Origin of the sequence: Halopseudomonas sp., assembly GCF_038130085.1 — a bacterium.
Taxonomy (GTDB): domain Bacteria; phylum Pseudomonadota; class Gammaproteobacteria; order Pseudomonadales; family Pseudomonadaceae; genus Halopseudomonas.
Map to the genome: position 1 here is coordinate 1 of NZ_JAYPMU010000021.1, position 55,538 is coordinate 55,538.

The window sequence follows — 55,538 nt, forward strand, 5'->3', positions numbered from 1 at the left end:
GTCCCAGAAAAACGAAACCCCGCGAAAATGCGGGGTTCGTCAGCAGTCTGAAACCTCCCGAAGGAGGTTTCTTGTCAGTACCTGACAGCCCGTATCAGAAGAACAGACGCTTGAGTTCCTGCCCTGGATTACCGGCGCGCATAAAGGCCTCGCCGACCAAAAAGCCGTAGACCTCATGCGCCAGCATCAGCTCCACGTCGGTGCGATGCAGAATGCCGCTTTCGGTTACCAGCGTCTTGCCCCGCGGAATCTGCGGAATCAGTTCAAGGGTGGTATCCAGCGTCACCTCAAAGGTGTGCAGATTACGGTTATTGATACCGATTAGCGGGGTATCCAGCTTGAGGCCGCGCTCCAGCTCGGCGGCATCGTGCACCTCGACCAGCACATCCAGCCCGTGTTGCTGCGCAGTTGCTGCCAGCTCGCCCATCTGCACATCGTCCAGGCAGGCGGCGATCAGCAGCACGCAGTCAGCACCCAGAGCGCGCGCTTCGACGATCTGATACGGATCGATCATGAAATCCTTACGAATCACCGGCAGCGCACAGGCCGCACGGGACTGCTGCAGGTAATCGTCGTGGCCCTGGAAGAAGTCGACATCGGTCAGCACCGACAGACAGACCGCACCGCCCGTCTCATAGCTGGCAGCGATCTCGGCCGGCTGAAAGTCCTCGCGCAGCACGCCCTTGCTCGGCGAAGCCTTCTTGATCTCGGCAATCACGCCCGGGCGACGCGCCGCCGCGGCATCCTGAATCGCCTTGGCGAAGCCTCGGGTAGGCGACGCAGCGGCCGCCAGCTGCTCCAGCTCGGCCAGGCTACGCTGCTGAAGACGCTCCGCTACTTCCTCGTGCTTGCGCGCGACGATGTTCTGCAAGATGGTCGGCACGCTCATTGTGCTGCTTCCTCCCGGAATACCTCGGTAAAGGCGATGAGTTCGTTGAGTTTTTCCCGCGCCAGCCCTGAGTAAAGCGCATCGGAGGCAAGTTTGACGCCTTCAAGCAGACTGGTCGCGTGATCCGCCGCGTAAAGCGCTGCACCGGCGTTGAGAATGATGATATCGGCGGCCTTTTCACCCGCCTCGGTCTCGCGCTTGCCCAGCGCATCACGGATCAGCTTGAGCGACGCGGCTGCATCCTCGACCGTCAGACCGATCAGCGAGCGGCTCTTGATACCAAGCTCTTCCGGGCTGACGTCGTACTCACGGATTTCGCCGTCTTTCAGCTCGGCGATGTGGCTGGTTGCAGCCAGACTCAGCTCGTCCAGGCCGTCCTTGGAGTGCACCACCAGCACGTGCTCGCTGCCCAAGCGCTTGAGCACCTCGGCAATCGGCCGGCACAGCGCCTGGGTAAACACACCGATGACCTGATGCTTGACCCCAGCGGGGTTTGTCATTGGGCCGAGCATGTTGAAGATGGTACGCATGCCCAGCTCGCGGCGCGGGCCGATGGCGTGCTTCATCGCGCCGTGATGGGCCGGCGCAAACATAAAGCCGACGCCAACGCTTTCCACGCAGCGCGCAACCTGCTCGGGCGTCAGATTGAGATTCACACCCGCAGCCTCCAGCAAATCGGCACTGCCGCTCTTGCCGGATACCGCGCGATTGCCGTGCTTCGCGACCCGGCCGCCAGCGGCAGCAACCACCAATGCGGCAGCGGTAGACACGTTGAAGATATTGGCGCCATCGCCGCCGGTGCCACAGGTGTCGACCAGGCGCTCGGCATTGATATGTACGCCGGAAGCCAGCTCGCGCATGACCATGGCTGCGCCGGTAATTTCGTCGAGAGTTTCACTCTTCATACGCAGGGCAACCAGAAAGCCACCGATCTGCGCGTCGGTGCACTGGCCGGTCATGATCTGACGCATGACGTCCTGCATTTCCTCGGTGGACAGATCCAGCTGATCAACCACCTTGCCGAGGGCTGTCTTGATATCCATTCCGTCTCTCCTTGCTGATCAGCGGCGCATGCCGCCCTGCTGCTTGAGGAAGTTGGCGAGCATTTCGTGTCCCTGTTCGGACAGGATCGACTCGGGATGGAACTGCACACCCTCGATCATGTACTCGCGGTGGCGTACGCCCATGATTTCGTCAACACTGCCGTCCTCGCGCTGGGTCCAGGCGGTCAGCTCCAGGCAATCGGGCAGGGTGTCACGACTGATTACCAGCGAGTGATAGCGAGTCACGGTCAGCGGGTTGTTGAGGCCGGCAAACACGCCCAAACCTTCATGGTAGACCGGACTGGTCTTGCCGTGCATAACCTGACGCGCACGCACCACATCACCGCCGAAGGCCTGACCAATACTCTGGTGGCCGAGGCAGATGCCGAGAATCGGCAGCTTGCCGGCAAAGTGCTTGAGCACCGGCACCGAGACGCCTGCTTCGTTGGGGGTACACGGGCCGGGGGAGACGACAATGCGCTCGGGGTTGAGGGCTTCGATCTCGGCGACAGTCAGCTCGTCGTTGCGCACGACCTTGACGTCTGCACCCAGCTCGCCGAGGTATTGCACCACGTTGTAGGTAAAGGAGTCGTAGTTATCGATCATCAGCAGCATGGCTTTTCTCCTTTACCGGGCCGATTGTTCAGCGAGGGCAATCGCACGGAACATGGCGCGACGCTTGTTGATGGTCTCTTCCCACTCCAGCGCAGGCACCGAGTCGGCCACAATGCCGCCACCGGCCTGCACATGCAGCTCGCCATCCTTGATCACCGCGGTACGAATCGCGATGGCCGTGTCCATGTTGCCATTCCACGCCCAGTAACCGACCGCGCCGCCGTAGACGCCACGCTTGACCGGTTCCAGCTCGTCGATAATTTCCATCGCGCGAATCTTCGGCGCGCCTGAAAGTGTGCCCGCCGGCAAAATAGCGCGCAGCGCGTCCATCGCGGTCAGTTCCGGCTTGAGCTGGCCCTGCACGTTGGAGACGATGTGCATGACGTTGGAATAGCGCTCGATGACCATCTTCTCGGTCACCTTGACCTTGCCGATCTGCGCCACGCGGCCAACGTCATTGCGGCCAAGGTCGATCAGCATCAGGTGCTCGGCGATTTCCTTGGCGTCGGAGAGCAGATCCTGCTCCAGCGCCAGATCGGCCTCCTCGGTCGCACCACGCGGGCGGGTACCGGCAATCGGGCGCACGGTGACTTCACCCTCTTCGACGCGCACCAGCACTTCGGGCGAGCTGCCGACCACGTGGAAGTCACCGAAATTGAAGAAGTACATGTAAGGCGTCGGGTTCTGACTGCGCAGGGCACGGTACAGATCGATCGGCTCGGCCTTGAAATCGATGCTCATGCGCTGGGACGGCACCACCTGCATGCAGTCACCGGCAAGGATGTATTCCTTGATGGTGTCGACTGCCCGCTCGTAGTCTTCGCGGGTGAAACTGGCGCGGTATTCCAAATCAATATCGACCGGCGCGGCCAGATCAATCAGTTTGCGCGCCGGCGTCGGCAGACGCAGCTGCTCCAACAGTTGATCCAGGCGGGCATTGGCCTGTTCGAAGGCATCGTCGGCGCTCGGGTCGGCCAGCACGATGGCGTGCAGCTTGCCGGCAAGGTTATCGAATACGACAACCTCGTCGGACACCATCAGCAGGATGTCCGGCGTGCCCAGCACGTCCGAATTAACTGTCGCTGCCAGACGCGGCTCGACATAGCGCACGCAGTCGTAGCCAAAGTAGCCGACCAACCCGCCATTGAAGCGCGGCAAGCCGGGAATGCTCGGCACCCGGTAACGGGCCTTAAAGGTTTCGACAAAGTCCAGCGGATCGGCACACTCGTGACGCTCCTGCTCGACGCCGTCCACCAGCACGGTCGCAGTATGGCCATCGACGCGCAGCACGGTCCGCGCCGGCAGGCCGATGATGGAATAGCGGCCCCACTTCTCGCCGCCCTGCACCGATTCGAGCAGGTAAGAATAGGCGCCGTCGGCCAGTTTCAGATAGGTGGAAAGCGGAGTTTCAAGGTCGGCCAGCACCTCGCGTACAACGGGTACACGGTTGCAATCCTGGGCAGCCAGGCGAAGGAATTCGTCTCGGGTCATGATCAGCCTCAAAGGCAGGGTAAGTCATACGCAAACAGGGGTGCTCGCACTCGGGAGCGAGCGAGGACAGTTCAGGTACGCCAACGCCAGCGGGCGAGCGCCTTGATAACTCTCATCAGTTTGCGATTGCTGACAAACACGGCTGATCCATCACTGGTGGGGATACCCGAGCAAGCCTATATGAGCGCGTCAAGCGAATCAACCAGCAAATCCGGGTTCTCCGAGGCAATCGGCCGGCCGTGATTGTAGCCGTAGCTGACGGCTACCACCGGCACCCCAGCCGCCTTCGCCGCCAGTACATCGCTGCGCGAGTCCCCCACAAACAGCGCCTGCGGCGCTGACACACCAGCCTGCTGCATGACCCAGTGGAGCGCTGCCGGGTCCGGCTTCTGCACCGGCAGAGTGTCACCACCGACCAGCCAGCGGAAGTAGCCATCGAGCTGTTTTTCGGCCAGCAGCTCCGGCACAAAGCGACTCGGCTTGTTGGTAATCAGCGCCAGCGGTACCTGCTCGGCCACAAGCGAATCGAGCAAGGCGCGGACGCCGGGGTAAACCGTGCTGCGCGAGTGATCGCCGGCGTAAGCCTGAAGAAACAGTTCCAGTGCCTGCTCGGTCTCCGCTTCGCCAATGTGCGCGTGCTCGATATCGCCAGCCAGCGCCCGGCGCACCAACACCCGCGCACCGTTGCCGACCCAGTGGCGGACCTGCTCGACACCCGCCGAGTCACGCCCAAGCTGGCCCAGCATCACATCCACCGCCGCCGCCAGATCCGGCACCGAGTCGATCAGGGTGCCGTCCAGATCAAACATCACCAGCCTGGGCAGCTCGCCAGCGAACAACTCGTGCAACAACGGCATATCAGCGCTTGGCCTGCGCCAGCTCCGCACGCATGGTGTCGATCACGGCCTTGTAGTCCGGCTTGTTGAAGATTGCAGAACCGGCAACAAAGGTATCGGCGCCGGCTTCGGCGATGGCGCGGATGTTCTGTTCGTTGACGCCGCCGTCGATCTCCAGACGAATCTCGCGGCCACTGGCATCGATCAGGGCACGCGCCTCGCGCAGCTTGTCCAGGGTGCCCGGGATGAACTTCTGGCCACCGAAGCCCGGATTCACGCTCATCAGCAGGACCATGTCGACCTTGTCCATCACGTACTTGAGCGCATCCAGCGAGGTCGCCGGATTGAACACCAGCCCAGCCTTGGCGCCACCATCCTTGATCAGCTGCAGCGAGCGGTCGATGTGCTCGGACGCTTCCGGGTGGAAAGTAATGTAGCTGGCGCCGGCCTCGAGGAAGTCACCGATGATGCGATCTACCGGCTTGACCATCAGGTGCACGTCGATCGGCGCGGTAACGCCGTACTTGCGCAGCGCCGAGCAGACCATCGGCCCGATGGTCAGGTTCGGCACGTAGTGGTTATCCATGACATCGAAGTGGACGATGTCGGCACCAGCCGCCAGTACTCGATCAACATCTTCACCCAGACGGGCAAAATCGGCGGACAGAATGGACGGCGCAATGGCGTAATCGAGCATTGGGAGACCTCGGCAGGGGCAGACACGGAAATGCCGGCCAGTTTACCCTATCCGCCGCGGTTATACTCATCAGGACTTCGGACCGAGACGGACCCCATGCGCGCGCCAACCGTTATTGCCCTGCTCTGCCTTTGCAGCATCGCTCACGCCCAGGAACCAGCCGCACCAGCAGCTGACGCGGGCGCAACCGAACGCGCGTCAGCCGTCTCCCGCGATATCCAGTACCAGCAGGCGCTGAAGCGCGAGGCCCCGACCACAGAGCAACGGCAGCTGGCGTTCGCCGGAGAGTCGCAGCTCGGACTCTTTCTGCCAGCCGCCAGACCAGAGCCACTAGGCGGCATCCTGCTGATCGCCGGCCCCGGGGAACACGCCAACTGGCCCGAGCTGATTGGCCCGGCCCGCACCAGCCTGAGCGATGCAGGCTGGCACACCTTGGCAATCAGCCTGCCCGATGCGCCGCCTGCACCAATGATTGACGTCGCACCCGAGCCGGCAGAGCCGACGGCAGCCAGCGAAGCCCCCACCCCCGAGATCGTCCCTGAAGACGAACTACTGGCTGCCAGCGACCAGATTGATGCGCTGCCAGAGGCGCCACCCGAAGCGCGCTACAGCGAGCGGGCAGCAGCCCTGATTCGCGCCGGCTGGCAGGTTCTGGAGGGTGAAGGCGCACAACAGGTACACATTATTGCGCGAGACGAATCCGCTTACTGGGCGCTCGTGGCTGCCAGTACCAGCGCTAAGGACCAGCCCCCGGCAACGCTGATCCTGCAGCAAGTCCGCCAGCCATCGTCATCACCGGAGCCAAGCCTGGACAGCCTGCTTGAGAACAACGAACGCCCGCTACTCGAGATGCTCAACCTTGAAATAACACCTGATCGACAGCTCGCCGCAAGCCACCTTCGCATCGCCCGCCGGACCGGCAATCAGGGCTACCAACAGATGGATCTGGCACCGATGGCTCGATCGGCCCTTGCCGACGACATGCTGGACAAGCGGCTACGCGGCTGGCTGACTCGCCATTATCAACCGCCCCAGCCAGAGGTCACGCCGTAGACCGTCAGCGAAAACCGCGATGACGCCGCAGCGTCTCGTAGGCCTGCTGAATCTGCCGAATGCGTTCGCCCGCCCCACTCTGCTGCGCCGCGCTGACGCCACGGGCAGCCAGCTTGTCCGGATGATGCAGACTGAGTTGACGGCGGTAGGCACGTTTTATCACTTCAGGCGAATCACTGAGACTGACCTTTAGCAAGCTCGCCGCCTGCTGCAGCCGGTCCTCCTGCGCCACCGCCGCACGGTTTGCCCGACCCTGACTACGGTGTTGGTGCCGCCGATGCATTCGCTGCTGCTCGGCTTGCCCCAACCCGGCGACCTTTGACCAGCCCGCCAACAGCTCCCGAACCTCATCACTCAGACGCCCCGGCAGTACACCCATCCGCCAGCAGCTATCCATCAGCTCAGCAGCGCGCCCCGGCTCGCGCCGGCACAGCTCACGCACCACCTTGATGAGATCACCACCTTGCTTACCTTCATTGAAATCGTGCATCGCCTGCAGCCTGGCGTCGCCTTCCAGCCGATACTGCTGCATCAGATCCCGCGCCAGCTGCAGGTGCCCTTGCGTCACTCGGCCGCTAGCCTTGGCCAGCCGCCCCATGCACAGAAACAGCACGCGTTCAAAGCTGTTACCAGCACCGCGCAGCTGTGCCAGCCGATCAGGCAGATCTCGCCAATGACGCAGTTGCCAGTGGCGATCCAGCGCATGCCCGACAACAGCGCCCAGCACGGCGCCGGGCACGGCGCCACCAAGCCCGCCCACCAGCGCGCCCAAGACGGTTACCGGCCAGAGCATCGATCAGCCCCTCGCCACGCGGTCAGCATCGGCCAGCCGCTCCGGCGTACCAACATCAATCCAGATCCCACGATAGTGTTCCCCGCTAACGCGCCCCTGATCCGCAGCCACACGCAGCAGCGGTGCCAAGGCAAATGCGCCCGCTGACTGCCCTGCCAGCAGCTCAGGATGCAATACCGCAATACCGCTATAAGTCAGCCCGGGCGCGCCTGCGGCGGGATTACTGACCATCCCGCCGGCCAGCACAAAATCGCCGCCAGGGTTATGGGCAGGGTTATCGATCAATACCAAATGCGCGAGCATGCCTTCCGGCAGCGCCAGCTGAGCGAAATCGTAGCGGGTCCAGACATCACCATTGACCAGAACAAAAGGCGCATCGCCCAGCAGCGGCAAGGCCTTGCGGATACCGCCTCCGGTCTCCAGTGGCTCGCCTTCGGCAGACCAGCGAATGCGCACACCAAAGCGCTCGCCATCTTCAAAATAGCGCTCGATCTGCTCCCCGAGCCAGGCGTGATTGATCACCAGCTCACTCACCCCTGCGGCCAGCAGCGCTTCAATATGCCACTGCAGTAGCGGTTTGCCGGCGACCGGCAGCAACGGTTTGGGGGTATGCAGGGTCAGCGGGCGCATCCGCTCACCCTTGCCGGCGGCCAGCACCATCGCCCTCATCATGCGGCCAGCCCCAGACTGTCGAGCAAGGCGCTCAGCGGCGCCAACCGCTGATCAGCGGCGCAGGCGTCGCGCAGGTAGCGAACAAAGCGCGGCGCATCTTTCAGATAATGCGGCTTGCCGTCGCGGTGACAGATACGGGCAAAGATGCCCAATACCTTGAGATGACGCTGCACGCCCATCAGCCGCGCCTGGGCAAGAAAGATATCCAGGTCATTTGGTACCGGCACTCCGGCGGCAAGTGCCTGCTGCCAATAGTGCGTAAGCCATTGCCTGCGCTCAGCGACCGGCCAGCTGTAGAAGGCATCGGCGAACAATGAGGTGACGTCGTAGCTGACCGGCCCGTAGAGCGCGTCCTGAAAGTCGAGCACGCCCGGCTCACCCTCGGCGGTCATCAGGTTGCGTGGCATATAGTCCCGATGAACAAATACCTTGGCCTCGCCAAGATTGCTGTCGAGCAGCAATGTCTGCACCTGATCCCAAAGCAACTGCTCTTCAGCGGAGAAGCTGCGCCCAAGCTGACGCGCCACATACCAGTCCGGGAACAACGCCAGTTCGCGGCGCAGCACGGCCTCATCGTAGTCAGGCAACACATTGGGCCGACTGGCGAGTTGCCAGCGAATCAGACTGGAGATTGCGCCGGCAAACATGCGCTCCAGCTCGTCCGGCGCCACCCCTTGCTCTATGGTCTGCAAGTAAGTTTTCGCGCCCATGTCCTCCAGCAGCAGAAAGCCTTGAGCGAGACCCTCGGCAAACAAGCGTGGCACGCGTACTCCCGCGTCCTGCAGCAACCGGGTAATGCGTACAAAGGGTTCGCTATTCTCGTGTTCGGGCGGCGCATCCATGATGATCAGGCTGCGGTCGCCCGACTGCCAGCGAAAATAGCGGCGAAAGCTCGCATCAGCACTCGCGGGTGCCAGCTCGCCGGAGGGCAGATCATCCCAGCCAAGCGCCGCGGCAGCCTGCGGCAAAGCCTGATCCAGCCAAAGTTGCATCTGTTGCTGTCGTGAATCCATCGTGCTCCCACTTGTGCGTCATCACCACCAGCCAGCCGGATAGCGGCCCAATGGCATTAATTCTGCCCATTCCTAGATCAGGCATCGCGTGATGCTTTATTATCCGTTATCTTGCTCGACTGACACAGCATGCAGATTGCATTCTCCTCGCACAAGGCGTCGCGAGCACGCACCGACTGGAAGCCCGGACAATTACATAATGGCCTACCGTACTCCTCCCTTTCGCTCCTCCTTTCCGATGTTGCTGGCCAGCTCTCTGCTGCTGGTGCAGCCGCTGAGTTCAGTAGCAGCCAACCAGGTTCAGTGCCGCCCCGCCGGCAATAGCTGGTCCTGCGAGCCGCTGCAACCCAGGGGCGAATTGCCGCCCAGACCGCCCCGTCAGGCGCCGGCCCCAGCGCCGGTCACCGACAGTGTGGTCAAGGCAGCCGAAACGGCGGCACCGCTGAGTGTCGGCCGCGCCAGCGCCAGCACTGACTTCAGTCGTCTGGACTGGGTACCGCGGGAGCAACTGAGCAGCGAGCAACAGGCGGCCATCGCCCCCTACTGCGGCGGCGCCTATGTAGAGCCCGAGCGCAGTGGCCGCGACGACTCCACCCCGTTTGACCAGTTGCCCGTTTACGCGTCGGCGGACTCCAGCCGTTTCGAGCAAGGCAACCAGACCGGCGTCCTGCAGGGTGATGTATTGCTGCGCCAGGGTCGCCTGCAAGCGCGGGCCGACCAGGCCAGCTTTGACCAGGCCAACGCTCAGGCGGTGCTCCAGGGCAACGTCCGTCTGCGTGATCAGGGCGTACTGGTGCTCGGTAACCAGGCATCCATGCGGATCGACAACGGTGAAACGCGCATTGACGGCGTCGAGTACGTCGTTCACGACGCCGGAGCACGCGGTACCGCAGAAAAGCTGATGCGCCGTGACGACGCTGTCATCGTCATCAGCGACGGCAGCTATACCACTTGCGAGCCGGGCGAGAACACCTGGTCGCTGCACGGCAAGGACATCGAGCTGGATCGCGAGACCGGCTGGGGCGAAGCCAAGCACGTTACCCTGCGGGTGAAAGACGTACCGGTGTTCTACACCCCGTACATGTACTTCCCGATCGACGACCGCCGCCAGACCGGCCTGCTGACCCCGTCGTTCAGCTACTCGTCCGATAACGGCACCGAGATCGAGACGCCTTACTACTTCAATATCGCGCCCAACTACGACGCCACCCTGTACCCGCGCTACCTGTCCGAACGCGGCCTGCAGATGGAAGGCGACTTCCGCTATCTGAAGGAAGACAACGCAGGCACCCTGACCGCCGCGTTCCTGAATGACAGCGAATACGGCGAGAACCGCTGGCTGTACGGCTGGCAACACGAAGGCGGCCTGCAAAGTCGCTGGAGCACTGAGGTCGACTACACCGACATCAGCGACCCGTTCTACTTCCAGGACCTAGACACCGCACTCGAAGCGCGTGCCGGCACTTACGTCAACCAGCGTGCTGGTGTCACTTACCGCGGCGACGGCTGGCGTTTCCAGGCCGCTGTACACGGCTACGAACTAGCGACCATCACCTCAGTCACCCCCTACGAACGCTTGCCTCAGCTGCGTCTCGACGGTGCCAACTGGCTCGGTGACACCGGCCTGCGCTTTGGCTACAACGCCGAGTACGCGTATTTTGATCGCAACCTGGGCAGCGGCGTCCTGACCGGCAAAGACGGCATCCAACTCGACAGCCTCGGCCAACCGATCCTGACTGCCGACGAGAGCCTCGTCGGCCTGCAGCGCGCCACCGGCCACCGCGTAGTCGTCAGCCCGAGCCTGAGCTACCCGTGGCGCAACAGCTGGGCGTTCATCACGCCGAAAGTGCGTACTCAAAGCACTTATTACGATCTGGACTTTGACTCCCGCGCCGACGGCTTCAACTACGCAGGGGCCAACAACACCCCCTCCAGCACCATTCCGGTCGCCAGCCTGGACGCCGGCCTGTACTTCGACCGCTCCACCAGCTGGTTTGGACGCAACCTGCGCCAGACCCTGGAGCCACGCGCATTCTACCTGTACGCCGCGGACGAGGACCAGGACGACCAACCGCTGTTCGACACTAACCAGAACACCTTCAGCTACAGCTCGCTGTTCCGCGACAACCGCTTCAGCGGCAACGACCGCGTCGCCGACGCCAACCAACTGTCGCTGGGCCTGACCAGCCGCGCGCTGGAAGCCAACGGCAAAGAACGCGCCCGCGCCAGCTTCGGTCAGGTGTTCTACTTCCGTGATCGCAACGTACAGTTGCTGGAAACCGACGGTATCGCCCGTGAGGCGGAGAAGTCCTCGTCTTCGGCCTACGCCGCCGAAGCCATGTATCAGGTCAGCGATGCCTGGCGCGTGAACGCCGACGTGATCTGGGATCCGGACGACAGCACCAGCGACGCAGGCAGCGTGTTCGCCCACTATCAGCCAGAGCCACGCAAGGTGCTGAATATGGGCTATCGCTACCGCAATAACATCAACACCTACAGTGCCCTGACCGGCACCTTCCAGCGTGACCCGGACAGCCGTATCGATCAGTCCGACCTGTCCTTCATGTGGCCGCTGAACCCGCAGTGGAGCCTGATCGGCCGCTGGCAGCATGATTTCGCAGAAGATCGAACCCTCGAAGCCTTTGGAGGTCTCGAGTACGACAGCTGCTGCTGGAAGCTGCGCGTCGTCAACCGGTACTGGGTTGACTACAACGAGTTTGAATCCGTCGCCAACGATGACGCCAATCGCGGCATCTTCCTGCAAATTGTCCTCAAAGGGCTCGGCAGCGTAAGCGGCAACGAGGTAGACAGCCTCCTCGATGATGGTATTCCCGGTTATAGAGAGCGTGAAGATAATGCATTCTAAGTTGATTACGGCCCTTAGCCTGTGCGCAGGCATTTTCCTCAGCAGCGCCGCGCAGGCCGCCGTAGAACCGCTGGATCGCGTCGCCGCGATTGTCGACAACGACGTGGTGATGGCCAGCCAGGTAAACGAACGCATGGCCTCTGTACGCCAGCAGTTTGCCCAAAACGACACTCCCGCCCCGACTGACAGCGAGCTGCGCTCGCAAGTGCTTGATCGCCTGATTCTGGAAAGCATCCAGCTGCAGATGGGCGAGCGTGCCGGCATCACCATTGACGATGCGTCACTTGACCAGGCCGTGCAGCAGATCGCGGCCCGCAACGGCGTTACCCTGGACCAGTTCCGTGCCGCCCTGACCCGGGATGGCATCAACTTCAACCAGGTGCGCGAGCAGATCCGCCGCGAGATGATCATCAACCGGGTGCGCCAGCGCCGGGTTCGCGACAACATCCAGGTGACCGATCAGGAAGTACGCAACTTCCTTAACTCGGAGGTCGGCAAGTATCAGACCTCGGCCGATTACCGCCTGGCAATGATCGTGTTGCCGCTGGCCGAGAGTGCCAGTCCGAGCGAGGTAGAGAAAGTTGGCCGCGCCGCCAATGACATCTATCGCCAGCTCCAGACCGGCGCCGACTTCAACACTCTGGCCGCCAGCCGCTCGGCAGGCGATACCGCACTGGAAGGTGGCGAACTGGGCTGGCGCAAGGCCGCACAGCTGCCCCCGCCCTTTGCCCGCGCCGTTGACGCTCTGGACATCGGCGGCGTAACCCAGCCGATGCGCTCACCCGCAGGTATCCACATTCTGAAGCTGCTGGACCGTCGTGGTGGCGAAGGTCAGATGGTCGAGGAATTCCACGTCCGTCATATCCTGATCAAGCCAAGCGAAATCCGCAGCGAGGGCGAAGCCGCCCAACTGACCCAGCGGATCTATGACCGCATCAAGGCCGGTGAGTCCTTTGCCGCACTGGCCAAAGCCTATTCGGAAGACCCGGGCACCGCTCTGAACGGCGGCGATCTGGATTGGGTTACCCCTGAGGCCATGACGCCCGAGTTCGGCGAGGTGATGACCACTACGCCGGAGAACACCCTGTCCCGTCCGTTCCAGACCCAATTCGGCTGGCACATCCTGGAAATCCTCGGCACCCGCAGCGTCGACATGACCGACGAGATGCGCGAGCAGCAAGCGATCAACCTGATCCGTAGCCGCAAGTATGAGGAAGAGCTACAGACCTGGCTGCTGCAGATCCGCGACGAGGCCTACGTCGAGATCAAGAACGGGTGAGCACTGCGCGCCTTGCCATAACCGCCGGTGAGCCGGCGGGTATTGGCCCCGATCTATGCCTGATGCTGGCGCAGCGCCCATCGCCCTGCGAGCGGGTCGTCATCGCCGACCCGCAACTTCTGCGTGATCGCGCCCAACAGCTCGGCCTGACGGTCGAGCTGTTGCCGTTTGACCCGGACGCGCTGCCTGTCGCGCAGGCCGCCGGCCAGCTTCACGTTTTGCCCGTAGCACTCGGCGCACCGTGCACACCGGGCGAGCTGAGCGCAGCTAACGCCGCCTATGTGCTGGAAACCCTGCGCCTGGCAGGCGCAGGCGCCATCAAGGGGTTGTTTGACGCAATCGTGACCGCGCCGGTGCACAAGGGCATCATCAACGAAGCGGGCGTGCCGTTTTCTGGCCACACCGAATTCTTTGCCGAGCAGACCGCGACCGAACAGGTAGTGATGATGCTCGCCTGCCCAGGACTGCGCGTTGCGCTGGCCACCACCCACCTGCCACTGCGGCAGGTTGCCGATGCCATTACCGGCCCGTTGATCGAGCGCGTCGTGCGCATCCTGCACAACGATCTGGTGACCAAATTCGGCTTGAGCGACCCACGTATTCTGGTCTGCGGCCTGAATCCGCATGCCGGTGAAGATGGCCATCTGGGCCGTGAAGAACTCGACGTCATCATCCCTGCGCTGGAACGCCTGCGCAGCGAAGGCATTGAGCTGATCGGCCCACTGCCGGCCGATACCCTGTTTACCCCCAAGCATCTAGAGCAGGCCGACGCGGTGCTGGCCATGTATCACGATCAGGGGCTGCCGGTGCTCAAGCACAAGGGCTTTGGCAACGCCGTCAACATTACTCTGGGCATGCCGATCATCCGCACCTCGGTTGATCACGGCACCGCCCTGGACCTGGCCGGGACGGGCCAGGCCAACCCGGGCAGCCTGCAGGTCGCCCTCGATACCGCCATCCAGATGATCAACGCCCGGAGGGCTGTATGAGTCAATTTCCCCAACACAAGGCGCGCAAGCGCTTTGGTCAGAACTTCCTGCACGACGCTGGCGTCATCGACCGGATCATTAGCTCGATCCGTCCGCGCGAGACTGATCACCTGGTCGAAATCGGCCCGGGTCAGGGCGCCATCACCTCAGGTCTCCTGGCCAGCGGCGCGCGCCTTGACGTGGTCGAACTGGACAAGGACCTGCACCCGATTCTGATGGGCCAGTTCGGCTTCCTTGACCGCTTCCGCCTGCACAAGGGCGACGCGCTCAAGTTCAACTTCCGGGATCTGGTCGCTGACGGCGAGAAACTGCGCGTGGTCGGCAACCTGCCGTACAACATTTCTACGCCGTTGATGTTCCACCTGCTGGAGCAGTCGGACTGTATCGAAGACATGCACTTCATGCTGCAGAAGGAAGTAGTGCAGCGGCTGGCGGCGACCGCCGGCATGAACCACTACGGCCGCCTCGGCATCATGGTCCAGTACCATTGCCGGGTTGAGCACCTGTTTGACGTCGGCCCCGGCGCCTTCAACCCCGCGCCCAAGGTCGACTCGGCCATCGTCCGCCTGATTCCACACGCCACCATGCCGCATCCGGCCGATGATGTGGACGTGCTCGAGATCCTGGTCCGCGACGCCTTCAACCAGCGCCGCAAGACCCTGCGCAACACCCTCAAGTCACTGCTGAGCGCGGAAGAGATCGAAGCCGAAGGCATTGATCCGGGCACTCGCCCGGAGCAGGTCGATCTGGCCGGTTTCGTGCGCCTGGCGAACAGCCTGACCCGCAAGCGGGCAGGTAACGCATGAGCGTCGAGCAGCGATATGCCGTCGAGGTGACGGTGCAGACCCGCTACCTGCCGGAGCAATCCGACCCGCAGAAGAAGCGCTTTGCCTTTGCCTATACCATCAGCATCCGCAACCAGGGCTCGGTGGCTGCGCAGTTGCTGCATCGCCACTGGCTGATCACCGATGGCAATAACAAGCAGCAACGTGTCGATGGCCCGGGCGTGGTGGGCGAGCAACCGCTGATCGAGCCCGGTAACGAGCACACCTATACCAGCGGCTGCATGCTGGAGACTCCGGTAGGCACCATGGAAGGCAGCTACGACATGCGCGCCAGCGATGGCCACAGTTTTAGCGCCAGCATTCCGCGCTTCCGTCTGGCACAACCCAACGCACTGAACTGATCGACTCGTACGCCCATGACCATCTACGCCGTTGGCGACATCCAGGGCTGCCTCAAGCCGCTCCAATGCCTGCTCAGCGAGGTAGGTTTCAACCCGTCAAAGGACGTACTCTGGTCCGTCGGCGACATGGTTAACCGCGGCCCCGACTCGCTGGGCACCCTGCGCTTTCTCAAGCAGCTCGATAACGCCTGTGTCGCCGTTCTGGGCAACCACGACCTGCATCTGCTGGCCGCCAGCCGCAGCGGCAGTCGCCTGCGCAAGTCAGACACCCTCAAACCACTGCTCAAGGCCGACGACCGTTTTGCCCTGCTCGACTGGCTGCGCGAACGCCCGCTTGCCCATCTGGATGCCGAGCTAGGCTACGTCATGACTCATGCCGGTATTCCACCGATCTGGACCGTGCAACAGACCATGGAACTGGCCGCCGAGGTGGAAACCATCCTGCGCTGCGACAAACGTCTGCCAGACTATCTGGATGAGATGTATGGCAACGAGCCGGCGCGCTGGAAGCCCAACCTGAAGGGCATTGACCGGCTGCGTGCGATCACCAATTATCTGACCCGAATGCGCTTCTGCAAACCGGACGGTACGCTGGAATTCAAGTCCAAGGAAGGCCTGGATACCACCCCGAAGGGCTTTGCCCCCTGGTTCCGCTACCCACGACAGGATGCGGATATCCAGATCCTGTTCGGCCACTGGGCGGCAATCGAAGGCCGCACCGGCGCACAGGGCGTGCATGCGCTGGACACCGGCTGTGTCTGGGGCGGTCGCATGACCCTGATGAACCTGGATACCCACGAGCTGCACTACTGCGACTGCGCGACCTGAGAGGAACCAGCATGAGCGATTTCAAACGCATCGACCCGCAAACCGCCAGCCAGCTGATCGCGAACAACGCCCAACTGGTCGACATCCGCGACCCGCAGAGCTTCGAGTTCGGTCATATCCCTGGCGCCATCCGCCTGGACAATGACAACCTCGCCGACTTCGTCGCCAACGCCGACCAGCAAGCGCCGCTGATCGTCTGCTGCTACCACGGCAACTCCAGCCAAGGCGCCGCCGCCTATCTGGCCAGCATCGGCTTCGCCGACGCCTACAGTCTGGATGGTGGCTTTGACCTGTGGCGCCAGACCTACCCTGATCAGGTTAGCGCCGACTAACTCGCGCAAAAAATTATTCCCCCTGCAGGCCGCACCAGACGCGGCCTCACACTTCTGCAACAAAATTCCGCTCCAAATCTTCTGTTGCACTGCGTATTTGCAACTATCCTGAGGTCAGGCGAATCAAAAAAGAGAACGTCGGTCTGCCGGCTTCCGATAAACACGGGAGCCTGCCGGATCCACCGTCCGACCCGTCACCGATTGGTCGCCCGGCGCCTCCGACAGACTCCTGGCCACGCCCGCAGTTGCGTTTTGGGGGATTCACGCATCAGGAAATGCCGTCGCCCGGTAAAGCGCGTCATGTGGGCTGCTGCCCGGAAGCGCCAGACCTCATATCTGGTAACAGCGAGGTCGTGTCATGAGCATATTCAGTCATTTCCAGAACCGCTTTGAAGCCACTCGGCAAGAGGAGTACAGCCTTCAGGAATACCTAGAGCTCTGCAAGACTGACCCAACTGCCTACGCCACCGCCGCCGAGCGCCTGTTGATGGCTATCGGCAAACCCGAACTGGTCGACACCTCGCTTGACCCTCGCCTGTCACGCATATTTTCCAACAAGGTCATCAAACGCTACCCCGCCTTCGCCGATTTTCATGGCATGGAAGACGCCATCGAGCACATCGTCTCCTTCTTCAAACATGCCGCCCAGGGGCTGGAAGAGCGCAAACAGATTCTCTACCTGCTCGGCCCGGTTGGTGGCGGCAAATCCTCGTTGGCAGAGAAGCTCAAGGAATTGATGCAGCAGGTACCGTTCTATGCGATTAAGGGCTCGCCGGTGTTTGAATCACCACTCGGGCTGTTCAACGCCACCGAGGATGGCGCCATTCTCGAAGAAGACTTCGGCATCCCGCGGCGCTACCTCAACAGCATCATTTCGCCCTGGGCAGTGAAACGCCTGCACGAATACAACGGCGACATTTCCCAGTTCCGTGTGGTCAAGCTTTACCCCTCGGTACTGCAACAGATTGCCGTCGCCAAGACCGAGCCCGGCGACGAGAACAACCAGGACATTTCCTCGCTGGTCGGCAAGGTCGATATCCGCAAGCTGGAAGAATTCCCGCAGAACGACCCTGATGCGTACAGCTACTCCGGCGGCCTGTGCCGCGCCAACCAGGGCTTGCTCGAATTCGTCGAGATGTTCAAGGCCCCGATCAAGGTACTGCACCCGCTGCTGACTGCTACCCAGGAAGGCAACTACAACAGCACCGAAGGCATGGGGGCGATCCCGTTCAACGGCGTCATTCTGGCCCACTCCAACGAGTCCGAATGGCACAGCTTCCGTAACAACAAGAACAATGAGGCGTTCATCGACCGCATCTACATCGTCAAGGTGCCCTATTGCCTGCGCGTCAGCGATGAGATTCAGATCTACGAGAAGCTGTTGACCAACAGCTCATTGGCCGCCGCACACTGCGCACCCGATACCCTGAAGATGCTGGCCCAATTCACCGTCCTCTCGCGGCTGAAAGAGCCGGAAAACTCCAACGTCTACTCGAAGATGCGCATCTACGACGGCGAGAATCTCAAGGACACCGACCCCAAGGCCAAGTCGATTCAGGAGTACCGCGACTCAGCGGGTGTCGACGAGGGCATGAACGGCCTGTCGACCCGCTTCGCCTTCAAGATCCTCTCCAAGGTCTTCAATTTCGACACCACCGAAGTTGCCGCCAACCCGGTGCACCTGCTCTACGTACTGGAGCAGCAGATCGAACAGGAGCAGTTCCCCAACGAAGTGAGCGAGCGCTACCTGCGCTTCCTGAAAGAGTATTTGGCTCCGCGCTACGTCGAGTTCATCGGCAAGGAAATCCAGACCGCCTATCTGGAGTCCTACAGCGAATACGGCCAGAACATCTTCGACCGCTACGTGCTGTACGCCGACTTCTGGATTCAAGATCAGGAGTACCGCGACCCGGAAACCGGCGAGATTCTCAACCGCGCCTCGCTCAACGAGGAACTGGAGAAGATCGAGAAGCCGGCCGGCATCAGCAACCCGAAGGACTTCCGCAACGAGATCGTCAACTTCGTGCTCCGCGCACGCGCGCAGAACAACGGCAAGAACCCAAGCTGGCTGTCCTACGAGAAGCTGCGTGTGGTGATCGAGAAGAAGATGTTCTCCAACACCGAGGATCTGCTGCCGGTCATCAGCTTCAACGCCAAGGCCTCGACCGAGGATCAGAAAAAGCACAACGACTTCGTACACCGCATGGTCGAACGCGGCTACACCGAGAAGCAGGTGCGCCTGCTGTCGGAGTGGTACCTGCGGGTGCGCAAGGCGCAGTAACGCGAGACCCGCGCCGAGGCGTCACGGCAGCGCCTCGGCATGCAGCCGCAACCAGGGCAGAGCATCGCCGGCGCGTCGCCTGAAAGCAGCCGACCGCTGGCCCCGGAGGGGCCTGAATGAGCTATGTGATTGACCGCCGTCTGAACGGCAAGAATAAAAGCACCGTGAACCGCCAGCGGTTCCTGCGGCGCTACAAATCACACATCAAGAAGGCGGTAGAGGAAGCCGTCGGCCGCCGCTCGATCACCGATATCGAACACGGCGAAAGCATCAGCATCCCCAACCGCGACATCGACGAACCCATCTTTCATCACGGCAAAGGCGGCCGCCAGACGCAGGTCCATCCCGGCAATCGCGAGTTCGCCACCGGCGACCGCATTGCCCGGCCACAAGGCGGGGGCGGTGGTCAGGGCGGCAGTCAGGCTGGCGACAGCGGCGAAGGCATGGATGAGTTCGTCTTCCAGATCACCCAGGATGAGTTCCTCGACTTCATGTTCGAGGATTTGGCACTGCCCAATCTGATCAAGCGCCAGCTGACCGGTACCGACACCTTCAAACCGGTACGCGCCGGCATCAGCCAGCAGGGCAACCCTTCGAGAATCAATATCGTGCGATCCATGCGCGCCGCTCAGGCCCGCCGCATCGCCCTCGGCGGAGGTAGCCGCAGGCGCCTGCGCGAGGCGCGCGCGGAGCTGGAACAACTCAAACTTGAGCACCCGGATGACATATCCGCCATCCAGCAGTTGCAGGAGGAAATTTCAGCGCTGCGCACCCGTATCGAGCGCATCCCGTTCCTCGACACCTTCGACCTGCGCTACAACCTGATCGTCAAACAACCCACGCCCTCATCCAAAGCCGTGATGTTCTGTCTGATGGACGTGTCCGGCTCCATGACCCAGGCGACCAAGGACCTGGCCAAGCGCTTTTACATTTTGCTCTACCTGTTCCTGCGCCGTAACTACGAACGCATCGAGGTGGTGTTCATCCGCCACCACACCAGCGCCAAGGAAGTCGACGAAGAGGAGTTCTTCTACTCACGGGAAACCGGCGGCACGATCGTTTCCAGCGCCCTGCGCCTGATGCAGCAGATCATCGAGGAACGCTATCCGCCGGGCGAGTGGAATCTGTATTGCGCGCAGGCGTCCGACGGTGACAACTGGAACGACGACTCGCCAATCTGCCGCGACCTGCTGGTACGCCAGATCATGCCGGCGATGCAGTACTACTGCTACGTCGAGATCACCCCGCGCGAGCACCAGACCCTCTGGCACGAGTACGAAGCGGTCGCCGAGCACTTTGCCGACAGTTTCGCCCAGCAGCAGATTGTCGACGCCGGCGATATCTACCCGGTGTTCCGCAAGCTGTTCCAGAAGAGGATGGCGACATGAGCCGCACCCCCATATCCACCGGTTCGGAGTGGACCTTCGAGCTGATCCGCGAGTACGACCAGGAGATCGGCCGTATCGCCCATGAGGTCTACGGCCTGGACACCTACCCCAATCAGATCGAAGTCATCACCGCCGAGCAGATGATGGACGCCTACGCTTCGGTCGGCATGCCGCTGGGCTATCACCATTGGTCCTACGGCAAACATTTTCTCGCCACCGAGAAGGGCTACCGCCGTGGCCACATGGGACTGGCCTACGAGATTGTCATCAACTCCGACCCTTGCATCGCCTACCTGATGGAAGAAAACACCATGTGCATGCAGGCACTGGTGATCGCCCATGCCAGCTATGGCCATAACTCGTTCTTCAAGGGTAACTACCTGTTCCGCAGCTGGACCGACGCCAGCGCCATCATCGACTATCTGGTGTTTGCCAAGCAGTACATCAGCGAGTGTGAAGACCGCCACGGCATCGACGCAGTCGAGGATCTGCTTGATTCCTGCCATGCCCTCATGAACTACGGCGTCGACCGCTACAAGCGCCCCTACCCCATCTCCGCAGCAGAGGAACGGCAACGCCAGCAGGAGCGCGAGGAACACCTGCAACGTCAGGTCAACGAGCTATGGCGCACCATTCCGGTCAATCCACACAACGCCCATGACGAACAGGAACTGCCCCGCTACCCGAGCGAGCCGCAGGAGAACCTGCTGTATTTCATCGAGAAGAACGCCCCGCTGCTCGAGCCCTGGCAACGGGAAGTGGTGCGCATCGTGCGCAAGATTGCACAGTACTTCTACCCCCAGCGCCAGACCCAGGTGATGAACGAGGGCTGGGCGACCTTCTGGCACTACACCCTGCTCAACCACCTGTATGACGAAGGCAAGGTCACCGACGGCTTCATGATGGAATTCCTGCAGTCGCACACCAGCGTGGTCTACCAGCCACCGTTCGACAGCAACTGGTACAGCGGCATCAACCCCTATGCGCTGGGCTTTGCCATGATGCAAGATATCCGTCGCATCTGCGAAGACCCGACCGAGGAAGATCGCCGCTGGTTCCCCGACATTGCCGGCAGTGACTGGCTGGAAACCCTCAAGTTCGCCATGCGCACCTTCAAAGACGAAAGCTTTATCCTGCAGTACCTGTCGCCCAAGGTGATCCGCGACTTCAAGCTGTTCGCCATCGTCGACGACGAAGCCGACGACCACCTGGAGGTGGCCGCCATTCACGACGACAGCGGCTACCGCGCGGTACGTGAGTTGCTGGCAGCGCAGTACAACCTCGGCAACCGCGAACCGAACATTCAGGTCTGGTCGGTGGATCGCCGCGGCGACCGCTCGCTGACCCTGCGCCACCAGCGCCATCAGGGCAAACCGCTCGGCGAGTCGACCGACGAGATGCTCCGCCACCTGCACCGGCTGTGGGGCTTCGACATTCATCTGGAAAGTGTCGACGGCAGCAAGGTAGTGGCCGAAGTCCATATCCCGCCACGTCCGAAGGTCGAGGAAGACCGGCTGCCACGCTTCGATTTGAATATCCCGCCAATCTGAGCCGTCGTCAGGCCGCGGACTTGCGAGCCGCGGCCTGACGGGGCAAGCTTGCCGCTTCAACCACCCCTGCCAACGAGCCACCATGCCCGCGAGTTACTCTACCTACCTGGTCGGCGGCGCCGTCCGCGATAAACTGCTTGGTTTACCGGTATTCGACCGTGATTGGGTTGTGGTCGGCGCCACGCCAGAGCAGTTGCAGCAGGAAGGTTTCCGCCCAGTCGGTCAGGACTTTCCGGTATTTCTGCACCCGACCTCGGGCGAGGAATACGCGCTGGCTCGTACCGAGCGCAAGAGCGGCGTTGGCTACGGCGGCTTTGTCTTTCATACCAGCCCGGATGTCACCCTGGAACAGGACCTGATTCGCCGGGACCTCACGGTCAATGCCATGGCACAGGGTGCCGACGGTGAGATCATCGACCCCTACGGCGGCCAGCGGGATCTGCAGGCGAGACTTTTACGCCACGTCTCCCCAGCCTTTGCCGAAGACCCGCTGCGGGTGCTGCGGGTCGCGCGCTTTGCCGCCCGATACGCCAGCCTTGGCTTCCGCGTGGCCGATGAAACCATGACACTGATGCGCCAGCTGAGCGAGTCGGGCGAACTACGGAGTCTGACCGCAGAGCGCAGCTGGATGGAGATCAGCCGTGCCTTGATGGAGCCGAGCCCGGAGGTATTTATTCAGGTACTGCGTGACTGCGGCGCGCTGGCCGAGTTGCTGCCGGAAGTCGACGCGCTGTTTGGTGTCCCGCAGCCGGAAGCTCACCACCCGGAGATCGACACCGGTATCCACGTACTGCAGGTGCTGCAGATCGCCGCCCGCGACCAGTTGCCATTACCCGCTCGCTGGGCCTGTCTGCTGCACGACCTGGGGAAGGGGCTGACTCGCCCGGAGCACTGGCCAAAGCACCACGGCCATGAAACCAGCGGACTAAAAGCGGTGAAAGCCGTTAACCAGCGCTGCAAGGCTCCGCGGGACTGTCAGGAGTTGGCTTTGCTGGCGTGCGAGTATCACACCCACTGCCACCGCGCGCTTGAGCTGCGGCCGCAGACCCTGCTCAAGCTGTTCAAGGCGCTGGATATCTACCGTCGCGGCGAACGCTTCGAGCAATTTCTGGCAGTGTGTGTAGCCGATGCTCAAGGTCGCACCGGGTTTGAGTCTCGACCTTACCCTCAGGCGGACTACCTGCGCGGCGCGGCACAGGCCGCGCGCTCGGTCGATATTCAACCGTTGCTGGAGAAGGGCCTGCAGGGTGCAGAGATGGGCCGCGCACTCGAGCAGGCGCGGCAGGAAGCTCTGAGCGACTATAAAGCTTCGCGTGGCTGATACTCGGCGAGCAGCTCCGCTGACGTCAGGGCACAGTCACGCCAGTTGAAGGCAACCGGCCATAGCGCCTGACTGCCCTGCCAACCCCGCCACAGTTGGGCGAACGTCTGCTCGCTGCCAGGCAGCCTGTCCTGCGGAGCAGTCAGCGCCAGCGGCCAAAGCACAAAGGCGTTACGTGTCACCTCTGGGCGCGGCAAGGTGATGCCATCGTGCACACCGGTCAAGTCGCCGTAGCAAAGCACGTCGATATCCAGCGTGATACGCCCGGGTTGCGGCGACTCACGGCGGCCGCACGCCGCTTCAATCGCCTTCAGCGCCGCATTCAGATCCACCAGCGCCAGACGCGTCTCAACGGCGACCACCATGTTGTAGAAGCGCTTGCCGAGCACCCCGACCGCGTCGCTTTCAAACACCGGCGACAGCCGCAACTCGCCGCACAACTCCGCCAGCGCATCCAGCCCACGCTGCAGGTGATACTCGCGTTCGGTATTGGTGCCGACACCCAGATAGACGGTGGTCACGCGGGCTTAACCCCTCGCTCAATCAGCACCCCTACCCCGCCAGCCGCAGCCGGGACAGCACCCGGCTTGGTAACACACAGGCGCAACCAGGGAATGGAGAACTCGCTCATCAGCAAACTGGCCAGCTGTTCAGCTAACGTCTCAACCAGCAGGAAGCGGCTCTGCTCGACAAAGCTCTGAACTCGCTCGCTGATCGCCGCGTAGTTCAGGGTGTGCTCAAGCGCGTCGTTTGCAGCCGCCGGACGGATGTCCCAGCCCATATCGAGATCGAACACCAGCCGTTGCTTGATGGTGCGTTCCCAGTCGTAGACACCGATGACGGCATCTACTGCTAACCCTTTGATAAAAACCTGATCCACAGGCTGCTCCCGTGTCGACTACAATCAAACGTCATTTTGCCCGGGGTCCGCTGCATGCATACCCAGTTTCTACTCTGGCTGGCCATCGCCTACCTGCTCGGCTCGGTATCCTTCGCCGTGCTGATCAGCCGCCTGCGCCACCTGCCGGACCCGCGCAAACTGGGCTCCGGCAACCCCGGCGCCAGCAACATGCTGCGCCTGGGTAACCGCTCTCTAGCGCTGGCCACCCTGGCCGGCGATCTCGGTAAGGGCGCGCTGGCCGTAGCACTGGCGCGTTATGCCGACCTGTCCCTTGTTCAACAGGGCTGGATCGGCCTCGCCGCCGTATGCGGCCACATCCTGCCCATCTTCCACCGCCTGCAGGGTGGCAAGGGCGTTGCCACCGCAGCAGGCGTCATGCTGGTGCTCTGCTGGCCGGCAGCGCTTATTGCTGCGCTTGCCTGGGGGCTGACCTTCTACTGGCAACGAATCGCCTCGTTGGCGTCGTTGCTGGCCAGCCTGACGCTGCCACCTGCCCTTGCCTGGATTGCGCCGACCCTGCTGCTTCCGGTCACCCTCATGGTGCTACTGATCTTGTTGCGTCACCGCTTGAATATTGGCCGCTTGCTGGCAGGCGTGGAAAACCGCTTCAGGCCTTGAGCGCAATAGGTGGCAGCTGTTCCATCGGCCAGCGCGCGCGTGTTTCGATACCGCCTTCGTCCTGCTGACCAGCCAGCAAACGCTGGCAACCGGCGTAGGCGATCATCGCACCGTTGTCGGTGCAGTAGGCCGGGCGCGCATAAAACACATTGCCCTTCAACTCGGCGGTCATGCTCTCCAGCTGTTGACGCAAGCGACGGTTGGCGCTGACGCCGCCGGCAATGACCAGCCGCTTCAGTCCGGTCTGCTTCAGAGCGCGGCGACATTTGATGGTCAGCGTCTCAACTACCGCTGTTTCAAATCCCAGAGCGATATCGGCCAGCGTCTGCTGATCAGGTTGACCTTGCTGTGAGCAAGCCTGCCAGGCAGTCAGCACCGCGGTTTTCAAACCACTGAAGCTGAAAGTCAGGCCGGGGCGGTCAGTCATCGGGCGGGGGAATACAAAAATGCCGGGGCGCCCCTGCTCAGCCAGCTTGGCGATTTCAGGGCCGCCCGGATACGGCAGCCCCATGAGCTTGGCGGTCTTGTCGAAGGCTTCCCCTGCGGCGTCGTCCAGTGACTCGCCCAGCAGCTCGTATTCGCCGATGCCATCAACGCGTACCAACTGGGTATGCCCACCGGACACCAGCAAGGCGACGAACGGAAACTCGGGCGGATTTTCTTCAAGGCAGGGCGCCAGCAAATGTCCTTCCATATGATGCACGCCCAAAGCGGGAACGCCCCAGGCAAAGGCCAGAGCCCGGGCGCACGCCCCGCCGACCAGCAGCGCACCGACCAGGCCGGGGCCCGCCGTATAGGCCACCGCATCGACCTCACCCGGCTGCAAGCCGGCCTTGGCGAACACTTCGCGCATCAGTGGTACCATGCGCTTGACGTGGTCACGCGACGCCAACTCAGGCACCACCCCACCGTAAACACGGTGCAGATCGATCTGACTGAACAACGCGTCCGCCAGCAGGCCTCGCTCGCTGTCATACAGCGCGATGCCGGTTTCGTCGCAGGAAGTTTCAATACCCAGAACGCGCATGCTTGGCCCTATGCCTCGAATTACATGAATGTCATCTGCCGCGCATGATAATCAGCCGGGCGCCCACAGGCCAGTTTTTTACCTTTATGGGCGTCATAGGCTTTGCTTTTTGCAAATTAAGGCGGTAACATCCGCGTCCCTTGAAATGCAATCGCCGCAGGCAACTATTGCCTACGGACATGACTACCAACGTTTGAGAAAGGTACGAAATGCCTGCCGTCAAAGTTAAAGAGAACGAACCCTTCGACGTGGCCCTGCGTCGTTTCAAACGCTCCTGCGAAAAAGCCGGTGTTCTGGCTGAAGTCCGTCGTCGCGAGTTTTACGAGAAGCCGACTACCGAGCGCAAGCGCAAGGCTGCTGCCGCTGTAAAGCGTCACGCCAAGAAAGTTCAGCGCGAACAGCGTCGTCGCGAGCGCCTGTACTGAGTTCCGACACTCAGCTCTGATCGGGCCTGACCACAGGCCCACCGATGCGGCGTACGCGCTCGCATCAGCAGACTGAACAGCACTGGAACACGCATCTTTCCGGCCTTCCGAAAGGAAATGGCTGGATTTTTGCGTCTTTGTGCATTTGCTATCGCAAAATGCCACGGACAGCTCAGCGCGCCGGCGACGGCGCACTCTCGCAGGGGCAACGCAGACAGCATGGCCGGACTTATCCCTCAGGGCTTCATTGATGACCTGCTCGGACGCATCGACATCGTCGAAGTCGTCGGAGCTCGCCTGAAGCTCAAGAAGACCGGCAAAAACTACTCTGCGCTGTGCCCGTTTCATAACGAGAAGTCGCCTTCCTTCAGCGTCAGCCCGGACAAGCAGTTCTACTACTGCTTCGGCTGCGGCGCTGGCGGCAGCGCGCTGAGCTTCGTGATGGACTTTGATCGCCTGGATTTCCCCCAAGCGGTCGAAGAACTCGCACGCCAGGCCGGCGTTGAAGTGCCGCACGAGGAGCGCAACGACGGCCGCAAGAGCAGCAGCCGCGCACCGCGCAAGGACAATCCGCTATACACTCTACTGGAGCAGGCAGCCGCCTATTATCGGCAGCAACTGCGCCAACATCCGAGCAAGCAGCGCGCGATTAACTACCTCAAGGGACGCGGGCTCTCCGGGCAAATTGCCAAGTTGTACGACCTTGGAATGGCGCCCCCGGGCTGGGACAACCTCATGTCCCACCTGAGTCGCGACACTACCGAACAAAATGCGCTGATCGAAGCAGGACTGATCGTCGAGAATCCCGATAGTGGCGGCCGCTACGACCGCTTCCGCGACCGCATCATGTTTCCCATTCGAGACAGCCGCGGCAGGACCATCGGCTTCGGCGGTCGGGTACTGGGCGATGAGAAGCCCAAATACCTGAACTCGCCAGAAACACCGGTATTCCATAAAGGCCAGGAACTGTATGGCCTGTACGAAGCAAAGCAACAGAATCGGCAACTGAATGAGATTCTGGTGGTCGAAGGCTACATGGACGTGATCGCGCTGGCTCAGCACGGCGTCACCAATGCCGTCGCCACGCTTGGCACAGCAACCAGCGAAGAGCACCTCAAGCGCCTGTTTCGGCTGGTGCACAACGTGATCTTTTGCTTCGACGGCGACAGAGCAGGACGCCAGGCAGCATGGCGTGCACTTAACTCCGCCCTGCCCGTACTGGAAGACGGTCGTCACGTACGCTTCCTGTTTCTGCCCGACGGGCAGGACCCGGACACGATGGTACGCGAAGAAGGGGCTGACGCTTTCCGACGCCGACTGGAGCGCGAAGCACTGCCACTGACGGACTACCTGTTCCGGCATCTTTCAGAGGAAGCCGGAGCCGACAGCCTTGAAGGCAAGGCACACATGGCTTCACTGGCACTGCCACTGATCGATCAGGTGCCGGGCAGCATGCTGCGGCGACTGCTGCGCCAATCCCTGCAGCAGCAGACCGGGATTGATCTGGACACCGTCGAGCCTGCAACCCTGCCCGCTACCGAATCCGGTCCGGCAGCGCCAGAGCATCCGCCGCACGCCGACGACATTCCGTTTGGCGCCTGGGATGATTGGCCAGAGCGCGACGAGGCAGAAGCCGAGTACTACATACCAGACGGCTTGCTTGGCGCGCCTCCTAGCAGCAACAGCGGACGCCCATTTGCGCCGCGCAACAATGAGCGCGGCGAGCAGCGAGGACGCAAGGACTTTGGTGGCGGGAAGAAAGCGCCACGCCGAGAGGTAGACAGCCCGGTTTTGCAGGCGGTGCGCACACTGCTGCACCACCCGCATCTGGCCGCACATGCCCAACAGGCCAATCAGATGGCCGACGAGGACGAAGACGAAGCGAGACTGCTCGTAGCACTGATAGACGCCGCGCAGAAACAACCATCGCTGACTACAATTGAGCTGCTGGCACGCTGGCACGGAACGGCGATGGGGGAGCAACTGAATCGCCTGGCCGAGCAGGAGTGGCTACTGACCAGTCCCGGCGTGAACCTTGAACAACAGTTTTTCGACACCATTAACAAATTAACCGCTCGCCAAAACGAGCGGAGAATCGAGCACCTCCTCGACAAATCGGTCAACGAACCGCTCTCTGCCGAGGAAAAGCAACAACTGCGAGACCTTTTGGGCGCACGAAACGCCCGTAAAAACGACGGCTGACCCCGCCTCAAGTGGCGTCAGCAGGCGAAATCAGGGTATAATCCGCAGCTTATTTTTTGCACACCTAGGCATCCACAAGGGTTGTTATGTCCGGAAAAGCGCAACAGCAATCCCGTCTCAAAGAGCTCATCGCCCGCGGTCGCGAGCAGGGCTACCTGACCTATGCGGAGGTCAACGATCACCTGCCCGAGGATATCTCCGATCCGGAACAGGTGGAAGACATTATCCGCATGATCAACGACATGGGCATCACGGTTTTCGAAACCGCTCCCGATGCCGATGCGCTGTTGCTGGCCGATAATGATGCCGACGAAGCCGCTGCCGAAGAAGCCGCTGCCGCACTGGCCGCGGTCGAAACCGATATCGGTCGCACCACCGACCCAGTCCGCATGTACATGCGTGAGATGGGTACGGTAGAGCTGCTGACCCGTGAAGGCGAGATCGAAATCGCCAAGCGTATCGAAGAAGGCATCCGCGAAGTCATGGCTGCCATCTCCATGTTCCCCGGCACCGTCGACGGCATCCTTGCTGACTACGCGCGTGTCGTCGAGGAAGGCGGTCGCCTGTCCGATATCTTCAGCGGCTATATCGACCCTGACGACGACGGCATGTCCGGCGTCAACAGCGATCAAATCCCCGCCGTCTCGACCAAGGATGCCAAGAAGGAAGACGACGAGGACGAAGACGAAGACGAGTCCGATGACGACAGCGATGACAACGAAGGCGACGGCGGCCCCGATCCGGAAGTAGCTCGCCTGCGTTTCACTGCCATCAAGGAACAGCTGGAAAAACTGCAGAAGGTGCTCAAGAAGCACCCGCGCAACAGCCCCAAGGCCGTTGCCGAGCAGGAAGCTTTGGCTACCCTGTTCATGCCGATCAAGCTGATTCCCAAGCAATACGAAGCATTGGTCAATCGTGTCCGTGATGCCCAGGACCAGATCCGTAAGCAGGAACGCGCCATCATGCAACTGTGCGTCCGCGACGCACGCATGCCACGTGCTGACTTCCTGCGCAGCTTCCCCGGCAACGAAATCAACGAAGACTGGGTCGACGCCCTGCTGGCCGACAGCCCGCGTTACAGTGAAGGACTGCAAACGCTGAAGAGCGACATCCAGCGCGCTCAGAAAAAGCTTGCTGAGCTGGAAGCAAACGCCAGCCTGACCATTTCTGAGATCAAGGACATCAACCGCCGCATGTCCATTGGTGAGGCGCGTGCGCGTCGTGCCAAGAAAGAAATGGTTGAGGCCAACCTGCGTCTGGTTATCTCGATTGCCAAGAAGTACACCAACCGCGGCCTGCAGTTCCTTGACCTGATTCAGGAAGGCAACATCGGCCTCATGAAAGCGGTCGACAAGTTCGAATACCGCCGTGGATACAAGTTCTCGACCTACGCCACCTGGTGGATTCGTCAGGCCATCACCCGCTCCATTGCGGACCAGGCTCGCACCATCCGTATTCCGGTGCACATGATCGAGACCATCAACAAGCTCAATCGTATCTCCCGCCAGATGCTGCAGGAGATGGGTCGCGAGCCGACGCCGGAAGAGCTGGGCGAGCGCATGGAAATGCCTGAGGACAAAATCCGCAAGGTCTTGAAGATCGCCAAGGAACCGATCTCGATGGAAACCCCCATCGGTGACGACGAAGATTCGCATCTGGGCGATTTCATTGAGGACGGCACCATGGAGTCGCCGATTGACTCGGCCACTGTGGAAAACCTCAAGGAAGCGACCCGCGACGTACTGTCCGGCCTCACTGCCCGTGAAGCCAAGGTACTGCGCATGCGCTTCGGCATCGACATGAACACCGACCACACCCTCGAAGAGGTCGGCAAGCAGTTCGATGTTACCCGTGAGCGTATTCGTCAGATCGAAGCCAAGGCCCTGCGCAAGCTGCGTCACCCAACGCGCAGCGATCACCTGCGCAGCTTCCTCGACGACTGAGTTGCTCGCATGCAGTAATAAACAACGCCTGGCCTATGCCGGGCGTTGTCGTTTATGGCGCACACCGTCTCCGGCAGAGCTGGGCATTTGCAACAACCAAGGGCTAAACTGGCGAAGTAATATCGAGTAACCATGGATACAGGTTTACTGTCGAATGAACGCCGTCGCCAAAGGATGTATTGCCGCCGGCCTGGCAATGACTGGCGCAGGATGCAGTGCATCCGCAACCTCCACGCTACCCCAGCTGCAATTCACGCAAGTTGGCGTATTGCTGGTGTCCTGCGTACTGCTGCTCGCTGCCCACGCGCTCAACCAGCTCCGACGCAGCGCAGTATCCCAACGCCAGGAAGCACTTGAACTGCTTAGCCAGCAGGAACACCGCTATCGTTCACTGGTAGAAAAACTGCACGTTGTCACTTGGGAGATGTCCTACCCTTCCTTGCGCTTCGTGTACACGTCGCCACATGCAGCAGACCTGCTGGGCTACCCTGCCGAGCATTGGCTCAGTCCGGACTTTCTCGCCGACCACCTGCACCCGGAAGACCAGCGCAGAGTTCTCGACAACCTGCGTGAGCATGCCCTCTCCAACCAGCACCAGAACTTCGACTTTCGCCTCTACCGCCAGAGCGGCGACTACATCTGGGTACGCGCCATCATCAATCGGGTCACCACCGAGGAATACGAAGCAGCAGCGCTACACGGCCTGCTTATCGATATTCAGGAACAGAAACTGGCCGAACAGGCGCTGCGCAACTCGGAACAGAAATTCTCGTCGGTATTTCATCACTGCCCTGACACTATCGTCCTTGCGGCCGCCGACTCGGGTCGTCTGTTATCGGTCAACCAGACCTTCGAAGACCAGTTTGGTATCCCAGTCGCCGAGGCTATCGGCAAAACCGCAACCGAGCTGGGACTTTGGGTAGACCCGGGAACTGGCCCTCGCGTGCTCACGATGCTGTCCTCCCAGACCAGAAGCAACGTAGAGCTAGCCTTCCGACGAGCAGATGGCAGTCGCTTTACAGGCCTGCTCTCTGCGCGCGCGGTCAGCATTAATGAGCAACCGGTGATGGTGACGGTGATCCGCGATATTTCAGCGCTCAAGCAGACTCAGGAGCAGCTGAGCTTGTCCGAACAGAAATTCTCACGTGCGTTCCACGCCTCGCCTGATGGCCTGCTTATCTCCCGCGCCAGCGATGGCATGCTACTGGATGTAAACGAAGGCTTTACCCGAATTACCGGCTATACCCGCGACCAAGCGGTAGGTACAAGCACTTTGGCTCTGCGACTCTGGCGCGATGACGCCGATCGCCAGCGCATGATCGAAATGCTACGCCGTGACGGCCGGGTTCGCGACCTGCTGTCGCAAGTCACGACAGCCAAAAATGAGGTGCGCCAGGTAGAAATCTGTACCGAAGCGATCACCATCAACAATCAGGAGTGCATGCTCAGCATAGCGCGCGATGTAACCGAAAGATTGGAAATGGAGGCCTCGCTGCGTCAGGCTGCAACCGTCTTTGAAAACACCAACGAAGGCGTAATCATCACCGACTCCTCCGGCAACATCGCCGCAGTCAACCAGGCCTTCAGCCGGATCACCGGCGTTCCGGCCGAAGAGGTTATTGGCCAACCGATGCGCATGCTGGCAGAGAATGCCGAAGATCAGGACCTGATCGCCCAAGCATCCGAATCGATCAAAGAGCACGGCCAATGGCAGGGCGAGTCTTGGAATCATCGGCCCAACGGCGAGCTCTACGCTGCCTGGACCAATGTAAGCCAGGTGCTGAATGTCGACGGCAGCCTCAGCCACCTGGTTGCGGTATTCAGCGATATCACGCCGCTTAAGCATACCCAGGCAAGGCTCGACCATCAGGCCCACCACGACCCACTGACCGGCCTGCCCAATCGCACCCTGTTTGAGGCGCGACTGCGCGAGGCCTTGCATAGCCTCGCAATAGACGACGCTGCACATGTCGGCGCACTGCTGTTCATCGATTTGGACCGGTTCAAACAGATCAACGACAGTCTCGGACACCCGATAGGCGATAGCCTGCTGAAACTGGTCAGCCAGCGCCTCTGTTCAGTACTGCGCGACATTGACACCGTCGCCCGCCACGGAGGCGACGAGTTCATCGTCCTGCTTCCCTGCCTGCATGACGACACGGACGTCGCGGCCATCGCTGACAAATTGCTGGCTGTCTTTCGTGCCCCCTTTGTCTGCTCCGGACATGAGTTTTTCGTCAGTGCGAGCATCGGCATCAGCCTGTTCCCAACCGATGCCAACGACGTAAACAGCCTGATCAAGCACGCCGACGCGGCCATGTACCGAGCCAAGAATCAGGGCCGCAACCGTTACGCGTTCTACACCAGCGACCTGACGGCCAGCGCCCATCAACGCCTGGAAATGGAAAACGACATGCGCCGCGGCCTTGACCGGGGTGAATTCATCCTCCACTACCAGCCCAAACTGGATTTGCATAGCGGCCTGCTGAACGGTGCTGAAGCGCTGGTGCGCTGGAACCACCCACAGCGAGGGCTGGTCGAGCCAGACCAGTTCATTCCCCTGGCAGAAGAAACCGGTCTCATCGTCGATCTCGGTCGCCATATTCTGGACATAGCCTGCGCCCAACTCGCAAAGTGGCGCGGCCATGGTCTTCAGCCTCCACGCATGGCGATCAATGTGTCCGGCACCCAACTGACCGGCAACCAGTTAGTCAGTGACCTTCGGCGAGCACTCACAGAGTACGATCTGCCTGCCAGTCAGCTTGAGCTGGAAATCACCGAAGACTTCGTCATGAATCAGAACCGAGAAGCCATCATCCTGCTCGACCTGTTCAGCAGCATGGGAATTCACCTCTCGATTGACGACTTCGGCACCGGATACTCTTCACTCGCCTACCTCAAGGAGCTGCCGCTCGACACGCTGAAGATCGACCGCAGCTTTGTTGCCGGCCTGCCCGAGAGCCACCACGATGCGGCGATCAGCCAGACCATCATCGTGCTGGCACACAACCTTGGTATGGAAGTAATCGCCGAAGGCGTTGAGACAGAAGCACAACGCGAACTTCTCCGGGAACAGGGCTGTGACAGCATTCAGGGCTACCTGATCAGCCCTCCGCAACCTGCAGAAGCGTTCGCCGAACGCTTCCTGCTGCAGGCGCCTAGTCACCAGCCATCACAGCCCGTATAATCCGACGCGCTATAAAAGCGTGGGCCTATAGCTCAGTTGGTCAGAGCAGGCGACTCATAATCGCTTGGTCCCAGGTTCAAGTCCTGGTGGGCCCACCACACTCCCCGCGCTGCCGCATCCGTGTTTTCTTCGGAACATAGTCTGTCCGCTTTGGCCAAACTTTGGTAAAAATTTTTACCTGCCGTGTCCGCACGACTCAAAATCCTCACCGCCCCTAATGCTCACCATGATGACCACGCCGGCCGCTTCGCCGGGTGAGAATCACAGCTTGGGCTGGCTACTTGTGCAAGCGGGAAACGCCCAAACGCCCCCAACACACGACATGTCAGAACTAGCGACTTACTCACCTCGACCTATAGGGGCGCTCTATTCGATACGCACCAGCTGATAGTAGGCAGGCCATAGCTCCCTGCACGTGGTCCTGCATATGGCCCGCTTTCGCATCTCTTTCCTTTCCGAAACCACTAATATCCTTCGGCCTGCGACCATGCCCCTGACCACCGCGTATCTAGGTTCTAGCCATACCGAGTCAACCATATCTCTACCTGTTCAAATTCGCGAAATGAGCCGCCCCGACTTTTCTCGATACCTCCAAGCCACAGTGGTCGGCGGCTAATCTAGATCTGGACCAGCCGTTCTTGGCGGAAAGCAGCCCTCTTGCAGCCAAGCGCCGCGCCACTATCCAGCGCCTCAGTAACGCCAACCCGGCCCCCACGCCCGCAAAACTGCTGATACTATCGACCCAACGACCAGCCAGCCCCTGACAGACCGGGAGCCCACGCATTTGGACCATCTGAACCTTCGCCATCTGCAGTATTTTTGGATGATCGCTCGCACAGGCTCGATTGTCCGAGCCGCCGAGAGTCTTGACCTCTCACCGCAAACCCTCAGCGGTCAGCTGGCAACGCTTGAAGCGACGCTGGGCAGCCCGCTGTTCAGACGTGCCAATCGCGCCCTGCAGCTGACCGAGTTCGGCAAAACCGTATTCGCCTATGCCGATGACATCTTTCAGTCAGTGCAGTCGTTGACCGATATCCTGCAGCAGCCAGCAGAAGACCGGCCATTGACCCTCACGGTGGGCATCGCGGCATCAATCCATAAGCTAATCGCCTACCACCTGACCGAGCCAGCACTAGCGCTGCCTCGCCCGGTGCATCTGGTTTGTCAGACCGGCGAAACCGGGCAGCTGCTCAAGCAGCTCGGCCAACGGGAGCTGGATATTCTGCTCACCGACCGCCAACCGGATTTCAAGGACGCCGGACAATTCAGGGCAACCCAGCTGGCCAGCTCGTCGATCTCCCTGTTCGCCACGCCGGAGCTTGCTGAAAAACTGAAACAGGGGTTTCCGCAAAGCCTTGATCGTCAGCCATTTCTCACCACGTCGTTGAACGCCCCCTACATCAACGACTTGATGAACTGGTTTGCCACCAAACGCATCCGCATCAATGTGGTTGCCGAGGTCGACGACAGCGCGCTGATCAAGGTGTTCGGACGCCAGGGGCTAGGCTATTTTGCTGCTCCAACAGTGATCAGCGACGAGGTCTGCCGGCAATATGAAGTGGAATGTATCGGCTCGATCGAGGAGGTAAGGGAAACCCTCTACGCGGTAACCCGGGCCCGTTCGAGTGGCAACGCGGCCGTCGCTGCGCTGCTGAAAGTGCGACCGGAGCTGGACGACAGCATCGAAAAAACCGATCTATAAAATCCATATAGATCGGTTTATTCAAACCCATTTATTCGTGATCCTAAGCCCGTCGAAAACTGTGCGGAGGAAGGTCATGAAAACCATCCATCAGTATCAACTGGCAAGCGACAAGCAGATTACCAGCCTGGCGCTGCGCGACGGGTTCCGGATCGTACGCTGCGAGTACGTGGTCGCCCAGAAACGCGTTTACCTGTGGGTCGAGGAGCCGCTGAAAATCGACCTGCCGGTCACCGAGCACCAGTTCATGGTAGTCGGGTCAGGCGTCCCGGTACCGGTCAGTCACCGCTACATCGATACTGCCCTCGACCCGTTCGGACCTGAGGCGTTCCACGTCTACGAGGTCGCCCATGCGGCGGAAATGCAGGCAACGAACCTCACCGGTCAGCACGAACCAGCAACGCGCAGCGCGTTAAGGCTAAGCGCCTAAACTAACCCCGTTCACTACAAGAGCCCCGATCCGGGGCTCTTTTTTGCGCGTAACCCTTCAACCCACCCCATGGAAGCGACTCAATGCCCGATATCATCGTCATGTTCTTCATCCTTGGTCTGATTGCCGGCTCACTGCGCTCAGACCTCGCCATTCCTAAAGCGGTGTACGACATTCTGTCGCTGCTGCTGATGCTGACAATCGGCCTGAAAGGCGGCATGGCCTTGCACGGCAATCTGCACTGGTCGCTGCTGGGTGAAGTGCTGGCAGTTACCGCGCTGGGCTTTCTGATTCCGCTGTTTCTCTACCCGCTGCTCCGCCACCTGGTCAGACTCAGCACGGCGGACGCCGCCAGTTTCTGCGCCCACTATGGTTCGGTGAGCGCCGGTACCTTCGCTGTCGCACTGGCCTGGACCGAGTCTCGCGGGATGATCGTCAGCGGTCAGGTCACACTGTATCTGGTGCTGCTTGAGTTGCCGGCGATCATCACCGGCCTGTGGCTGTATCGCCGGCTCAGTAGCTCACCTGGCCCGGCCCAGACCACGACCAGCACGCCGCTGTGGCAAGAGACGCTGACCAACCGCAGCGTGATTTTGCTGGTGGGCGGCGTGGTCATTGGCCTGCTCTACGGCAAGCAGGGTGGTAGCCAGGTGACTGGCGCACTGACCAACGGATTCTCTCTGATTCTCGCGCTGTTCCTGCTGGAGATGGGATTGGTAGCCGCAGAAACCCTGCGCAAGGTCCGACTGCAGCACTGGCGGGTGATCGCCTTCGCCCTGTGCATGCCGACGCTGCTGGCGATGCCCGGCATGTTTACCGGCCTGTTGTTGGGGCTGGCTCCGGGTACCACCGTGATCCTCGCCACCCTGACCGCCAGCGCGTCCTACATCGCGGCACCGGTCGCGGTGCGCCATGCCATCGAGGAGGCCGACATCGGCCTGGTGATGCTGGCCTCACTGGGCATCACCTTCCCGTTCAACGTGCTGGTCGGCATTGAGCTGTATGCCGGTATCCTGCAACAACTCACCGGCTAGCATTCCGCTTCACGGGCAGTCCGATAACTGCCCGTGACAGTCACCCGCAGACCACCGATACTGCGCATCAACTCGCTGTCGCTGGCCTGAGGAGGGGAACGCCATGGCAACGCTGAAGTACCTCGCGGGATACAGCCCCGACCTGCGCCAGCAGGTGCAGCAACTGATAGACCGTGGCCAGCTTGGCGCCTGGCTGGAGCAACGTTACCCGCCCGGTGAGCAGCACCCGATCCAGACCGACGCCGCGCTCTACGACTACACCCAGCGTCTCAAGCAACAGCACATGCGCAGCAGCGGACCGATCAGCAAGGTGTCGTTTGATACCCGCATGCACGTCATCGACAACGCGCTGGGGCAGCATCAGTTTGTCAGTCGCGTGCAGGGCGGCAAGCTGAAGAGCAAGAACGCGATCAAGGTCTCGGCGATTTTGAAAACCCTGCCCGAGCCGCTGCTGCGTATGGTGGTGGTGCACGAACTGGCGCATCTGCGCGAGAAGGAACACAACAAGGCGTTCTATCAGCTGTGTCGGCATATGGAGCCCGACTATCACCAGCTGGAGCTGGATCTGCGTCTGTTTCTGACCCTCAAGGACAGCTAGCGCCTACTGCGGGTTTGCCTGCAACCACGCGGCCAGCTCAGCGATGGCCTGCGGGGCCGTGGTACTCGCGCCGACCCAGCTGCAGGCCAGCATCAGGTTGCGCGGCAGGCCGAAGTTCTCAACCACAAAGCCGTCCGGGCACAGCCCCTGGGCATCGCGCGACAGCTGCTCGATCATCGGCTGTTGGTCCGGAAAGTACGCCCACACCGGTTTACCCAAGGCACAGGCAAAGCCAACCTCGAAGACGGTGCCGGAATCCGGCTCGTTGCCGCGAAAGTGCCCGAGGTTGGCCAGTACCGCATCGGCGCGGCGCAGGCTGTCGAGGTTCGCCTGACAGATCCAGCCAGCCGGATCGCTCAGTCCGTCCGGCAAGGCGGCATCCGGCGGATAAAGCCCTTCGAGCCCGTGCGCGGCACACAGCCCCTTCAGATATTCGCCGCGTGCCAGAGCGTCGGGATAAAACACGTCAAAACCGGCCAGATATACCGAGGGCACCGGGACTCTCCTGCGTGGATCAAACGAGTGGGTTCAGCGCGGCAAGATCCGCCGCCTGATCCAGATCGAGACAGACGCCGGCATCCTCTACCGCCAGCACCTTAACGCAATCGGCATTCGCGCGCACAACCTCACGCCCGCCCAGATCACCACTGAGGGTCAGCAGCTGCGGCCAGAAGTGTCGGCCAAACAGCACCGGATGGCCGCGCTGGCCCTGCCAGCTCGGCAGCACGATCTGCGCCGGCCCACAGTGCTGCACCAGCGCTTGCAGGGTCGACGGCTGAATACACGGCATGTCAGCGAGCAGCACGGCGATGGCATCCGCATCACCCTGTCGAAGATGTTCGACACCCATAACCAACGAACTGGCCATACCCTGCGCGCTATGCGGGTTAAACAGCACCTTGACCCCATTCGGGATCGCCAGCGCCTGAGGGTCATCGTCGCCGCGCAGCACCAGCGTCACGTCTGCAAACGCTGCCAGAGCATTCTCCAGCGCGCGGCCTAAAACGCTCTGGCCATTGCCCAGCAGGGCTTTTCGCTTGTCGCCGCCGAAGCGCCGGGAGTACCCGGCGCCGAGCATCAGGGCGGCAACCCTTGGCATCAGGCCTTGGCGTCCAGCAGCATAACCTCGCGTTCAGCAATCAGCCCGGCTAACGCCTTGCCCATCGCCTGATAGTGCGGGGCCTGACGATGCGCTTCGATGGCCTCCATCCCGGCCCACTGCTCAACAAATACGAAGCGGCTGGCATCGCTGCGGTCATGGTGCAGCACATAGCCACGGCAACCGGCCTCGGCACGCGACGGCTCGACCGCTTCAGCAAGAATGGCTGCGACCTGTTCGGCGGCGCCCGGGGCGGCACGCAGCACCGCTACGATGGTAATGATTTCGGACATTTAGTTGCTCTCGACACTGGAGGGTGCTGGCAGATCCTGCTCGCACCAGTCATGGATATGAATTGAAGACGGTTCGTGAATGGCAGACTGCCGCTGCTGCAGCAGGCCACCGGTGCGGCCGTTAAGCACCGCGGTAATCTCGCCCAGAATCGCCAGTGCGACGGATTCCGGGATATCGCCACCCAGATCGAGACCGACTGGGTAATGCAATCGCGCAAGGCCCGGCAGATTGTTGTGCGCCATGCCGGCCAGCAGCCGTTCGGTGCGCTCGCGTGGGCCGAGCTGGCCGATGTAGCAAGCCGACGACGCCAGCGCCTGCGCCAGCCACCAGGCATCCTGCTGCAGGCTGTGAGTCATCACCACCACCGCCGCGTCGGCAAGCACATCGCTCAGTGCGAAGCTGTTGTCCAGCTGCCCGAGAACCACGGCGTCGGCCTCAGGGAAGCGGCTGCGCCGGGCGAAGTGCGCCCGGCTGTCGATCACCGTGACATGCAGGCCCTGCAGTTTGGCCATGCGCACCAGCGGCAGCGCATCGTGCCCCCCACCGAAAATCACCAGCCGCCGCGCCGGGCGCAGATGCTCGATCAGCACCTCAACCTCCCCGCCGGGATGGCGAAACCGATGCAATGCAGCACGCCGGGCAGAATGCGCCTGCAGCAGCGGCAACAGCGGGGCGCGCCATTCTGCGGGCAAGTTACCTTGCAACGTTGCGTCAGCGCCCAGCAAAAAGCGCTGACCAAGCAGCGCCGGCTGCGCGGCATTAACCACAGTCGCCACGCTGATGCCTGCGCTGCCCGGCATCAATGAACGGCAGGCATCAAGCAACAACTGACAGGCTGCAGATTCAACCCGTTCAAACAACAGGTGCACGGTGCCGTTGCAGCCCAGGCCAAAGCGCACCGCCGCATCGCCATCCTCATCATCTTCGGCGGTGCTATAGCTGCGCAGCGCAGCGCCTCGCTCGGTCAGCCAGCGGGCGGTGCGTGCCACTTCCGTTTCCAGACACCCGCCACTGACCGTCCCCTCGGTCTGGCCCAGGGAATTGATCAGCATGCGTGCGCCGGGGCGGCGATAAGCCGAACCCTCGACCTTGACCACCGTCGCCAGCACCGCATCGTCGCCCTGCCGGGCGGCATCATCGACTGCCGTGAGCAGCTGTTCAACCGCAGACATCTAGACTCCTGTTGCCGGTTTAATGACCGGTGTTACCGCGCTTGGCAGCCACATCAGCCGCGCTGATCGTTGCACCGCTGTCGCCGAAGTGCTGCAGCACGAAGCTGGCAACCGCCGCCAATTCGGCGTCCTGATAGCCAGCGGCGAACGACGGCATCTGCTGATCGACGCGGCTGTTCGGGCCACCATGTCCGCGCAGCAGAATACCGAGCAGGTTGGTGCCGGCCGGATCGTTGACCGTCTTCAACCCGCCCAAGGCCGCAATCGGCGTCTGGGTGCCACCGCCATCCCAGGCGTGGCAGCCCGCGCAGTTACCGGCAAACAACTTGCTGCCAAGGGCGCCATCGGCCACCGGCGTCGCCGCAGGGCTCTTGTCAGGACGGGCAATACCGCTGGCCTGTGCTGGCGTGCTGAGCAGGTAGGTCGCAATCGCCGAGAGATCTTCCGGGGTCAGATGGCTCAGGCTGTGTTCGACCACCTCACCCATCGGCCCGCTGGCCACGCCCTTGCCCGGCGCGTACCCCTTGCCCAGATAACTCACCAGTTCGGCCGGCGACCAGGCACCAATGCCGTAGGTCTCGTCGGAACTGATGTTGTAGGCCTGCCAGCCCTGCACCAGATTGCCTGCAAGCGGCTGACTGCTGCTCAGCGCCTGAGCGAAGTTGCGCGGGGTATGACACTCGGCGCAGTGCCCCGGCCCTTCGACCAGATAGGCGCCGCGGTTCCATTCCTCGGACTGCTCCGGATTGGCCTCAAAGCGCTCATTGTCGTGGAACACCAGATTCCAGAAGAACATCCCCCAGCGCTGGTTGTAGGGAAAACTCAGGGTGTTCTCCGGCACCGTATTACTGACCGGTTCAAGGCTGAACAGATACGCCTTGATCGCCATCACCTCATCGTCCGGCATCAGGGTGTAGGAGGTATATGGGAACGCTGGATAGTAGCGCTTGCCATCCTTGCCGACGCCCTCGTGCAGGGCGCCAAGGAAGTCGGCATCGCTCCAGTCACCAATGCCAGTAGCCTTGTCCGGGGTGATATTCGGCGAATACAGCGAGCCGAATGGCAGCTTGAATTCCACCCCGCCGGCGAACGGCTCGCCACCGGGTACGGTATGGCAAGCGACGCAGTCGGCGGCTGCCGCCAGGTATTTGCCGCGGGCGATCAGCTCATCGTCTGCGGCCTGTACAGATAACGCCGAGGCAGCCAGCCCCAGCCCGAGAATCACGGATTTGCTCAGATGCATGGGTTCAGCTCCTTAAACCGGGAAGTAGCCAGCACGGCTCAGCGGCAAGCGTCGCAGCCGCTCACCGGATGCTGCCGCCAGCGCGTTCAGCAGTGCCGGGCCGATCAGCGCGGTACCGGTTTCCCCAACCCCGCCCGGTGCCTCCGTGCTGGGCACAATGTGCACCTCCACACCGGGCGCTTCGCCGATGCGCAGCTGCCGATAGGTGTTGAAGTTGCGCTGCTGCACCTGCCCCTGCTCGATCGTGATCTCGTTGAACAGTGACGCCGACAGCCCGAACAGGGTGCCGCCTTCAATCTGCGCCAGCACCGATGTCGGGTTGGTCACCAGACCGCAGTCGATGGCACTGACCAGTCGTTTGATGCGAATGCCCTTGCCGGCCTGCATTTCCAGTTCAACCACGGTTGCAACGAAGCTGCCGAACACTGCGCTGACCGCAATGCCGCGCCCCTGTCCGGCCGGCAGCGGGGTCTGCCAATCGGCCTTCTCCGCCGCCAGTTTGAGCACCGCCTGCGCCCGCGGATGCTTGTCCATCAGCGCCAGCCGATACTCGACCGGGTCCTTGCCGGCATTGTGCGCCAGCTCGTCGATAAAGCACTCCAGCGCCAGCGTGCTGCGCAGCGGGCCGACACCACGCCACCAGGACACCGGAATAACCTTCGGCTCCTCGCGGATGTAATTGACCTGCAGGCTGTCCAGTGAATAGATCGGGTGGATCGCGACTTCCACCGCGTCAGCATCTACCCCGTTCGGCGGCAGGCTGCCAACGTAGCGTGCCATGACCGACGCCCCGGCAATGCGGTGTTGCCACCCCTGCGGCTTGCCATCGGCATCCAGCGCAGCGGTCAGACGATCGACGTAATGCGGGCGGTAGAGGTCGTGGGTCATGTCCTCTTCGCGGCTCCAGATCAGCTTGATCGGGTAGCTGACCTGCCGGGCAATGGCGACCGCCTGGGCAATGAAGTCGTAGTCCAGCCGACGACCGAAGGCACCACCAATCAGTTGGTTGTGCACAACCACCTGCTCGGGCTTCAGGCCAGTGATGGCCGCTGCCGTCTGCTGGGCAAACACCGGCACCTGGGTACCCACCCAGAGATCACAACCATCGGGGCGCACATGCGCTACACAGGTCATCGGTTCCAGCGGCGAGTGCGACAAAAATGCCTGTTCATACACCGCTTCAAACTGGCTGCTGGCGGCTTCCAGCGACGCGGCAATGTCGCCGCTGCTGTGGGCAACCACGCCGTCAGCGCTTGAGGCCTTTTGCAACGCCGCATCCAGCTCGGGCGAGCTGATCGAGGCATTTTCGCCCAGATCCCATTCGATCTTCAGCGCCTGCAAACCCTGCTGACAGGCCCAGTAGTTGGTGGCGGTGACGGTAACCGCGTTATCCAGCGTAACCACATCGCGCACACCGGGCACCTGCCGCGCCGCGCTGGCATCGACCGACTTCAGGGTACCGCCGTAGACCGGGCAGGTCAGGCTGGAGGCAACCAGCATGTCAGGTACCTGCAGATCGATGGTGAACTTTGCCTTGCCATTGACCTTATTCGGGGTGTCAATTCGGCGCGCTGCGGTGCCGATCAAACGGAACTGGTCCGGCGTTTTCAGCACCACCTCAGTCGGCAGCGGCAGGGCGCTGGCCAGATCAACCAGTTCGCCAAAACCCGCCTGGCGTTCGCCCGGACCGTAAACCACACCCTCGCGCGCTTCACACTGGGCGGGGTCTACCGACCACTGCTGCGCGGCCGCCTGAATCAGTAACAAGCGCGCGGTGGCGCCGGCTTCGCGCAGCGGCTGCCAGGCGTGCCGGGTGGACGTGGAGCCGCCCGTGGCCTGAAACTGCATGATTGAGTCGGCATACAGATCACTGTCCGGCGGCGCATCCTCCACGCTCACGTCTTCCAGACGCACTTCCAGCTCCTCGGCGACCATCATCGCGATACCGGTGTGAGCACCCTGCCCCATCTCGATCTTCGGCGAGATCACCGTCACCTTGCCATCGTGGCCGACCCGCACGTAGGCGCCGTAGCCCCGCGGTGCCTGATCACCCAAACGACCGGCTGCAGTCGCTTCGGCAGCCACGCTGTCCGGAATAAACCCAGGCAGCCAGGTGCTCAGCACCAGCCCACCCATTACCGCACTGGAGCCTTTCAGAAAGCCGCGGCGTGAAACCTGACGTGATGGTTTGCTCATGCCTGATCCCCCTTGCCGACGTCCTTGATAGCCGCACGAATGCGGGTGTAGGTCGCGCAGCGGCACAGGTTACCGGCCATACCCGCGTCGATCTCGGCGTCGCTGGGATTGGGTTGACGCTGCAGCAGCGCCGTTGCCGACATGATCTGACCGGACTGGCAGTAGCCGCACTGCACCACCTCGTGCGCCAGCCAAGCCTGCTGGACCTGGCTGCCCAGTGCCGATTCACCGACCGCCTCAATGGTCGTGACCGCACGCCCGGCCACGGCGCCAACCGGCAGGACGCAGGAGCGCACTGCCTCGCCGTCCAGATGCACGGTACAGGCGCCGCACTGAGCGATACCACAACCGAACTTGGTACCGGTCAGACCGAGCACATCGCGAACCACCCAAAGCAGTGGCATGTCGGCGGGAACGTCGAGCTCATGCCGCTCGCCGTTAACGGACAACTGGATCATAGATACCTCATCAGGCAACACAGGTTATTGGTTTTTCAAAACACTCTAGCAGCTGTGGCGGGCTTGAGACATTGCTGGGCCGAGCGCCGGGAATGAGGCAGTCAGCCGCTACCGAACAGCAGCAGCCGGTAATGGGAAAACCGGACATATGGCGATGAGCATAACCAGCCTGGCAAAGCCGTCGATAGCACAAAACTCTGACAGCCTTGCGCTATCGCCCGACCGAGCAATCGAGAAGCGCTTAGACGCCGCTCTGCTCAGCCACCCTGCGAATCATCGCAACAGCGCGTTGCGCCGGCGGCGACAGCGTGCGGTCGGCAAGCTGAATCACATTGCTGTGCAGCTGATAGTCTTGCGCAGGCAACCCCGGGGCCAGACGCGGCAGCAGGTTGACCACTCGCCCGGCCAGCAAGTCGTCCTGCAGCCAGCCATCCCAGGTGAAAAGCAGGCTGTCGCTGTGCAGCAGCGTCTGCCGCAGCAGAGGCAGACTGTTGCAACTGAGCAGCCCCGGCGGCCGGGCATCTGGCGACAGCCCCAGCAGCGGCAACACCTGCAGCAACGACTCTTCATCCAGCAAGGCCGCGGACCAGGGATAGTCCAGCAGCGTTGAGGCTTGCAGCTCAGGCACCGCCGCCAGCAGCGGATGATCACTACGGCAATAAATGGCAGTGTCTCGCGGCGGCAGGCGCGTCACCTGCAAACGCGGATCCTCCTGCAGATAACCGGTGCCTCCCACCAGAAACTCAATGCGCTCCTGCTCGAGGTGGCGCAGCAGGTTCTGCCAGTGATCAACCTCGACATTCAGACGCAGACCAGGGCACTCCCGGCGCAGCGCTGGCAGCACCTCCTGCATGTAGCTGTGTGCGGCCAGCAGGCCGACACCGAAGTTGAGTTCGCCACCCTCGGCGTTGGCCAGAAACCGGGCAGACACGTTCAGATTATCGGCACGCCGTAACAAGTCCCGTGCCTGTATCAGCAGCTGCTTGCCTGCCGCGGTCAGCTGTACGCTGCGGGTTCCACGGTCGAACAGCCGTAACTGCAAGTCGTTCTCCAGCGATTGAATGCTGCGACTGAAGGCGGTTTGCGACAGGTGCGCGCGCTTGGCCGCGCGGGAGAAGTGCAGCTCCTCACTGAGCAGCACCATATGGCTGAGGCGCTTTAGATCCATTAATGAACTCATTGCATCAATAGCTCACAATACATGCATTGGACTTGATATATAGCACTGACCAATACTCCTCCCCAAGGGCCCGCACCCAAGCAAGCCCCACAAGAAAAACAAAATTACCGGGAGAACCTCATGAAGCGCATTACGCGATGGCAGCGCAGCTGCCTGACTCTGCTGGTGGGCAGTCTGCTCGCCACTCCAGCAGTCGCGACCCAGCCAGTACTCGACGCCAATGCCAGCGACCCTCGGGTCATGGGCTGGATGCAGGGCTTTCCACCCGCCGCCGATAAACAAGTCGATTTCAGCAACTATCTGCGCTTCCCGCGCACGCGCTGGGCCTTCTCCCACGTCCGCGAGCTGCTGCCAACGGTTGCCGTGGGACGCGGTAATGGCACCGCCAGCACGCTGGTGGCCGCGCCACGCAACGAGATTGACGAGCTGGTGTTTCCACTGGCCGACGGCTCCAGCATGACCTGGAATGAATCGCTCGCGGCCAATTACACCGACGGTATTGTGGTACTGCATCGCGGTCAGGTGGTTTACGAACGCTACTTTGGCGCTCTGCAGGTCGAGCGCCCGCACATGGCCTTCTCGATTACCAAATCGTTCATCGGTACGCTGGCAGCGATGCTGGTTGAAGAAGGTGCACTGGATGATCAGGCGCAGGTTTCTCACTACGTCCCGGAGCTCAAGGACAGCGGCTTTGGCAACGCCACCGTGCGCCAGGTGATGGATATGACCACCGCCATTCGCTATTCGGAAACCTACTCCGACCCCACTGCCGAGATCTGGGAATACTCCCGCGCCGGCAACCTGATTCCGCGTCCGGCCGACTACGCCGGTGCCACGTCACTGTATGACTTCCTGCAGAAGGTAGAGCCCGAGGGGCAACACGGAGAGGTGTTTGCCTACAAGACAGTGAATTCAGACGTGCTCGCCTGGATCGTGCAACGCGCCACCGGCACGTCATTCGCCGAGCTGTTGCAAGAGCGGATCTGGAGCAAGCTGGGCGCGGAGCAGGATGCCTACATCGTAGTCGATCAGGTCGGCACACAGTTCGCCGGCGGCGGCCTGAATGCCAGCCTGCGCGACATGGCCCGGTTCGGTGAAACCATGCGCAACAACGGTCGTTTCAACGGCCAGCAAATCGTTCCCGAAGCCGTCGTCGCCGATATCCGCAAGGGTGGCGATCCAGCCAAGTTCGCTCCGGCGGGTTATGCCACGCTGCCCAACTGGAGCTATCGCGATATGTGGTGGGTGTCGAACAACGAGCACGGCGTCTTCGCCGCCCGCGGCATCCACGGCCAGACCATCTACGTCGACCCCAAGGCCGAGATGGTCATCGCCCGCTTCGCCTCCAACCCGGTCGCCGCCAACGGCGCCAACGATCCGATCTCGCTGCCGGCCTATGCCGCCCTGGCCGCTCATCTGATGAAACAGCGCCAATAGCCTCAACCCGGCTGCCACGTCTGTGCCAGTACTGCGCAGACGTGGGCAACCAGGTTGATCTCACTGGTCGACGGCAACACCGCGCCGGATGCAGAAACGATCCAACGCTGCGCTACGAGCCTGAGTTGTCGCAATCAACGATCAATCAGGGCAAAGGCGCCCTCACGATCCAGCCGCACCCAGAAGTACGGCGTGCCAACAGTCACCAGGCCTGCAGCCGTGCTGCACTCGGCGTTCACATCAGCCGGCAGACTGGACATATAGCTAGTGTCGTAGTCCAGCGCACTAAGGCAGTCGGCAGCCACTACCGGCTCCCAGCCACCCGTCACGTCATTCCAGCGCGCCAGCTGCAGGGCCGCAGCATCCGCGCCGGAGGGCACGTTGAACTGCAACACGAAATCATCGCCGCGCGGGTCATCGTCCAGCCGCCAGTTGCTGTTGACCCGACCTTCAGGCAGCAGGTGGGGCTGCTTTCCCATCTCACTACCATCACCGAAGCTGCCGGCGAAACCGATGTCTTCGCCAATGCGCTTCTGCGCACCGCGCGCGCCGTTGTACGTACCATCCTGGCCCTGAATACCACTGACCAGCAGAACAGCACTTTTCGCCCCCTCACGCGCTGCCACCCAACTTAACGACACCTGTTTCTTCAGGTCGATGGTGGTTTGGCGAATTTCCACCTCTTCGTCTTCAGTACCCACATTGATCAGGCGCACGCGCTGACTGTTGTTCAGGTTCGGGTTGTAGCTGGCATGGGGAATATGTAGCCAGCGATAATAGCGAGCGGCAAGCGCGGTGTTGCTCTGCGCCGTTGATACGCCGGGTTCAATACTGGTGGTACGAGTGCGGGTGTCGTAGCGATTGAATATCTGATTTTCGCCATCCAGAATCCGCGCCGCCTCACCTGACCCGGCGACACACAGGCTGGTGCGATAGCTTTTGTCATGGGTCATGTTCAACTGGTTACCGGCGGGGATGCTCGACGGAAACACGACCTTATCGCAACGTTCGGCAGAGCGGGTAAAGCGGTCAATCAACTTCCAGTCCGGCGTTGCCAGCTCACGCATGCCGTCTTCGTTACTGCGAATCGTGTGACTCTCGTAGTAGGAGCGATAGTCCACCAGTGCGCCATTGAAAGTCAGAATCGAGGCATTAACGTCCAGTGTGCCGTCGACGCTGCCGTCGTTGATTTTTGTCATGACCACCCGCTGGATCAGTTCGCTTTCGCCATAACGGCTGTCGTAGCCCTTGTATGATGCGTTGCCACTGACCAGCTCTGTGTAATGCCCGCCGTAATACCCCGAGACCAGGCTGCGAAGATACTGATGCTCATGACCGGCTACGTAAATGACGTCATTGTCGGCAAATAGCTGACGGTACTCGTCGTGCACCAGCAGAAATTGCTGATCCCCCTCGGAGGTGTCGTAGGCTTCTACCGCACGCTCACGGATGTTGCCGTAGCGGCTTCCAACCATGGTGTTGTGGGACGATACGATGATGTGATCGACCTGATCACGGTAGGTTTCGATCATCTCCCGAACGAAGTCATAGGCGAAAGGAATCTGTCCGTACGAGACGGTCACGATAAGAACGTTGTCGCGCACCAGTGCATAGTTCTTGTCACGCTGGCCAGCCATCTGAATGGCGTCGCCCGGGATCAGTTCACCGACGTTGTCATACCAGTCCTGGTCCGTACCCTTGATATCGTGGTTACCCTGTAACGGCAGCATGACGAAATCATCGCGGTAATCGTCGACCACGCTACGCCACTGGGCATACTCCGCGGGGGTACCCTCTTCAGACAGGTCCCCTACGATCAGCAGCAGGTCTACGTCCTGCTCACGGTAAAACTCCATCAATGCACGCATCGGCATGACCGAGGTATTCTGTCCTCCACCCTGGGTGTCGGGGATGATCCCAACCCGCAGCGTCGGTGTATCGGGGGCAACTGGGGCCGCCCCGACATCACTGCTACTGCTGCTTCCTGACGAAAGACAGCCGGTCAAAAGACCTGCCGCCAACAAAGAAACCACTCCTGTCCGAATAAACATGGCGCATCCTTTCCAAACCATATGAATGAGGCCTGAACACTACAGGTGCGCTGTGAAAGCCCCGAGACAGAGCGGTTACATTCTGATCACCGAGATATTACGAAGTATTTTTTGCTAACGTACGAAGCGATAGAACAGGTTGGGTTCGCTGACCACAAACAACTCACCACGCGAGCCAAGCACCACGCCCTCGGGTTGGGGAATGTCCTCGTGCAGTCCGTTGCCAGCGCGCAGCGAACGGCGGTCCAGTAACCGACCGTCAGCGCCCAGCTCGAACAGCAGCTGCGACTCATCGCTGAGCAACAACAGATGACCGCTCTGCGCATCCACCGTAATCGCTGACAGATCGCGGGAAATACCCGCAGCACTGACCCAGCTGGTCAGGTCGTGGATGGCGAGTTGCAGATCGCCCGCCAACGTACGACGCAGGCCACCGATGCGATAGAGCTGCTGCGGGCCGCGTTCCTTGACCACGTAGAGCAGGTCCCGCTGTGCGTCATACGCAACGCCTTCGAAACCCTTGTTGTCGTTCGACAGGGCCACGCCCAAGGTCAACTGGCGAGCATCATCACGCGTGATCGGGCCGAACTCCGCGGGCAAGCGGACGATATTCAATCGCTGCACCCGCTCCTCAATGATCAGCAACAGTCCTTCGCCCAGCCAGGCAAGGTCTTCCGGATCCTCGAAACCAATCAGCGGATAGCGGCCGAGCAGCCGCCCCTGGCGATCAAGCATCAACAGCTGAACCGGTCCCGCATTGGTGATCGCCAGCAGGCGGTCGTGTTCGGGGTCGTGGGTGATACCGGAGAGGTCGCTGCCGATGCCGGGAATGTTCAGCGCCTGCACCGCGGCACGGTAGTCGGCAAGCCTGAATACGCCACTCGCCTGGCCAGCGCTAACCTCGCCTCGGCGAAATTCGGCCAGTTCGACCAGCGCGTCCTGCCACACAACCAGCACCACCAGCAGGCTGGACGTCAGGGCCAACAGCAGAAGTCTTCGCGGCCAGCGCCGGCGCCGCAGCGGCCCGCCCCATTCAAGCGTGCCCGACATGTGCACGCCCCTTGCTGTTGCGCTGTGTCATCTACCCTGCTCCAGTCCGCTGTCGCCCCGATGCTAGGCGACAGCGGTGACAGGCTGGTGACAGTGGGGCTAGCGGAATGGCGGCTCGTCGAAGCTGCGCAGCTTGCGCGAGTGCAGCGAGTCGAGCTGACTGCGCATCAGCTCCAGTGCGTGGATGCCGATATGCAGATGCTGGGTCACGGCGCGTTCGTAGAAAGCACCTGCAGCCCCCGGCAGCTTGATCTCACTATGCAGCGGCTTGTCCGACACGCACAGCAAAGTGCCGTAGGGCACCCGCAGGCGATAGCCCTGGGCGGCGATGGTGCCGCTTTCCATATCGACTGCGATTGCCCGCGCCAGATTGATCAGCGGCCGCTCCTGTGCCCAGCGCAGCTCCCAGTTGCGGTCATCGTAGGTCAGCACGGTGCCGGTGCGCAGACGGCGCTTGAGATCATCGCCCTGCTCGCCGGTGACCTCGGCTGCAGCCTGCTGCAGCGCCTGCTGTACCTCGGCCAATGCCGGCAGCGGAATATTCGGCGGCAATACCCGATCGAGAATGCCGTCGCGGCGCATATAGGCGTGGGCCAGTACGTAGTCACCGATGGTCTGCGACTGGCGCAGGCCACCGCAGTGGCCAATCATCAGCCAGCAGTGCGGTCGCAGCACGGCCAGGTGGTCGGTAATGTTCTTGGCGTTAGACGGGCCGACGCCGATGTTGACCAGGGTAATTCCCTCGTTCGGCTTGCTGCCCTGCAGGTGATAGGCGGGCATCTGGAATCGGTGCCAGACCACCGACTCGATGATCGCCTGCATTTCGCCCTCGGACATACCGCGCTCGACTACCACGTTGCCCGGCAGCACCATGCGCTGAAAGCGAGAATCGGTCTGCAGCATGTTCAGACCGTGGCGAATGAACTGATCGACGTAGCGGTGGTAGTTGGTCAGCAGAATCCACGGCTGTACATGGCGCCAGTCGCTGCCGGTGTAGTGCACCAGCCGCCGTAGCGAGAAGTCGGTGCGGGCGGCGTCAAACAGGGCCAGCGGCAGCGGGTCCTGGTTTTCCCAGTCATACAGGCCGTCAGCGGTGCCATCGTTGGCGGCCGACAGGTCGGTGCTCGGAAACACCCGCGCCAGCTCGGCTGCGGTCACGCCCGAAGCACCGAGCTCATCGCCCTGCTCGACCACGTACGGATAGGGAATATTGGCCTGACTCGGACCCACTTCGACGGTGACGGTAAAGTCGGACATCAGTGGCCGCAGCTGATCCAGCAGGTAGGTGCGGAAGGCATCGGGCTGGGTCACGGTCACCGCGTAGGTGCCCGGCACCTGAACCTTGGCGTAGGCGCGCACACTGCTCGGCACCTCGCCTTGGCAATGGTAGGTCAGCCGCAGCTCGGGGTAGCGGAACGCGCAATGGGCCGTGCTCGGTGGGGTGCGATCCTTGAGGTATTGCTTGAGCGCTGAGCGCAGCGCGTTGGTGGCCTGCTGGTGCAGCATGGCCAGGCGGTCGACCGCCGCTTCCGGGGAATCGACCTTCACAAAATCGTCAGGGCAGACTTGATTCACGGGGTGCCTCGGGGTTGTTCACTTGCCCCCATATTGCGCCCGGAGCGGCGTCTGCAACAAGCGATGCGCGCACATTCTGCCGAATCCAAGACACCACCTAGCGCGCGGTCCAAAGCCTTAAGCACCAAACGACAACGGCCTGCCGCGTGCTGCTGCGGGCAGGCCGTCGGCCTTGAGTGGCAAGCGTCAGTTGCCGGTCTTGTCCTTGATCACATCACTGGTGCCGTTGTTCTTGACCGACTCGATACCCTTCTCGCAGCTGGCCGCCGCGGCGTACATCTGGCTGGTTCCGATCACCTGGTGATTGGCCGCCTTGAGATTGAAGAAATGACGCCCGTCCTTGGCCTCCTTGCGCTCATAGCGCCCATCCTCTGTGCAGTTCTTCTGCACAGACGCGATGCCGTTCTCGGCGCTGGCTCGCGTGGTGTACAGCTCACTGGTGAGAATGGTTTCGGCGTTACCCGCCTTGAGGACGAAGCGGAACTGCCCGTCCGTGCTGTTGCTCAGTTCATACCAACCAGCCATAGAAACACTCCTTATCCAACGTCGGTGGACTACCTGACGCGCCCACGCTCATGCAGGCGACCGAACCAGTATAGACAGGGATCAGTGACTGTCTCAGGAGCGAGCCGATCAACGGTTCGGAGGTAAACTGACCTCCAGCGGAGGCCCGTCCAGCCCCAGCACCGCATCGCGCTGAGCTGCACGCCAATGAGAGGGTGCCAGCCCGGTCCAGCGCTTGAAGGCTCGGGAGAAGCTGGCCGCTTCGCTGTACCCCAGCTGCGCGGCAATCACGTCCAGGCCCAGATCGCTGTCACCGAGCAGGCGCTCAGCCAGGCGCCCGCGCACCCGCTCATCAAGCTGACGGAAGGGCTGCCCCTCGGCGGCCAGACGGCGATGCAAGGAGCGCTCGGACATACCCAGTGCCGCCGCCACCTCGACAGCCCGCGGCATCTCCCCGGAATGACTAATCAGCACCTGCAGCACCTGGCGCGCCAGCGGCGACACCACATCCTCCAGCCCATCACACAGTTGGCGACACAAGGCAGCACAGGCATTACGGGTGAGTGCATTGGCGAGCGGCAGCTCGCTGGCCAAATCAGCATCTGCAATCAGCACAGCGTTGCAGGGTGCGCCGATGACCACAGGGCACTCGAAGTAGGACTGGTAGAACTCAACCGGCGCGGGGCACAACAACGCCAATTCGACGCGCACAGGTACAAACGGACGCTGCAGCAGCTCCGCGAAGATACGCTTCCAAACCGCCAGGCCGCGCTCGGCGACCACGTCCTGCGCATCCTGCGGCAGCACGCTGTGGTCCAGACTCATGCGCACACCGCCATCAAACGGCAGCACCTGCACCGGGCAGATCGACAACGTCAGCTCCCGAAACTGGGTGCTGACCAGCAGCGCTTCGTGCAAGTTCCGGCAAGCCAGCATGGTGTAACCCAACAGCCCGAGGCTGGTCAGCTGGTAGCGCCCACCGACCAGAATCCCCAAACCCGGCTCCCGATACAACGCCACAAGATTACGAATGACCGCTAGTTCCTGCCAGCGCTGAATGCGGCAGCCGGCACCCAGCATCGCTTCGTCCAGCCCGCTGCCCTGTAGGCAGGCCTCGACCGAGCAACCGAGCTGACGCGCTGCACTCAACAGATAGCGCACATTGGTAGCATCACGAACCTCACGCCAGTTCATCCAGACCTCGTGGCAGTTATTGTCATGTCATGGCAGAAACTATCATGGATAGCTGCCTCACACCGAGGCAATCTTGCTTGGCAGAACACAGCACGAACAATAACAAGACAGACAATTGCAGGTGACAGCCATGCCCGAGTTCTTTTACACCACGGCGAAAAACAATCAGGCTCGCCCCAGTGAATACTTCCGCACCGTGCCGGTAGCCGGCTCCCTGGGTGCCGACATCTACGATATCGACCTCAACAACCTCAGCGACGCCGGCCAGGCCGCCCTGCGCCAGGCGTTGATGGAGCACGGTGTGATCTACATTCGCGACCAGCATTTGAGCGTCGAGCAACTGGAAGTGGTTACCCAACGCTTCGGCGAGTTCGGCAAGGAGCCGTATGTCACCCCGATGGCAGATCACCCGCATGTGGTCCACGTGGTGAAGGAGGCCAACGAGGGAACGCCTATCGTCTTTGGCGGCGCCTGGCATAGTGACTGGTCATTTCAGGAGCGCCCGCCCGCCTTCACCCTACTGTACGGTCACGATGTGCCAGAGTGCGGCGGTGACACCCTGTTCAATAACATGTATCTGGCCTGCGAATGGCTGTCGCCAACCTTGCGCAACATGCTGCGCCAACTCGACGGCATTCACACTCCGGAGCTCGGCTACGGGCCGAAAGCCGCACACAACGCGGGCATCGAGAACATGCTGATTCGCTACGGCAACAATGTAGACGAGGACGTACGCACCCACCCGCTGATCATTCGCCACCCTGAGACCGGCCGCGAAGCGCTGTTCGCCAACCCGGTATACACCCAAGGTATTGCCGGCATGAAGCCTGAAGAATCGCGCCCGCTGCTCGACTACCTGTTCAGCGTGGCGACCGCTCCTGCCTTCACTTGCCGCATGCGCTGGACGCCGGGCACACTGGCCATTTGGGACAACCGCTGCGTCTGGCACATGCCGGTCTCCGACTACCACGGCAAGCGCCGCGAGATGTTCCGCACCACCGTTGTCGGCGCCAAGCCGAGCCGAGGAGAAGCAGCATGAGCAACATTGAACAGGCCGCACAAGCGCTGCTGGACGCACGTACCAGCGGCACACCACGCGGCTCGGTCGCCAGCGAATACGCCCTGACCGACCTGACTGCCGCCTACGCGGTACAGCATGCGCTGATCGCCCGCCAACTCGGCGCTGCTCGGCCGGCCGGCTACAAGCTGGGACTGACCGATCCACGTGCCCGCGCGGCTCTCGGCGTACCTGAGCCGCTGCGCGGTGTGCTGCTGGCAGCCAACGAATACAGCGACGGCGCCACACTGCGCCACGCCGACTTCATCGCGCCGCGGCTGGAGATCGAAGTCGCCATGCGCCTGGCCCGCGACATCGAGCAGCCGCTGGCAGATCGCGCTGCGCTGGTCGCCGCGCTCGAAGGCGTGATGCCCGCGCTGGAGGTATGTGATTCGGCGTTCGACGGCTGGCCAAAATCGCTGGTCGACGCAATAGCCGACAACCTGTCCTCCGGGGTGCACGTCCTCGGCCAGCCAGTTGCCGCCGACAGCCTTTCACTCGACGACCTGGCCGTTGCCCTAAAGTTGAACGGTGATCCGGTTGGCAGTGGCAACACCGCCAGTTGCATGGGCAACCCGCTGGACGCCGCACTGTGGCTGATCAACCAGATGGTCGCAGCTGGTCAGTCGCTGCGTGCCGGCGATGTAATCATGACCGGCGCTCTGGCCGGCATGCAGCCGGTTGCCGCAGGTGATCTGGCCGAAGTAGACATGGGCGCGCTAGGCACCCTCAGTTGCCGCTTCAGCGGCTAAGCGGTGGGCCGGGGATACGCAACGCCGTATCCCCGTATAAATCGCAGGCAAGAAAAAACCCCGCCGAGGCGAGGTTTTGCAGAATGGTCCTGATCATCCCTAATGCTTGGTGCCTCCGAGGCACTGTCCCTGTTCCGTGTTGTTTTGGTCGCTTCCTGCGATGCTCCTAGCGAGATCGATACTACGCAGCATCACAGGGCGTGCACATAGGCCAACGCCAGCACAACACGTAAGCAAATGCTTACATCCATTCAGCAGGCCACCGACCGGATCGATGGCCTGATCCGACTCAGCCCTGGTGATACCCGGTAACGCGCTCTACCTCGTCCTTCGAACCCAGGAACACGGCAACCCGCTGGTGCAGTGACTCGGGCTGAATATCGAGGATGCGCTGGTAACCGTTGGTGGCGGCGCCGCCGGCCTGCTCGATCAGCATCGACATCGGGTTGGCTTCGTACATCAGGCGCAGCTTGCCCGGCTTTTCCGGTTCGCGTGCGTCGCGCGGGTACATGAACACGCCACCACGGGTCAGGATACGGTGCACATCGGCAACCATCGCGGCGATCCAGCGCATGTTGTAGTTCTTCTCCAGCGGACCTTCCTTGCCCGCGAGCAACTCGGATACGTAGCGCTTGACCGGTTCTTCCCAGTGCCGCTGGTTGGACATGTTAATGGCGAACTCGGCAGTGCTGGCAGGCACGGTCAGATTCTCGTGGGTCAGCACGAAGCTGCCCATTTCACGATCCAGGGTAAAGCCCATCACACCGTCACCCAGAGTCAGTACCAGCATGGTCTGCGGGCCGTAGATGGCGTAACCGGCTGCCACCTGCTCGGTACCCGGCTGCAGGAATGCCTGCTCGTCGAGGCTACCGGTCTGTTCAACATACTTGTCGGGGCAACGCAGCACCGAGAAGATGGTGCCAACCGAGACGTTGACATCGATGTTGCTGGAGCCGTCCAGCGGGTCAAATACCAGCAGGTAGGCCCCCTTCGGGTACTGGCCTGGAATCTGGTACGCATTGTCCATTTCCTCGGACGCCATGCCGGCCAGGTGGCCGCCCCACTCGTTGGCTTCGAGCAGGATCTC

At 61.6% G+C, this 55,538-nt stretch carries 50 protein-coding genes and 1 tRNA gene; 25 read left to right on the plus strand and 26 right to left on the minus strand.

Annotated elements, in window-relative coordinates; genetic code table 11:
- Positions 1–94 precede the first annotated feature (94 nt).
- The 6 genes from trpC to rpe form a co-directional block, all read right to left on the minus strand.
- A complete protein-coding gene (gene trpC, locus AAFM31_RS14130; protein ID WP_341708572.1) occupies positions 95–889 on the minus strand; it encodes an indole-3-glycerol phosphate synthase TrpC in 795 nt (264 codons plus the stop codon).
- Positions 886–1,932, minus strand: a complete 1,047-nt coding sequence (gene trpD / locus AAFM31_RS14135; RefSeq protein WP_341708573.1) for an anthranilate phosphoribosyltransferase — start codon at positions 1,930–1,932, stop codon at positions 886–888. Before trpD ends, trpC begins: the two co-directional genes overlap by 4 nt.
- A gap of 18 nt (positions 1,933–1,950) precedes the next feature.
- On the minus strand, positions 1,951–2,547 hold the full coding sequence (locus AAFM31_RS14140; RefSeq protein WP_341708574.1) for an aminodeoxychorismate/anthranilate synthase component II: 597 nt from the start codon (positions 2,545–2,547) through the stop codon (positions 1,951–1,953).
- 12 nt (positions 2,548–2,559) lie between these two features.
- Complete coding sequence (gene trpE, locus AAFM31_RS14145; RefSeq protein ID WP_341708575.1) at positions 2,560–4,038, minus strand: anthranilate synthase component I; 1,479 nt, start codon at positions 4,036–4,038, stop codon at positions 2,560–2,562.
- A 176-nt stretch (positions 4,039–4,214) separates the two neighbouring features.
- Positions 4,215–4,895: a phosphoglycolate phosphatase gene (locus AAFM31_RS14150; RefSeq protein ID WP_341708576.1), complete on the minus strand. Its 681-nt coding sequence runs from the start codon at positions 4,893–4,895 to the stop codon at positions 4,215–4,217.
- A 1-nt stretch (position 4,896) separates the two neighbouring features.
- Complete coding sequence (gene rpe, locus AAFM31_RS14155) at positions 4,897–5,571, minus strand: ribulose-phosphate 3-epimerase (RefSeq protein WP_341708577.1); 675 nt, start codon at positions 5,569–5,571, stop codon at positions 4,897–4,899.
- Between the two features lie 96 nt (positions 5,572–5,667).
- On the opposite strand from rpe, the gene AAFM31_RS14160 reads away from it, so the two are divergent.
- Positions 5,668–6,624, plus strand: a complete 957-nt coding sequence (locus AAFM31_RS14160) for a DUF3530 family protein (RefSeq protein ID WP_341708578.1) — start codon at positions 5,668–5,670, stop codon at positions 6,622–6,624.
- A gap of 4 nt (positions 6,625–6,628) precedes the next feature.
- Here AAFM31_RS14160 and AAFM31_RS14165 read toward each other — a convergent pair whose 3' ends face one another.
- Genes AAFM31_RS14165 through AAFM31_RS14175 form a run of 3 tightly spaced genes read right to left on the minus strand, consistent with a single transcriptional unit; the run spans position 6,629 to position 9,102 of the window.
- Positions 6,629–7,417 carry a DnaJ domain-containing protein gene (locus AAFM31_RS14165; RefSeq protein WP_341708579.1) on the minus strand — a complete coding sequence of 263 codons (789 nt, stop codon included), beginning with the start codon at positions 7,415–7,417 and terminating at the stop codon, positions 6,629–6,631.
- Between the two features lie 3 nt (positions 7,418–7,420).
- Positions 7,421–8,086, minus strand: coding sequence for an N-acetylmuramate alpha-1-phosphate uridylyltransferase MurU (gene murU, locus AAFM31_RS14170; RefSeq protein WP_341708620.1), 666 nt, complete (start codon positions 8,084–8,086; stop codon positions 7,421–7,423).
- The gene (locus tag AAFM31_RS14175; RefSeq protein WP_341708580.1) at positions 8,086–9,102 is read right to left on the minus strand and encodes a phosphotransferase; all 1,017 of its coding nucleotides are present in this window, start codon (positions 9,100–9,102) and stop codon (positions 8,086–8,088) included. The genes murU and AAFM31_RS14175 overlap by 1 nt, the downstream gene beginning before the upstream one ends.
- A gap of 199 nt (positions 9,103–9,301) precedes the next feature.
- Here AAFM31_RS14175 and AAFM31_RS14180 point away from each other — a divergent pair, with 199 nt between their 5' ends.
- The 11 genes from AAFM31_RS14180 (at position 9,302) to AAFM31_RS14230 (ending at position 23,122) form a co-directional block, all read left to right on the plus strand.
- Complete coding sequence (locus tag AAFM31_RS14180; RefSeq protein ID WP_341708581.1) at positions 9,302–11,968, plus strand: LPS-assembly protein LptD; 2,667 nt, start codon at positions 9,302–9,304, stop codon at positions 11,966–11,968.
- Positions 11,958–13,247, plus strand: coding sequence for a peptidylprolyl isomerase (locus tag AAFM31_RS14185; RefSeq protein ID WP_341708582.1), 1,290 nt, complete (start codon positions 11,958–11,960; stop codon positions 13,245–13,247). The genes AAFM31_RS14180 and AAFM31_RS14185 overlap by 11 nt, the downstream gene beginning before the upstream one ends.
- The gene (gene pdxA, locus AAFM31_RS14190) at positions 13,244–14,236 is read left to right on the plus strand and encodes a 4-hydroxythreonine-4-phosphate dehydrogenase PdxA (RefSeq protein ID WP_341708583.1); all 993 of its coding nucleotides are present in this window, start codon (positions 13,244–13,246) and stop codon (positions 14,234–14,236) included. The genes AAFM31_RS14185 and pdxA overlap by 4 nt, the downstream gene beginning before the upstream one ends.
- Complete coding sequence (gene rsmA, locus AAFM31_RS14195; protein WP_341708584.1) at positions 14,233–15,042, plus strand: 16S rRNA (adenine(1518)-N(6)/adenine(1519)-N(6))-dimethyltransferase RsmA; 810 nt, start codon at positions 14,233–14,235, stop codon at positions 15,040–15,042. Before pdxA ends, rsmA begins: the two co-directional genes overlap by 4 nt.
- The gene (gene apaG, locus AAFM31_RS14200; RefSeq protein WP_341708585.1) at positions 15,039–15,422 is read left to right on the plus strand and encodes a Co2+/Mg2+ efflux protein ApaG; all 384 of its coding nucleotides are present in this window, start codon (positions 15,039–15,041) and stop codon (positions 15,420–15,422) included. The genes rsmA and apaG overlap by 4 nt, the downstream gene beginning before the upstream one ends.
- Positions 15,423–15,437: 15 nt before the next feature.
- The gene (locus tag AAFM31_RS14205; protein ID WP_341708586.1) at positions 15,438–16,250 is read left to right on the plus strand and encodes a symmetrical bis(5'-nucleosyl)-tetraphosphatase; all 813 of its coding nucleotides are present in this window, start codon (positions 15,438–15,440) and stop codon (positions 16,248–16,250) included.
- An 11-nt stretch (positions 16,251–16,261) separates the two neighbouring features.
- Positions 16,262–16,582 (plus strand): thiosulfate sulfurtransferase GlpE, encoded by a 321-nt coding sequence (glpE, locus tag AAFM31_RS14210; protein WP_341708587.1) that lies wholly within the window; start codon positions 16,262–16,264, stop codon positions 16,580–16,582.
- Positions 16,583–16,940: 358 nt separating this feature from the next.
- Positions 16,941–18,863 carry a PrkA family serine protein kinase gene (locus tag AAFM31_RS14215; RefSeq protein ID WP_341708588.1) on the plus strand — a complete coding sequence of 641 codons (1,923 nt, stop codon included), beginning with the start codon at positions 16,941–16,943 and terminating at the stop codon, positions 18,861–18,863.
- Between the two features lie 116 nt (positions 18,864–18,979).
- Positions 18,980–20,251: a YeaH/YhbH family protein gene (locus AAFM31_RS14220; protein ID WP_341708589.1), complete on the plus strand. Its 1,272-nt coding sequence runs from the start codon at positions 18,980–18,982 to the stop codon at positions 20,249–20,251.
- Positions 20,248–21,801 carry a SpoVR family protein gene (locus AAFM31_RS14225; RefSeq protein WP_341708590.1) on the plus strand — a complete coding sequence of 518 codons (1,554 nt, stop codon included), beginning with the start codon at positions 20,248–20,250 and terminating at the stop codon, positions 21,799–21,801. The genes AAFM31_RS14220 and AAFM31_RS14225 overlap by 4 nt, the downstream gene beginning before the upstream one ends.
- A gap of 82 nt (positions 21,802–21,883) precedes the next feature.
- Positions 21,884–23,122, plus strand: coding sequence for a multifunctional CCA addition/repair protein (locus AAFM31_RS14230; RefSeq protein WP_341708591.1), 1,239 nt, complete (start codon positions 21,884–21,886; stop codon positions 23,120–23,122).
- On the opposite strand, the gene folK is transcribed toward AAFM31_RS14230, so the two are convergent.
- Together folK and folB are read right to left on the minus strand one after the other, a co-directional pair.
- Positions 23,101–23,643: a 2-amino-4-hydroxy-6-hydroxymethyldihydropteridine diphosphokinase gene (gene folK, locus AAFM31_RS14235; protein WP_341708592.1), complete on the minus strand. Its 543-nt coding sequence runs from the start codon at positions 23,641–23,643 to the stop codon at positions 23,101–23,103. The two genes, AAFM31_RS14230 and folK, sit on opposite strands and share 22 nt — an antisense overlap.
- A complete protein-coding gene (folB, locus tag AAFM31_RS14240; protein WP_341708593.1) occupies positions 23,640–24,002 on the minus strand; it encodes a dihydroneopterin aldolase in 363 nt (120 codons plus the stop codon). The genes folK and folB overlap by 4 nt, the downstream gene beginning before the upstream one ends.
- 54 nt (positions 24,003–24,056) lie before the next feature.
- Here folB and plsY point away from each other — a divergent pair, with 54 nt between their 5' ends.
- On the plus strand, positions 24,057–24,641 hold the full coding sequence (plsY, locus tag AAFM31_RS14245) for a glycerol-3-phosphate 1-O-acyltransferase PlsY (RefSeq protein ID WP_341708594.1): 585 nt from the start codon (positions 24,057–24,059) through the stop codon (positions 24,639–24,641).
- On the opposite strand, the gene tsaD is transcribed toward plsY, so the two are convergent.
- A complete protein-coding gene (gene tsaD, locus AAFM31_RS14250) occupies positions 24,631–25,668 on the minus strand; it encodes a tRNA (adenosine(37)-N6)-threonylcarbamoyltransferase complex transferase subunit TsaD (RefSeq protein WP_341708595.1) in 1,038 nt (345 codons plus the stop codon). The two genes, plsY and tsaD, sit on opposite strands and share 11 nt — an antisense overlap.
- A gap of 209 nt (positions 25,669–25,877) precedes the next feature.
- Here tsaD and rpsU point away from each other — a divergent pair, with 209 nt between their 5' ends.
- The 9 genes from rpsU to AAFM31_RS14295 all read left to right on the plus strand — a co-directional run bounded on the left by rpsU (position 25,878) and on the right by AAFM31_RS14295 (position 37,189).
- Positions 25,878–26,093, plus strand: coding sequence for a 30S ribosomal protein S21 (gene rpsU / locus AAFM31_RS14255; RefSeq protein ID WP_088274353.1), 216 nt, complete (start codon positions 25,878–25,880; stop codon positions 26,091–26,093).
- A 219-nt stretch (positions 26,094–26,312) separates the two neighbouring features.
- The gene (gene dnaG / locus AAFM31_RS14260) at positions 26,313–28,295 is read left to right on the plus strand and encodes a DNA primase (protein ID WP_341708596.1); all 1,983 of its coding nucleotides are present in this window, start codon (positions 26,313–26,315) and stop codon (positions 28,293–28,295) included.
- Between the two features lie 86 nt (positions 28,296–28,381).
- Positions 28,382–30,238 (plus strand): RNA polymerase sigma factor RpoD, encoded by a 1,857-nt coding sequence (gene rpoD / locus AAFM31_RS14265; RefSeq protein WP_341708597.1) that lies wholly within the window; start codon positions 28,382–28,384, stop codon positions 30,236–30,238.
- Between the two features lie 154 nt (positions 30,239–30,392).
- Positions 30,393–33,425 (plus strand): EAL domain-containing protein, encoded by a 3,033-nt coding sequence (locus AAFM31_RS14270; protein ID WP_341708598.1) that lies wholly within the window; start codon positions 30,393–30,395, stop codon positions 33,423–33,425.
- Between the two features lie 21 nt (positions 33,426–33,446).
- Positions 33,447–33,523 (plus strand) — tRNA-Ile (locus AAFM31_RS14275).
- Between the two features lie 686 nt (positions 33,524–34,209).
- Positions 34,210–35,127: a LysR family transcriptional regulator gene (locus AAFM31_RS14280; RefSeq protein ID WP_341708599.1), complete on the plus strand. Its 918-nt coding sequence runs from the start codon at positions 34,210–34,212 to the stop codon at positions 35,125–35,127.
- A 76-nt stretch (positions 35,128–35,203) separates the two neighbouring features.
- On the plus strand, positions 35,204–35,557 hold the full coding sequence (locus AAFM31_RS14285; protein ID WP_341708600.1) for a hypothetical protein: 354 nt from the start codon (positions 35,204–35,206) through the stop codon (positions 35,555–35,557).
- An 83-nt stretch (positions 35,558–35,640) separates the two neighbouring features.
- Positions 35,641–36,591 (plus strand): sodium-dependent bicarbonate transport family permease, encoded by a 951-nt coding sequence (locus AAFM31_RS14290; RefSeq protein WP_341708601.1) that lies wholly within the window; start codon positions 35,641–35,643, stop codon positions 36,589–36,591.
- A 103-nt stretch (positions 36,592–36,694) separates the two neighbouring features.
- Positions 36,695–37,189 (plus strand): M48 family metallopeptidase, encoded by a 495-nt coding sequence (locus AAFM31_RS14295; protein WP_341708602.1) that lies wholly within the window; start codon positions 36,695–36,697, stop codon positions 37,187–37,189.
- A gap of 3 nt (positions 37,190–37,192) precedes the next feature.
- On the opposite strand, the gene AAFM31_RS14300 is transcribed toward AAFM31_RS14295, so the two are convergent.
- The 8 genes from AAFM31_RS14300 to AAFM31_RS14335 form a co-directional block, all read right to left on the minus strand.
- On the minus strand, positions 37,193–37,684 hold the full coding sequence (locus AAFM31_RS14300) for a nucleoside 2-deoxyribosyltransferase (RefSeq protein WP_341708603.1): 492 nt from the start codon (positions 37,682–37,684) through the stop codon (positions 37,193–37,195).
- A gap of 19 nt (positions 37,685–37,703) precedes the next feature.
- The gene (locus tag AAFM31_RS14305; protein ID WP_341708604.1) at positions 37,704–38,288 is read right to left on the minus strand and encodes a nucleotidyltransferase family protein; all 585 of its coding nucleotides are present in this window, start codon (positions 38,286–38,288) and stop codon (positions 37,704–37,706) included.
- A complete protein-coding gene (locus tag AAFM31_RS14310; protein WP_341708605.1) occupies positions 38,288–38,581 on the minus strand; it encodes a putative quinol monooxygenase in 294 nt (97 codons plus the stop codon). The genes AAFM31_RS14305 and AAFM31_RS14310 overlap by 1 nt, the downstream gene beginning before the upstream one ends.
- On the minus strand, positions 38,582–39,754 hold the full coding sequence (locus AAFM31_RS14315; RefSeq protein ID WP_341708606.1) for an XdhC family protein: 1,173 nt from the start codon (positions 39,752–39,754) through the stop codon (positions 38,582–38,584). It lies immediately after the preceding gene.
- A gap of 19 nt (positions 39,755–39,773) precedes the next feature.
- Positions 39,774–40,997 (minus strand): cytochrome c, encoded by a 1,224-nt coding sequence (locus AAFM31_RS14320; RefSeq protein ID WP_341708607.1) that lies wholly within the window; start codon positions 40,995–40,997, stop codon positions 39,774–39,776.
- A 12-nt stretch (positions 40,998–41,009) separates the two neighbouring features.
- Positions 41,010–43,193: a molybdopterin cofactor-binding domain-containing protein gene (locus tag AAFM31_RS14325; protein ID WP_341708608.1), complete on the minus strand. Its 2,184-nt coding sequence runs from the start codon at positions 43,191–43,193 to the stop codon at positions 41,010–41,012.
- Positions 43,190–43,651: a (2Fe-2S)-binding protein gene (locus AAFM31_RS14330; RefSeq protein ID WP_341708609.1), complete on the minus strand. Its 462-nt coding sequence runs from the start codon at positions 43,649–43,651 to the stop codon at positions 43,190–43,192. Before AAFM31_RS14330 ends, AAFM31_RS14325 begins: the two co-directional genes overlap by 4 nt.
- A 241-nt stretch (positions 43,652–43,892) precedes the next feature.
- The gene (locus tag AAFM31_RS14335; RefSeq protein WP_341708610.1) at positions 43,893–44,819 is read right to left on the minus strand and encodes a LysR family transcriptional regulator; all 927 of its coding nucleotides are present in this window, start codon (positions 44,817–44,819) and stop codon (positions 43,893–43,895) included.
- Positions 44,820–44,951: 132 nt separating this feature from the next.
- Here AAFM31_RS14335 and AAFM31_RS14340 point away from each other — a divergent pair, with 132 nt between their 5' ends.
- Positions 44,952–46,268, plus strand: a complete 1,317-nt coding sequence (locus AAFM31_RS14340) for a serine hydrolase (RefSeq protein WP_341708611.1) — start codon at positions 44,952–44,954, stop codon at positions 46,266–46,268.
- A gap of 134 nt (positions 46,269–46,402) precedes the next feature.
- Here AAFM31_RS14340 and AAFM31_RS14345 read toward each other — a convergent pair whose 3' ends face one another.
- The 5 genes from AAFM31_RS14345 to AAFM31_RS14365 all read right to left on the minus strand — a co-directional run bounded on the left by AAFM31_RS14345 (position 46,403) and on the right by AAFM31_RS14365 (position 52,642).
- Positions 46,403–48,340 carry a metallophosphoesterase gene (locus tag AAFM31_RS14345; RefSeq protein ID WP_341708612.1) on the minus strand — a complete coding sequence of 646 codons (1,938 nt, stop codon included), beginning with the start codon at positions 48,338–48,340 and terminating at the stop codon, positions 46,403–46,405.
- 93 nt (positions 48,341–48,433) lie between these two features.
- Positions 48,434–49,369, minus strand: coding sequence for an SdiA-regulated domain-containing protein (locus AAFM31_RS14350; RefSeq protein WP_341708613.1), 936 nt, complete (start codon positions 49,367–49,369; stop codon positions 48,434–48,436).
- Between the two features lie 99 nt (positions 49,370–49,468).
- A complete protein-coding gene (amn, locus tag AAFM31_RS14355) occupies positions 49,469–50,917 on the minus strand; it encodes an AMP nucleosidase (protein ID WP_371833040.1) in 1,449 nt (482 codons plus the stop codon).
- 213 nt (positions 50,918–51,130) lie between these two features.
- Positions 51,131–51,469 (minus strand): YegP family protein, encoded by a 339-nt coding sequence (locus AAFM31_RS14360; RefSeq protein ID WP_341708615.1) that lies wholly within the window; start codon positions 51,467–51,469, stop codon positions 51,131–51,133.
- A 108-nt stretch (positions 51,470–51,577) separates the two neighbouring features.
- Positions 51,578–52,642, minus strand: a complete 1,065-nt coding sequence (locus AAFM31_RS14365; RefSeq protein ID WP_341708616.1) for an AraC family transcriptional regulator — start codon at positions 52,640–52,642, stop codon at positions 51,578–51,580.
- A 130-nt stretch (positions 52,643–52,772) separates the two neighbouring features.
- Between AAFM31_RS14365 and AAFM31_RS14370 the strand changes: the two genes are divergently transcribed.
- Together AAFM31_RS14370 and AAFM31_RS14375 are read left to right on the plus strand one after the other, a co-directional pair.
- Complete coding sequence (locus AAFM31_RS14370; RefSeq protein WP_341708617.1) at positions 52,773–53,681, plus strand: TauD/TfdA family dioxygenase; 909 nt, start codon at positions 52,773–52,775, stop codon at positions 53,679–53,681.
- On the plus strand, positions 53,678–54,451 hold the full coding sequence (locus AAFM31_RS14375; RefSeq protein ID WP_341708618.1) for a fumarylacetoacetate hydrolase family protein: 774 nt from the start codon (positions 53,678–53,680) through the stop codon (positions 54,449–54,451). The genes AAFM31_RS14370 and AAFM31_RS14375 overlap by 4 nt, the downstream gene beginning before the upstream one ends.
- 289 nt (positions 54,452–54,740) lie before the next feature.
- Here the strand turns inward: AAFM31_RS14375 and AAFM31_RS14380 are convergent.
- Positions 54,741–55,538, minus strand: a 798-nt coding sequence (locus tag AAFM31_RS14380; protein WP_341708619.1) for a class 1 fructose-bisphosphatase, incomplete at its 5' end; no start/stop codon positions are given.

What these genes read in the sequence shown, in the direction of transcription:
- AAFM31_RS14205 (WP_341708586.1), top strand. Translation starts at nt 15,438, where the DNA reads ATGACCATCTACGCCGTTGGCGACATCCAGGGCTGCCTCAAGCCGCTC.
- AAFM31_RS14375 (WP_341708618.1), top strand. Translation starts at nt 53,678, where the DNA reads ATGAGCAACATTGAACAGGCCGCACAAGCGCTGCTGGACGCACGTACC.
- rpsU (WP_088274353.1), top strand. Translation starts at nt 25,878, where the DNA reads ATGCCTGCCGTCAAAGTTAAAGAGAACGAACCCTTCGACGTGGCCCTG.
- AAFM31_RS14290 (WP_341708601.1), top strand. Translation starts at nt 35,641, where the DNA reads ATGCCCGATATCATCGTCATGTTCTTCATCCTTGGTCTGATTGCCGGC.
- trpD (WP_341708573.1), bottom strand. Translation starts at nt 1,932, where the DNA reads ATGGATATCAAGACAGCCCTCGGCAAGGTGGTTGATCAGCTGGATCTG.
- AAFM31_RS14330 (WP_341708609.1), bottom strand. Translation starts at nt 43,651, where the DNA reads ATGATCCAGTTGTCCGTTAACGGCGAGCGGCATGAGCTCGACGTTCCC.
- tsaD (WP_341708595.1), bottom strand. Translation starts at nt 25,668, where the DNA reads ATGCGCGTTCTGGGTATTGAAACTTCCTGCGACGAAACCGGCATCGCG.
- AAFM31_RS14225 (WP_341708590.1), top strand. Translation starts at nt 20,248, where the DNA reads ATGAGCCGCACCCCCATATCCACCGGTTCGGAGTGGACCTTCGAGCTG.
- AAFM31_RS14150 (WP_341708576.1), bottom strand. Translation starts at nt 4,895, where the DNA reads ATGCCGTTGTTGCACGAGTTGTTCGCTGGCGAGCTGCCCAGGCTGGTG.
- AAFM31_RS14295 (WP_341708602.1), top strand. Translation starts at nt 36,695, where the DNA reads ATGGCAACGCTGAAGTACCTCGCGGGATACAGCCCCGACCTGCGCCAG.
- AAFM31_RS14215 (WP_341708588.1), top strand. Translation starts at nt 16,941, where the DNA reads ATGAGCATATTCAGTCATTTCCAGAACCGCTTTGAAGCCACTCGGCAA.
- AAFM31_RS14315 (WP_341708606.1), bottom strand. Translation starts at nt 39,754, where the DNA reads ATGTCTGCGGTTGAACAGCTGCTCACGGCAGTCGATGATGCCGCCCGG.
- AAFM31_RS14230 (WP_341708591.1), top strand. Translation starts at nt 21,884, where the DNA reads ATGCCCGCGAGTTACTCTACCTACCTGGTCGGCGGCGCCGTCCGCGAT.
- apaG (WP_341708585.1), top strand. Translation starts at nt 15,039, where the DNA reads ATGAGCGTCGAGCAGCGATATGCCGTCGAGGTGACGGTGCAGACCCGC.
- AAFM31_RS14345 (WP_341708612.1), bottom strand. Translation starts at nt 48,340, where the DNA reads ATGGTTTGGAAAGGATGCGCCATGTTTATTCGGACAGGAGTGGTTTCT.
- AAFM31_RS14270 (WP_341708598.1), top strand. Translation starts at nt 30,393, where the DNA reads ATGAACGCCGTCGCCAAAGGATGTATTGCCGCCGGCCTGGCAATGACT.
- AAFM31_RS14310 (WP_341708605.1), bottom strand. Translation starts at nt 38,581, where the DNA reads ATGTCCGAAATCATTACCATCGTAGCGGTGCTGCGTGCCGCCCCGGGC.
- AAFM31_RS14325 (WP_341708608.1), bottom strand. Translation starts at nt 43,193, where the DNA reads ATGAGCAAACCATCACGTCAGGTTTCACGCCGCGGCTTTCTGAAAGGC.
- AAFM31_RS14350 (WP_341708613.1), bottom strand. Translation starts at nt 49,369, where the DNA reads ATGTCGGGCACGCTTGAATGGGGCGGGCCGCTGCGGCGCCGGCGCTGG.
- AAFM31_RS14285 (WP_341708600.1), top strand. Translation starts at nt 35,204, where the DNA reads ATGAAAACCATCCATCAGTATCAACTGGCAAGCGACAAGCAGATTACC.
- glpE (WP_341708587.1), top strand. Translation starts at nt 16,262, where the DNA reads ATGAGCGATTTCAAACGCATCGACCCGCAAACCGCCAGCCAGCTGATC.
- trpE (WP_341708575.1), bottom strand. Translation starts at nt 4,038, where the DNA reads ATGACCCGAGACGAATTCCTTCGCCTGGCTGCCCAGGATTGCAACCGT.
- rpe (WP_341708577.1), bottom strand. Translation starts at nt 5,571, where the DNA reads ATGCTCGATTACGCCATTGCGCCGTCCATTCTGTCCGCCGATTTTGCC.
- plsY (WP_341708594.1), top strand. Translation starts at nt 24,057, where the DNA reads ATGCATACCCAGTTTCTACTCTGGCTGGCCATCGCCTACCTGCTCGGC.
- AAFM31_RS14220 (WP_341708589.1), top strand. Translation starts at nt 18,980, where the DNA reads ATGAGCTATGTGATTGACCGCCGTCTGAACGGCAAGAATAAAAGCACC.
- AAFM31_RS14185 (WP_341708582.1), top strand. Translation starts at nt 11,958, where the DNA reads ATGCATTCTAAGTTGATTACGGCCCTTAGCCTGTGCGCAGGCATTTTC.
- AAFM31_RS14365 (WP_341708616.1), bottom strand. Translation starts at nt 52,642, where the DNA reads ATGAACTGGCGTGAGGTTCGTGATGCTACCAATGTGCGCTATCTGTTG.
- AAFM31_RS14180 (WP_341708581.1), top strand. Translation starts at nt 9,302, where the DNA reads ATGGCCTACCGTACTCCTCCCTTTCGCTCCTCCTTTCCGATGTTGCTG.
- AAFM31_RS14370 (WP_341708617.1), top strand. Translation starts at nt 52,773, where the DNA reads ATGCCCGAGTTCTTTTACACCACGGCGAAAAACAATCAGGCTCGCCCC.
- dnaG (WP_341708596.1), top strand. Translation starts at nt 26,313, where the DNA reads ATGGCCGGACTTATCCCTCAGGGCTTCATTGATGACCTGCTCGGACGC.
- AAFM31_RS14320 (WP_341708607.1), bottom strand. Translation starts at nt 40,997, where the DNA reads ATGCATCTGAGCAAATCCGTGATTCTCGGGCTGGGGCTGGCTGCCTCG.
- AAFM31_RS14340 (WP_341708611.1), top strand. Translation starts at nt 44,952, where the DNA reads ATGAAGCGCATTACGCGATGGCAGCGCAGCTGCCTGACTCTGCTGGTG.
- AAFM31_RS14140 (WP_341708574.1), bottom strand. Translation starts at nt 2,547, where the DNA reads ATGCTGCTGATGATCGATAACTACGACTCCTTTACCTACAACGTGGTG.
- rpoD (WP_341708597.1), top strand. Translation starts at nt 28,382, where the DNA reads ATGTCCGGAAAAGCGCAACAGCAATCCCGTCTCAAAGAGCTCATCGCC.
- rsmA (WP_341708584.1), top strand. Translation starts at nt 14,233, where the DNA reads ATGAGTCAATTTCCCCAACACAAGGCGCGCAAGCGCTTTGGTCAGAAC.
- trpC (WP_341708572.1), bottom strand. Translation starts at nt 889, where the DNA reads ATGAGCGTGCCGACCATCTTGCAGAACATCGTCGCGCGCAAGCACGAG.
- AAFM31_RS14360 (WP_341708615.1), bottom strand. Translation starts at nt 51,469, where the DNA reads ATGGCTGGTTGGTATGAACTGAGCAACAGCACGGACGGGCAGTTCCGC.
- AAFM31_RS14175 (WP_341708580.1), bottom strand. Translation starts at nt 9,102, where the DNA reads ATGGATTCACGACAGCAACAGATGCAACTTTGGCTGGATCAGGCTTTG.
- murU (WP_341708620.1), bottom strand. Translation starts at nt 8,086, where the DNA reads ATGAGGGCGATGGTGCTGGCCGCCGGCAAGGGTGAGCGGATGCGCCCG.
- AAFM31_RS14335 (WP_341708610.1), bottom strand. Translation starts at nt 44,819, where the DNA reads ATGGATCTAAAGCGCCTCAGCCATATGGTGCTGCTCAGTGAGGAGCTG.
- AAFM31_RS14165 (WP_341708579.1), bottom strand. Translation starts at nt 7,417, where the DNA reads ATGCTCTGGCCGGTAACCGTCTTGGGCGCGCTGGTGGGCGGGCTTGGT.
- AAFM31_RS14305 (WP_341708604.1), bottom strand. Translation starts at nt 38,288, where the DNA reads ATGCCAAGGGTTGCCGCCCTGATGCTCGGCGCCGGGTACTCCCGGCGC.
- AAFM31_RS14160 (WP_341708578.1), top strand. Translation starts at nt 5,668, where the DNA reads ATGCGCGCGCCAACCGTTATTGCCCTGCTCTGCCTTTGCAGCATCGCT.